This window comes from Adlercreutzia agrestimuris (assembly GCF_943193125.1).
Classification (GTDB): Bacteria; Actinomycetota; Coriobacteriia; order Coriobacteriales; family Eggerthellaceae; genus Xiamenia; species Xiamenia agrestimuris.
The window spans coordinates 173,015-230,685 of record NZ_CALPCX010000003.1 but is presented as its reverse complement, the minus strand read 5'-3'; the positions used below and the strand labels follow the sequence as shown (position 1 = coordinate 230,685).

The window sequence follows — 57,671 nt, the reverse complement described above, 5'->3', positions numbered from 1 at the left end:
TTATTACCACTTCAAACGAGAAACTGTTTGCTATGGGAGAGACTATCGATGGCACCTTTTATGTCAACGCTCCTCTTGAAGGAGAAGTGGGTGTCATTTTGGTTTCTCCAAGTAATGTGGTGTCTGCAAAAGTTGTCTCTTGATATCACTTTACGATAAGTTCGTTATTTACAAAAAGTGCCTCTTTAACAGGACTTATGTAGAGTCATGGTTTTGCATGACAAAGAAATTGTCCAGTTCAGGATTTTGCATGATAGACAAAGCCTCTACGCATTTGGCATGATGTGCTCATCGAATTGAGCGAATGTAGTTAATGTTGTTACATCGCAATAACAATCACCTAAATGAGGAGGAAACCTGATGAAGCTTTTGGGCTTAGGCGTACCTGAGTTATTAATTATCTTAGCGGTTGCACTGCTTATCTTTGGACCAAAGAATCTTCCAAAACTTGGAGCTTCTTTGGGCAAGACGGTCAAAGGCTTGCGTGATGGTCTTGGCGGAGATAAGACAGTAGAAGAGGATGAAGACGAAATCATCATGGAAGAAGAAGAGTATGAGGAGGAAGAAGTAACTGCTCCTCCCAAGAAACTCAAGGCTGTTAAGAAAACATCTGCTTCTTCCTAAGGAATCAATCGCAATACGCTCATTTATTTTCTAGATTTCACCCGCACAAGATAAGCCGAAAGCTGACTAAGGAGCTTTCGGCTTTTTTGCTGTCTTCTCCTGTTAGAGCTTTTTTGTGTGCAAGCACTGATATTTGGTTCAAAGCCTGATCAATCAACTATCATAAAGAGGTTCTTGAGTTTGCAAGGGAGGAGATAGGTGCGCGAAAAGAGTATGACAAGCAATGCTACCTCTCAGCGCATAGATAAGACGATATCTCCTCGTACGTGGTGGATGAGTGTTATTGGTTTTGCATGTAATCAAGCTTTTATGCTTTCGCTCATTTATCTCGGGCAAAATTACGCTGTTAGTTTAAACGGGCTTGTATTTGAGAGAATAGATCTGTTTGTTGCCCTTGCAGGCATGCTTGTTAGTTTTAGGTTTATCCGTTCAGCATCCACCAAGGCTCGCCAAGCACTTTTTTCTTATTCGCTCATGGTGTGTTTTTCTGTTCTCATGACTATTGGTTCGTTGGTAAGATTTGCTGACCCCAATAATTTTGTTGTCATTATGCTTGAAAGTATGCTTGTTGGAATCTCGGCGGGCTTTATGCTTGCATGTTGGGGTGGCGCATTAGGAACATTACCCCTGAACGGTTCTGTTAGGGCAATATTTACTTCATTTTGCCTTGCTGCGCTTTTATCACTTGTTGTGAGACTAATTCCTTTTTCGGGATCTCAAATATTTATATGCTTTACTCCTTTGATTAGCGTTGCCATGCTCTATCCGTCCTGCGCGAAGATGAGGGCAACCATGAGCTCAGCTGAAACGGTGAGCAATAATCAAAGTCAGCATAACGGCGTTAATGAGATGCCAGTTGAGATTTCTCATGATATCGTCAACGATTCATCACACAAACTCTCACTTGGAGACATCTTTTCAACTAAAGAGCAGCGCAGAGAGGTTAATCGACTCTCGCGAAAGGTGCTAGTGGGAACCGCACTGTTTGGTGTAGCTTCGGGATTTATGCAAACTTTTGACTCAGTGCCACAAGAGTTTGTTACACCATATTTCACTTCAACCTTAATCATGCTTGTCCTTTTTTGCATTGCAGCACTTCAGATGGTCCCTCGTGCAGATGCTCAACAAGCACGTCAAGCAGAACAAGGAAGTACACTTTATCGGATTGCCTTATTGGTTATGATGGCAGGATTTTTATTTCTGCCGGTGCTGGGAGCTTTTGGGGTACCGGGCGAAGCCATTGTGCAAGCTGGATACTTAGGCCTAGTGAGCGTTATGCTCTCTCTCTTTATGATGATTTCAAATGTTACTAATCAATATCCTGCGGTGATGTTTTCACGAGGGCTCTTTGCACTATACCTAGGCGTCATGGTTGGTATTCTTATTGGTTGTTTTATCGAATCAGTGCCGCTTTCTGGTGAATTACCTTATATGTTGGCTGCGTGTTCTGGCTTGAGCGCACTGTATTCATATATGTTTCTTTTTACTGAGCACGATTTCGTTAAGCTCACTCGTATTGTTGATGACGTCCGCCGCTTTGATGAAATTTGTACGATTATCTCAACGAAAGCAGGGCTTTCTAAACGAGAAGCAGAATTGTTGCCACTAGCGCTAAAGGGAAGAACAGGAGAGCGCATAGCCGCTGAACTCTATATTTCAAAAAGCACCGTTGAGACACATCTTCGCCGCATTTATCAAAAAACGGGCGTTAAAAACAGACAAGAACTTATTGATATATCAGAGCGCATTGCACAGGGCGAAGAGGAGTTGTTGACACAATGAATTATGATGCATTTGCCGATACACTTTCGCGCGTAGTACCTGGTGTTTCCATTCGACGTCATGTTCCGCTTGCTGAACTAACTACCTTCCAGATTGGCGGTCCTGCAAATATTGTCGTCGAGCCTGTTTCGCAAGCAGAAGTGGTTGGTGTGGTGAGAACCTGTATTGCTGCGGGTGTAAGTTATCGCATTATAGGTTTGGGTTCTGATTTGCTGGTTTCTGACAATGGCATTGATGATGTGCTTATTCGCTTGGCTGAGAATTTTTCCAAGATTACGCACATGAATAATCCGACCATACGCCAGGATGCATTGAAATCACAGCGGAGTCGCATTGCTATCCAAGAAAAGATTCCCCAACACGTGATCTATGTTGAAGCAGGTGCCTCAAATGCTACTGTAGCTGATGCGGCATGCACGTGGGGGCTTTCTGGTTTTGAATTTGCTTGCGGAATTCCGGGAACCATTGGCGGGGCAGCTATTATGAACGCAGGTGCCTACGATGGTGACTTTAGTAACGTTGCGCTAAAAGTACGCTGTATTGATTCGCTGGGGCATGTGGTAGAGGTGGACAACAGCCAAGCCGGATGGTCATATAGGCATTCAATGATGGATATGCGTGGCCATGTTGTATTGGGGGCATATCTTGCTCTACAAGAAGAAGACAGCGAAGTTATTGCTTATAAAATGCAAGATTTTCAGGCTCGTCGTAGTGAGAAGCAACCTCTTGAGATGCCCAGTGCGGGAAGTACCTTTAAACGCCCGGAAGGTTATTTCGCAGGAAAACTCATTCAAGATGCTGGCTTGCGCGGTTATAGCGTGGGAGGCGCACAGGTTTCTGAGAAACATACAGGCTTTGTAGTTAATGCAAATAATGCTTCTGCTCAAGATGTATGTGAATTAATCGCACAAGTACAGCAGCGAGTATATGAGCATTCAGGCGTAAGGCTTGAACCCGAAGTACGCATGTGGGGCTTTAATTAAAAGAGTTTTAAGCAGAGAGGTAGTGTGAATGGAGTTATTTGAACTCGTATTGTTGTTGCTTGGTGCGGTGCTTTTGTCTACGGTGTTTGCCGAGATGATACCACGAGTATCCCTTCCACTTGTTCAAATAGCTCTTGGTCTTGTAGCTGCACTTTTTTGGGCACACCCTACCGATATACAAGTAGATCCTGAACTGTTTTTGGTGCTCTTTATTGCGCCTCTTCTTTTCGATGAATCTCGGCATGCAAATAGGCGCGCACTTTGGAATAACCGTGGTGCCATTCTCTCGCTGGCTATAGGGTTGGTCATTGCAACTGTCTTAATTGTGGGATTCACCCTCAATTGGCTTGTGCCTTCTATTCCTTTAGCGGCTGCTTTCGCGCTTGGTGCTGCGCTTGGCCCAACTGACGCTGTTGCAGTTACCTCATTGGCTAAAGACATTAAACTGACACCGCGCCAGCAAGCACTCTTGTCAGGTGAAGCTCTTATTAACGACGCTTCAGGTGTAGTTTCATTTCAGTTTGCTATTGCTGCTGCGGTAACAGGTACTTTTTCGCTTTTTGATGCGAGCGTTTCATTCCTTATTTCATTTTTTGGCGGGATTGCGCTTGGTCTGTTGCTCGGTTTTGTAGCGGTAGTCTTACTGCGTTTCTTACGCAGACAAGGCTTAGAGAGCACAACTACTCATGTGGTGTTTGAAGTGTTTATACCTTTCGTTGTCTTTTTGCTTGCTGAGCATGCAGGAACGAGCGGCATCTTAGCTGTTGTTGCAGCGGGATTGCTCATGACGTTCTATCCACAGAAGAATGCTTCTGAAGCGGGAGATCTTAAGGTGGTTTCCTCAAGTGTGTGGGATGTTCTCGTTTTTGTAATTAACGGCGTTGTCTTTGTTTTACTGGGTATGGAGCTGATGCTGTTTGTATCGCCAACAATTGAGTCAAGCGGAATGTCGCGTATGCTCTTGCTTGGTTCGGTGTTGTTGGTAACTTTTTTGGTTCTTGCGATACGCTTCATCTGGGTATTTGTCCTAGACTCGTTACAAAAAGACGCGGAAGGAAAGCGTCTTGGATATACGCGTGCAGTAGCAAAAGATGCGTTGGTAACCACTCTTGCAGGTCCGAAGGGTGCTGTAACATTGTCTATTGCGTTTACCATTCCATATATTATTTCTTCAGGGATACCCTTTCCGCATCGAAATGACCTCATCTTTTTGGCATCAGGTGTGATTGTTGTAACGCTTTTACTGGCGAATTTTGTCGTGCCGCTGCTTGCACCAAAAGATGCTGAAGATTGCGCGGTAAGTTGTGAAGCGGAAGTGGCTATTCTTCGCGCTGTTATTAAAAAGCTCCAAGAGAAACAAGATACCGATAATCCTGATTTAGCGCTCATAGCCGTGATTCGTAACTATGAAGAAAGAATAGCAAATATCTTGCGTGGTGAGGTGGATTCTGAGTTATTGCGTAAGCTGCGCATTGAGGTTGTATCGCATCAAATTCTTTATGTTGACGAAGTCCTTGACTCAGGCACATTGGATACTTCAATTTGCGAGAGTTATCTCAATCGATTGCTACGCGTGAGAAGACGCCTACAAGGCAGACGGGGCGAAGAGTATGCGCTTCAACCGCGTTATCGCATTAAGGCAGGCAATATTGCACGCTATTCGGTTCGTCGTGCTTTTAAAAAAGCCGAGAAGCTTGCCGAAGAGCAGGTGGAACGTCGAAGCCTCATGGAAGGCGCCGAGCAGGTAGCCATTGTGTATTTGAAAGGGTTGCATACGCGCGATGATAAAGAGCGAGCTCGCGCGGTGCGTTATTTGCTCTCTGAGCATTGCTCCATGTTGCGTATGTTACGCGCTGCGGATTCAGCCGCCAATGCTGCGCAAGAGTCTGAGGTGCTTGGGACAGATGCGCTCACATTTATTCCGCAGTTTGATCCGGCGAACCTTCGTCATCATATTGACGAAGTTGAAGCAGAAGCACTCCGTCTTGAGTTAGGACAGATTCAGCGTTTACAAGATGAGGGTGCAATTGGGAGAAAGTCTGCCCGCGAATTGCGTGAACAGGTGTATTTGCGCCAAATGGCATTGTCGGAATAATGCTAAATATCGCGCTGCTGATAAAGACCAGCATCGTGAAACCCAACATGGCGATAATAGTGCCGTGTCCCCACTGAACTAATGACATTTATACGCTTGTAACCTGCTTCTTTGGCAAGCTCACATGCACGTTCAATAAGCGTTTTGCCCAGGCCGGTATGCTGTGCAGCTCCGTGTGCTTGATGGATTGCTGCTACTTGTCCATAGACGTGAACTTCGCGAATCATGGCTTCACCGACTTTGATGGGAAGATCTTTTTCGTACTTAGTAACAGCTTCTTGGTTTGGAAGCGAAAGCCGCAAAAAGCCTGCAATCTTGTTCTCGGGAGTCACCCACTGCAAAAATACCTCATGCGATACTGTCGTGTCATAGTGCAGCTCCTGGAGCGTGAGTTCGTCAGCTGAATCGTCAAGGCGAATTTCGCGAAAACGAATTTCTTGAATGGGCCTATGGGCAATCTGGGCACGCGTTTGGCTTTCTTTTTCAACAAGCTGTCGGAGGTTAACCTTCTTATTTCCAACCACAATATCATGAGCGGAGATATCGCGAATCATACGAGAAATGCGCAAATAGGGGGGTGTCATTAAAAGACAAGTGCTCAGTACATCAACGAGTTCTTCCTCAGTATATGGACGCCAGGTGTTGGCTTTATAACAAGCCATGAGGGGTGTGTGATCAACAAGGGCACAAGGATAGAGCTTTAGCTCATCAGGCAAGAAGGCGGAATTGTGGGTGAGGGCTTGGAAGTCTTCAATGTCAGTCTGAGGCGTTGCACCGTATAAGTTGATCATATAATGCACATGACTCTTAAAGCCAAAAAGGCGCAAAAGCTCAAAAGATTTAATGATGTGCTGATAACCTGCATGTCGGTTGTTCGCTAGGAGTATTTCATCGCGTAACGACTGGATGCCCATTTGAATCTTTGTGCAACCAAGGCGGCGAAGGATTGTGAGTGTGTGTGCATTGAGCGCATCGGGTCGCGTTTCAATAACCAATCCAACAGCACGAGAGCTTGCGTCTTCGTTGATGCGTTGTAGGGCATCAAGTTCATCTTGTGATGAGCTTTGAGAGGCACTGAGTGCTGCCCAGGGAGATTGCGAACCGTAAAGATGTACAACAGCTTCGTTGTAGGATGAGTTGCCTTGAGCAATGCGTACGGCTTCTTCGCTGCAATACTTACTGCACTCATCAGGAGTACAAGGCAACCCAGCTGCTTCGTAACGATCTCGTCTCAGTTGCATTTGCTCAACTACCCGCTCGTCGTCATCCATGTCATTGAGTGCAGAAAAAAGCTCAGACATAAACCAATACTGGTAGCTTTCCGGATAGTCTGTCCAAGTACCACCTAAGATAATGAGCTCAACCTTATCAATGACATGACCCATGTCTCGCAGCGTACGTAAGCGCGCAGCAACTTGGAGATATGGGTCAAAGTATGAGCGTTCTGCACGTTGACAAGCAGGCTCGTCAGCAAGATAACTTTTGGGCATGCGAATATCATTTGGGCAGTAAAGACAGGCATGAGCGCATGGCCAAGGCTTAGTAAGTACAGTTACCGTGGCTACACCTGATGCAGTTCTACCTGGCTTCATTCGAAGAATGCTGACGAGGCGCTTTTCTTGCTCAGGTGAAATTTCCCAGGACAGCCACTTCGCTTTGTCTGCCTTTTTCGTTGAAAGGTAATAGGGCAAAAGGTACTTTTTCGCACCAAGAGGCATGTCAGGTGTGCGTGATTTGTTGTATGCACGAATTACCTGTTCAAGACAGGCGGCATCAAAATCCTCATTTGATCTGAGGTGATCTAGTATGTTGAGAAAAAGGGTTTCCATACAGTCATAGAGTATAAAGTACAATGGTGTCATGGATAATTACAATGACCAACAAATCAATCAACTCATAAGCGCCACACAAGCTTTTTATGCGCGGCATGCCGCTTCTTTTTCTCAAACGCGACAACACAGTTGGGAGGGCTGGTTGCGCTTGGTGCCACCGTTAGAGGAACTTGCGGCGGCAAAAAATGCTGCAAGAGCGGATGATTGTGAGATTACCCTTCTTGATGTAGCGTGTGGCAATTTTCGATTCGCACGCTTTTTAGCTGATCAATTAGATCGGTATTCATGGCGTGTGTATGGCATAGATTCCTGTGATGACCTTGCTGAATATGCTCCTCAAGAGCTTGAACGGGTGCATACTACCTTTACGCACCATGATGTGATTTCTGCTCTTGTCACCAGTGACAAGCAAACGCCGAGCGGTGCTGAAAAATGGAACAACTTACCATCGCAAGAATTTGATGCGGTAGTTTGTTTTGGGTTTATGCATCATGTTCCTACATATGAGCTTCGCCAACGCTTAATGTCACTGCTTGTAGGCGCTGTTTGCCCTGGTGGAGTTGTTGCGGTTTCTTTTTGGCGCTTTTTGTCTGACCGAAAACTGGCGCTTAAAGCGGAAAAGACAACTCAGGTAGGTCAACACCATCTCAAGCTTGAAATGCACAATGAGCAAGACAAATTACTTGGCTGGCAGGCAAGTACTGAGGAGTTTCGCTATTGTCACTCGTTCGAGCATGAAGAAATTGATGCGCTTATTGCCACAGTGGCTGATCGGAGCAAGTTGATTGATCGCTATGTGGCTGATGGCAAATCAGGCTTGCTCAATGAATATGTTGTATTAAGGCGCTCGTGAGTGTTTAGACCAGGTAAAGTGCTTGGAGTTTCTCGCGTTTGCCTTGACCGAAGTGAAGAGCTTCGCTGAGGTATGCGTCCATAGAGCCATATTCGCGCTCAACTGCCTCAATAGCTCCATCCAAATAGCTGGTATAGGCGTAATAAAGTGCATCAATGTCTGCATCAAGGTGCTCTGCGATGTGATGGGAGCCGGCGAGATCTGCAAGATGGTCAACATGAGAACGTACAAACAAATTAGTAGCAAGATAGTCTGCATAGATATCATCTTTGCTAACGCCTAAAGCATATTCGGCAAGCACACTACCAAGACCTGCGCGATCCTTGCCTTCAGTGCAGTGCCAGAGCGTTGCTCCATTCTCAGCGTTGAGTAAGATATCAAGAAAACTTGCGTATGCGTGTTTGCCTTCTTCTCCAAGAAGTGCAATAGGATAGATACTCCCAATTATCGAGAAGGGGTCTTTCTGATATTGCTCTAAGAGTTCAACATCTTGGTTAAGGGTGTTCTCGTGAGTGATTCCTAGTGTTGCCATTTGAATCACGGGTAGATCATAAAAAGTTACCGTCTTCATTTTCTCGGTTGGGTCCGGATGGTGATTGCGTTCAGCGTCGGTGCGAAAATCTACTACTCGCTCAACACCTAATTCACCAACGAGCTTCTCTAAATCTTTTTCATGGGCTGCATGAAGGTCACCAGATCGAATCAAGCGATTCATTTTTATATGTCTACCATCTTGAGTGGGAAGACCGCCAAGGTCACGCGTATTGTGTAGATGGTCAAAGGTGAGATGACCAAAGTCTATAAAGCCTTCAATAGGTTTTGGGGTAGCAGGAGCTCCCGGGCGGGGAGTGCTCTTTGATTGAGAATCATGTGCTGAAAAATGAGTATTAGCTGTCATGCTTTTGCTCCTTTGATCTGGGAGGTTATGGTGTAGTACTGAAATAGCGTAGTGTTACAGAACTATTCTTGCACAGAAGCACCGTGTTAAGGTTGAGACTCATTTTCAGAGATGTAACAAAAAGGCATCTGCTCAACATTCGGTGACAGATTGCTTGCGTTCGCATCACGATTCTTTTTCGCTTTGCTGTGCTGACATGCGCAAACGTGTGGTCATGCTAGCATCAAAACAAATTTAGGAATAATTGCATGGTAGCGAGGAGGATCAATATGGCAGGCATTCCGAAGAATATGAGATCAGGACTGAGTCCTGCACAAATGCTGGCAATTGGCGGCATGTTGTTCTCTATGTTTTTTGGTGCTGGAAATCTTATTTTACCTCCGCTCTTGGGTCTTCAATCAGGTACATCATATGCTCCTGCTATGGCGGGTTTTTTGGTTGCGGGCATTGGGCTTCCTGTATTGGCTATCATTGCTTTAGCTTTATGTGGTGGTCTTCGCGAGCTTGCTGCTCGGGTGCATCCCGTATTTGCAGCCATATTTGTTGCTTTGGTATATCTCACGGTAGGGCCATTTTTGGCAATCCCTCGCAGTGCTACGACATCGTTTGAAATGGTTCGTCCTCTGTTACCTGAGAGTATGCCTTTTTCAGCTGAGGTAGCGGCGGTAATCTTTTCGATCGTCTTTTTTGGAATTGCGTTTGTTTTAGCACTTCATCCAGGAATGCTTCGCGATATTATGGGCAAGTTTAGTGCGCCACTTTTGATTGTATTGATCATCTTGCTTGTAGGTTCAGCAATCTTTGCTCCTGTCGGAGGGGCTCAAGGGCCTATGGAGCCCTATGATAGTAACGCACTTGCTGAAGGGTTTTTGAATGGATACCAAACAACCGATCTCTTAGCTGCAATGTGTTTTGGCATTGTCGTCGCGGTAAATGTTCGCGAGTCTGGTGCCGATACCCCCAGTAAGACCGTTGCTGCAATTTCTGCTGCGGGTCTTATTGCTGGCTTTTTAATGGGTGCAATTTATGTTGCTTTAGGTGTGGTTGGTGTCACTATGACAAGCACGCTTCCTGATGCAGCGAATGGCGCTACCATATTAGCAACAACAGCAGAAATGCACTTTGGGCCTGCCGGATCGGTGCTTATTGCGGCAATCTTTTTAATTGCGACACTTAATGTTTCAACAGGTTTGGTTACGTGCTGTGCCGAATACTTTCATGAAGTATGCCCGAAAATTCCGTTTCCCGGATGGGCGGCAATTTTTGCATCATTTAGTTGTCTTGTATCATTGATCGGGCTTGATTCTATCTTAAAGCTTTCAATTCCATTCTTGGATGCGCTTTATCCTCCGGCAATTATGCTTGTTTTGCTCGGCATCTTTCACACAAGAGCAGATAAGGTGAAGCTTGTCTGGCCCTGCGCCGTATTAACTACCGCCGCGATAAGCGTTTCTGTTGCAGCGCGGGATCTCTTTGCACCCACCATGTGGCTGCCAACAGATTTACTGCCCTTTGCTGATATGGGGTTTGCTTGGGTAATACCAGCGATATTGGGAATTGTGGTTGGTATTGTGCTGTCGCATAAACAGGCAAACAAAAAGCTCAGCCAAAGTTAACCTTTGACTGAGCTTAAGGACTCAAGCGTAATGCAAGGTATCGGGTTCGGTTGGAAGGTTTACTCCTTGCCGTTCCAGCAGTAGGTGCATACTTTTTCTGGATCAATGCCAATTGCATCAAGCATACCTTGAAGAGATTGGTAGCTTAATGACTCAAAGCCAAGCTCTTCGCAAATAGTGCGCAACATGCAGGCACCGCGTTCGGTGGTGGGGTCTGCATACTCGTCAAGGTGTTGCTGGCCTTCGTCACCTTCAAGCTTCTGGATGGTGCGGCGAGCAATGAGCTCCATGTCTGATTTTGAGCTTGAGAAGCTTAAATACTTGCAGCTAAACATAATAGGCGGGCATGCTGAGCGCATGTGCACTTCGGCTGCACCTGAGTCATAAAGGAAGCTAACTGTTTCACCCAGCTGTGTACCGCGTACAATGGAATCGTCTACAAATAAGAGACGCTTGCCGTTGATAAGTTCTGGAACAGGAATTTGTTTCATCTTAGCTACGCGGTTGCGAATGTCTTGGTTGCTTGGCATAAACGAACGCGGCCACGTGGGAGTATATTTGATGAATGGGCGACCAAAGGGCATCTTAGACTCGGTTGAAAAACCAATAGCGTGGGGAATACCGGAATCTGGAACACCAGCTACATAGTCAACTTCGGGCAGCATACCACGTGCTGCTTCATCGCGTGCCATAATAGCGCCATTGCGATAGCGCATGACCTCAACGTTTACATTTTCGTAGTTTGAATTGGGATAGCCGTAGTAAACCCATAAGAATGCGCAGATCTTCATTTTGTCACCCGCTGGGGCAAGTGTAGTGAATTCGTCAGCGCAGACTTTAACGATTTCTCCCGGTCCAAGCTCATATTCGTCAACGTATCCCAGTTTGTGATACGCGAAACTCTCAAAAGCAATGCAGAAACCATCTGCATCTTTGCCAATAAGGACCGGTAGGCGACCCATAGCATCGCGCGCTGCAATAATGGAGCCATCGGTATTCAAGATAAGTAAGGTGAGTGAACCCTCAATGCGCTCTTGTGCATATTTAATACCTGATACAAAGTCATCTTTTTGATTGATGAGAGCTGCTACCAACTCAGTAGTGTTTACTTTACCGGAGCTCATAGCCATAAATTGCTTTTCGCCCTCTTCGAAAAACTCTTCAACAAGCTCATCGGCGTTGTTGATGGCACCCACCGTGGTAATTCCGAAAGTGCCTAAATGGGAGCGAACAAGGAGTGGTTGCGGGTCGGTGTCGCTTATACATCCAATGCCGCTTGTGCCATGAAAACCTGGCAGATCGTCCTCGAAACGAGTACGAAATGGCACATTTTCAATTGAGTGGATTTCTCGTTGAAACCCGGTTTCTTGATCGCAGAAAATCATTCCTGCGCGACGAGTTCCAAGGTGTGAATGGTAATCAACACCAAAAAAAACGTCCAATACTACATCGCGATTTGAGACTGCTCCAAAGAATCCGCCCATATCAGATCTACTGCCTTCCGTGAGATATCGCTTTTGATCTTACGTACAAAGTATAGGCGAATTAGGCGTTAGTATGTTGTTAAGGTTACGTTAAGTATGGGTAATGTACATATTATTTCGCTTACTACAAATGAGAAACACTTTGGTAAGTAAATGGGTCATCGCACCTAAGCGTTTAGTGTGCTGTGGGACAATGGTAATAACAACTGCGTGAACAAGAGTTATGACAAAAGCACTCGGTTATTATCAAAAAAATAGTGAAAGGTGGGTACTATGACGAAGCTTGCTGCAGTAATAGTTGCGGATGGTTTTGAACCGCTTGAAGTAGTGGCGCCAGTTGATGCGCTTCGCCGCGGTGGAGTAGAGGTGGCACTCGTTTCAATCATGGAAGGAAACGATGTTCTTGGAGCCCAAAATATCACACTGCATGCTGATATGCTTATTGATCAAATTAATCTTGACGATTGCGATATGCTTATTATCCCTGGTGGCTCAAAAGGCGTTGAGAATATCATGAAGTGCGAAACGGTTCGCGAAGCACTTACCTCTTATATGCAGGCAGATAAATATGTAGGAGCAATCTGCGCAGGTCCCACCGTTTTAGCTGATTGTCGGCTCTTAATTGGACGTAAGGCAACTTGTTATCCTGGTTGTGAAGAGGTATTTCCTGAGGGTTCTTATGTAAATGATAAACAAGTAGTAGTTGACGATAACCTGATTACCGCTGATGGACCGGGTGCGGCACTTGCTTTTGGTTTGGCGTTGCTTGAGGCTCTTGCGGGTAAGGAAACTGCTGCTCAAGTTGCAAATGCAATGCTTGCTGACAAGTAGCACACATAAAAAGCGCGCTTATCAAAAAAGACAAGCGCGCTTTTGTGGTGAAGATGACGATAAACGGGGCAAACCGTTTATGTCTCATGGTTAGATTTAGATGGTTTTGCCTTTGCAATGATCAATCATGTGCTGAACAAGTTGAGCAGTCCAACCTTGCAATTTGATTTTTTTCGGAACAAGCTTGCCATCTACGAGATCTTCGTAGGAAACATTGATCCAGGCAAAACGCTTGACTTCAACTTCGCCTTCATGCGACAGACATGCTTCGACAGCTTTAAATGGATGAAGCGCTTGTTTGAGAACAGGGTTGAACATCACGCGAGGTTGCTCGTTGTCGTCAAGATAAACCACAACCGATTTGGGTGTGCCAATCTGGTTGGCAGATAAAGCAGCTGCTTCTTCATTTGCAGCGAGCGTGTCAAGCAGATCAGTCACCAACTCGTTATCTTGTTCGGTAGCCTTTTCGCAGGGTTGTGAAAGAATCTCATCATCTTTCACGATTTCCTTGATCATGAATCCTCCTTACGGTTTGTCTCGCCAACGAAGTATATCGTAACTTTGACAAGATCGCTCGGAGCATAAGTGAAATGTTATTGTATCATTGATGAACTAATTTTGCGGTCCGTATGCTCGCAAAGCTGCTGTCAGTGAGAAGAAAAGGGAGGTAGGCACAGCAATGGCAACAGTATTTCGCGTGATTAAGCGCGACATTGTTCGATTGTTAAAAGTGCCCCAAGCGTTAGTTGTTATTGGTGCGTTACTTATCCTGCCCTCGCTGTATACCTGGTACAACGTACTTGGCTTCTGGAATCCTTACGACAACACTTCTGAGTTGAAAGTGTGCGTTGCAAACTTGGATGAAGGTGGTTCTTCCGAAATAACCGGTGAGCTTGATGTGGGCGACATGATTGTCGAGAAACTGGAAGAGAATGACCAACTTGATTGGGAAATTACCAGCTACGATGATGCGATGGAGCAACTTGATGAAGGTCAATGTTATGCTGCGTTCGTCATACCTCAGAGTTTTACCTCTGATTTGCTCACCATCACCGAGGGGTCATTTGTTCAACCCGAGATAACCTATTACGTAAATGAAAAAACAGGCCCTGTTTCGCCAAAAATCACTGACGTTGGCGCAACCACCCTTGAAGAAACAATTAATGCCACATTTGTTTCAACAGTAACTGATGCCATAACTGAAGCGGTAGATTCAGCCCTTACTGATACGCAGTCAGATATTGACTCGCATGTATCTATAGCTTTGCAGCGTATTACTGATGCGCAGTCGGCAGTAACAGAAACGCAATCGTCGTTTGATTCAGTTTCAAGGAGTGCTCAGGAAGCCGCCGACAAGGTTCAAACAGCGAAAAGTGCACTTGATGATGCGGCAGCACAAATTGATGAGGCAGCTGTATTCTTGCAGGACATTCAATCTAACTGTGCACAGGTAAAAACATCATTGTCTGCGTTTTCGGCATCTTCAATGCCCTTGGTAAGTGATGTGTTGTTGCAGGCTGAGCAGGCAACACAAAAAACGAAAGAGGCTGCAGGCAAAGCTTCAAGTTCAATTACGAATGCCAAAGATGATCTTGGTGGTGTAGTTGATCACACTGCTTCAATCATTGAACAAGAGCGCGGTGTGGTTGAAAAGCTCAATGAGCTAGTTGCCGAGATTCCTGAAGATGAAGACCTTCCGGCGTTGGCAGAGGCAAAGACGCGTTTGCAAGGTGCAGTGGATGAGATTTCAGCGGCTGTAGATAAAGCACAAGAAGTACTTGATAGCGTTGAGCAAACAGGTAGCGAAATGGATACCTCGCTTGAGACGCTTTCGGGTATAACCGCATCTCTTGATGAGGCAACTAATAATGCATTTGACTCGGTTGATTCTGCGTCAAATGCGCTCTATTCCGAGCTCATTCCTCAATTACAAGGAGCGCTTGATAGCGTTTCAAACTCAGCGGCCACGCTACAAGGTGTGCTGGCGTCGCAAAACACCCTTATTGCTCAAACTAAAGGTGCACTTGACGAGTTGTCAGAGACGCTTTCTTCGGCAAGTGGAATTGTGGGCGAGACATCTCGTTTATTTGGCGGCGTAAACGAAGAGCTTGATGCTATTGCTGGTGATGTCTCAACACTTCAAAGCGTTGATATTTTTAAAGATCTCTTGGGCGAAGATGGGCTTAACGCAGAGCAGATATCTGACTATATGGGTGCGCCAACTGAGGTGGTAACTGAGTCTCTCTATCCACTCAATGCTTATGGGTCAGCTATGGCGCCTTTATTTATGAATCTGACATTTTGGATTGGTGCCATCATGCTGATTGTCATCATGCGTCAAGAAGTTGATGAGGATGGCTTTCCTGATATTACTTATACTCAAGCGTATATGGCAAGGTTTTTACTCTTTGAGTTTTTAGCCATTATTCAGGCAATTGTCTGTTGTGTCGGCGTGATGGCGATTGGTGTGCAGACCATGAATGCACCCGCGCTCTTTATAGCTGCAGCAGTCTCTTCTATGGCCTATATGTCTATCATGTTTGCCCTTTCACTTACGCTGCAACATATTGGCAAAGGTATTTGCATCGTGTTGGTATTTGCTCAGATTCCTGGAGCAACAGGTTTGTACCCTATAGAAATGACCTCAAGCTTCTTCCAGTCAGTTTATCCATTCTTCCCCTTCACGTATGGTATTAGTGCTATGCGTGAGTCAATTTGCGGTTTCTATGGCATGAATTACTTCCATGATCTGGCTATACTGCTTCTCTTTTTCGTCCTTTTCTTGATTCTAGGACTCAAGATTCGTCCGATGATAGCCAGTGCAAACTATATGACTGCGCAACAAGTGTCTCAAAGTGGCATCTTTAATGGCGAAGAAGTAAGTGCTCCTCGTAAGGGATATTCGAAGGCGCACATTCTAGAGGCATTAGCTCATCCGCTTGACTATAAGATTTCACTGGAAAAGCGTTATGAAACGCTGCAAAATTTGCGGCCTCGCTTTATCAAGGGTGCAATTATTGCAGGCTTTGCAGTACCAGTTGCACTTATGGTGGTGTTTGCGCTTACGCCTGCTGAGAAGGTATGGATTCTCACAGGAATTCTCATTTGGATGATTCTTGTCTTTGTTGTGGTCATTGTTTTGGAAAGCAAACTGTACAGCATTCAAAAGCAGCTCCAGCTTGATGAGCTTTCGCGTGATGAATTGATAACGCTTGTGGGCAAGCAGAAAACACCTGACACATCAACAAAAGGAGGTGAACACCATGCATAATATGTGGCTGTTAGCTAAAGACGACTTCAAGCGCTTGTTTAAAAATGCAATCAGCATCATTATCGTGATAGGTCTTGTGGTGCTTCCCTCTATTTTTACCTGGTATAACGTTATTGCTTGTTGGGATGTATTTGAAAACACGGGTAATTTAACCGTTGCTGTTGCCAATACCGATGAGGGATATGAGTCGGATTTGATTCCTGTGCGCATCAACGTAGGTGATCAAGTCTTAAATGCGTTGCGCGCAAACGACCAGATTGATTGGCGCATAACTGATGAGGAAGACGCTATAGATGGTGCGCGTTCAGGCAGATATTATGCAGCAGTTGTGATCCCTCAGTCTTTCTCTAAAGATATGCTTACTTTTTATGACGATGATGCTCAGCACGCCGAAATTATCTATTACACCAACCAGAAGAAAAGTGCGATAGCTCCAAAAATTACCGATCAGGGAGCCGATACCGTTTCGTATCAGGTTAATGAAGTGTTTGCTGAAACACTTTCTGAGGTGTCGCTTGCTTTGGTGCAAGGTTTTTCAAATTTTGCCGAGGACACGAATTTAGAAGGACGAATTGCAGCGTTATCTGCACATGTGCGCACTATGGCAACGCGCATTGATGATGCAGCATCGGTTCTTTCGCTCTATGCTACGTTGACTGACTCGGTTGACTCGCTCAATGACACAACATTAGGTTTGTTGCAAGCAGCAGATCAAAGCTTGAGTGATTTGACAACAACGGCACAAAATGGCGTTGCAACAATACAATCAACACTTGGACAAGTAAGCGGATCAAGCGATTCTATTACGCAATCTCTTGAGGCCGTTCAAACTCGATACGAAGAATTGGGCTCACAGATAGAAGCCTTATTTGATGAATCTGGCGCTGAAACTGGTCAGGCGTCAACGAAACTTCGTGCTGCATCTGATTTGATAACTGCACAGATTGAAGCTACGCAAGGTCGGCTTACAACTCTTCAAGAGATCGCAGAACAGCTTCCTGAGGATGCGCCAGAAAATGTTGTTGCAGCGCTTGACGGAATTACTGAGCGCATGCAAACAATTATTGATAATCAGTCTTCGATACGCGATAACCTGGTGTCTGCTGCTGACAAACTTGATGCAGGAATAAGCGATGTCACCGCTGAGCGCGAAAAAGTCAAGGCGCTCATTGACGACGCGAAGCAAAGCGCTCAAGACATCAAAACAGATTACGAGCAAAACCTTAAACCCACGCTTGACGCACTTGTAAACGATGCGCAAACTTTTTCGGCTGATTTGAATCGCGGCTTAGATGAAGCGCATGGGGCAGAGTCTGATGTTGAGGCAACGCTTGGTACTACATCTGAGTCAATGAGCACTGCTACTACCAAAATAAATGATTCGGTAGCGCGTCTTCACGAAGTATCAGACAAGATGCGTACTCTGGCTGATCGTATTGACGATGCGCTTGTTGCAGGAGACACGTCTACCTTGCAGGAGTTATTCACAAGCGACATAGAAACGCTTTCTTTAGCACTAGCGGCACCTGTTGGAGTGCAACGAGAGGCAGTTTTTCCTGTTGAGAACTTTGGTTCAGCAATGACGCCGCTGTATACGTCGCTTGCAATATTTATCGGATCACTTCTCATTATGGTTGCTATTAAGCCACATCCGCTGAAAGAGCAGGTAGCGCTTTTGCGCAATCCTAAGCCGCGTCAGCTTTTCCTGGGGCACTTTGCCATTGTGGCCTTTATATCGCTTTTGCAAACAACATTGATGGGTCTTGGCAATATCTTCTTCTTGCAGGTGCAGGCGGTACACCCCTGGTTGCTGATGATTTGTTTCTGGGTGTCAGGTCTTGTATTGGCGTTTTTGATTTACTCGCTGGTGGCAGCATTCGCCAATCTGGGAAAAGCTATTACGGTTTTGCTTTTGATTGTGCAGGTAACAGGGTGTGGGGGGTCATTCCCGCTTCAGCTTTTGCCCTGGTTTGTGCAAGCTATTTCGCCTTATCTTCCGCTAACTCATGTAGTAAATGCTATGCGAGCAGCCATGATGGGAACTTATGGCAATGATTTTTGGATACAAATTGGTCAACTCTGCCTATTTTTGATACCTGCGGCACTGATAGGGCTTGTGCTTCGTAAACCATTGTCGAAGTTTATGGAGTGGTATGTGGAAAAGGTTGAATCAACCAAGTTGATTGGTTAGTGCTGAGTGAAGTGTGTGTATTCGGGCGGTAAGTGGTAATCGTCAGCTGAAAAAACATAACTAGTTTTTTGTATGAAACACGGCAGAGGTATGCAATTTTTGCATAGCTTGTACCGTGTTTTCATTTTTTGCGATGCTCAGTTTTTACTTCTTATAAGCGGGATGGTTTTTGTTCTCTTAACCTTTTTGTGCACATGCACAAAAAGTTATACTTATGGTCTTCCAAGCGAGGGTTGTTAAGACCGTGCCAAGTAATCGCTTAGGAGGGAAGGGTTGGGTCTTGTTGACCCGAAGTGACGCATAAGCGTCAACATAACGAACAGAAAGGTAGTTATATGAGCGGTGATAACGTAGTGCTCGCGCGTAATACCGAGAACGCTCCCATTAGTCCTCTGTATTCGCAAACTGTAGCTTTTTCTCACTACAACAACCTGTCCGCCCAACTTCCCATTGACCCCAAAACGGGCGAAATTGTAGCCGGTGGTGTGCGTGAGCAGGCTGATCAGTGCTTCGCCAACATTAAGGCAATTGTGGAAAGCATTGACCATTCACTCAATGACGTTGTTCGTGTAACGGTATTTGTTCGCGATATCATGGATTTGGCTGAAGTTGATGATTCGTTTGTAACATTCTTCACCAATCATGTTCCCACTCGCACTAACGTCTGTGTTGCTGGTTTGCCGCGCGACGCTCGCGTGATGGTGGAAGCGCTGATTACCAATGGCGAAGGCACTATCCCGAATGCTCCGCAAGCAGGCGATCTGCTGAAGTATGTGAACAATACTCACAATGCTCCTTACAGCGCGCTTTCTTCGCAATCAGTTGCATTCTCACACTACAACAACATTACGGCACAGTTGCCGATCGATCCGGTTTCTAACCAGGTAGTACCTGGTGACACTGCTGATCAAGCTGCGCAGTGCCTCAAGAACATCAAGGCTGTACTTACTGCCATGGATGTACCTTTTGACGACATCGTGAAGGTTACTATCTTCTTGAAGGATCTCGCTGATGCTGATGCAGTTGATGAGACCTATAAGCGTTTCTTCCCGGATTCGGGTATTGCTCGCGCAGTAGGCTATATGCCTGCTCGCACGATTGCTAAGGTAGACGATTTGCCAATGCATGCAAATGTTCAAATTGAAGCTGTCGTTTCTCATGGTGACGGTACTCCGCCTCAGGCTGTTGAGGATCGTCATGGTCTGATCATCGAAGCAAATAACACCGATGCTGCACCGAAGTGTCCTTTTGCTACACAGACCGTTGCGTTCTCGCACTACAACAACGTAGGCGCTCAGCTTCCGATTGATCCTGCAACTGGAAACTTTGTTGCTGGTGGCGTAAAAGAGCAGACCGCTCAGTGCCTCAAGAACATCAAGGCAATTATCGAGAGCGTTGATCACAGCATGGCTGATGCTGTTAAAATCAATGTGTATCTCAAAGACATTGCTGATATTGATGCAATGAATGAAGCCTACAAAGAGTTCTTCCCCGAGGGAACGCCTGCACGTCGTGTAATTGCTACTGGTGCTAACCCCATGGATGCATTGGTGCAAATTGAAGCTATCTTTGGCAATGCTGAAGGTACGCCTCCCATCGTGTAAGCTTAAAAAGAACTAAAGGCTAAAGCCTCACTTTGAGGATTTCAATGGTCTAATCGGCACGAACAAAAATGATCACAGATCGAAAAAGCGCCCATAACGGGCGCTTTTTTGTGAGTGCCGGATGCGTGGCTTTGACCTGGGAATTTGGCGTAAGTGTGTTTGCTGAGCTGGTATGCGCCATAAGCTGCTCTGTGAGGTTCGAGTCTCCCGGTGATAAAATTAGCAATAAAACACCAAACTTTGGCAGGAAAAGTGTCCGATTAGGCAGATTGGGGTTCAAAGTGGCTGGAAAAGTGGCCGATTAGGTGGGTCACCCTTCAAAAACCGCCTAATCGCGCACATTCCCTGCCACACTTCGCCAAAAACCGCCAAAAATTAGTTCAGCGCTGTAATAAATATAGGAGCAATTTTGATTTGACCAGGCGATATGCAAAAACCACTCAAAACTTCACGAACACAATACTCGGTAAAGCGCGCTTAGGAGTGTAGAGCGAGTGACTATTGCGCATACTTTCGCTGGAAGATAACAGTGAGCACAAGGCTTACAAGCACTAAAACAGCTGCAACCATGAAAGCGGGCTGATATGTTGAAGTTACGGCGAAGATGCCACTCATTATCTGAGGTCCTAAAATCCCAGCAGCTGAAAACGCAATGAAGAGCACCCCGTAGTTAACCGAGTTGTGTGCTCGACCAAACTGCTCGGCGCAAAACGCAGGATAGACAGACATAGTGGAGCCATAACCAAACCCAATGAGGCAAAGTCCTATATAAAAGACGACCGCATTGCCCGGTGAGACAAAGATTAAACCTAAAAGCCCAACGAGCATGCCAGCGAAGATAATTCGAAGCGTTGCAATAACGCCAAGGCGGTCACAGACAAAACCAGAGACAAGTCGGCCACACGTATTAAAGAGTGCAAGCACTGAAACAGCAAGGGCTGCATCAGAAACTGAAAAACCAACAAGACCCTGAGCGATGGGGCTTGCCTGAGATATGATCATAAGTCCAGAAAACGCTGAACATAAAAGCATCGCGAACATCAGATAAAACTGAGGGGTATGAACCATCTGTTTCCAGGTGTAGTTATTTTCGTACTCAGATGCTAGACGGGTTGATGTTTTAGAAACTTCATATGACGAAGTGGTTTCTGAACCATCAGATGCAAACTTTAATCCTGGATAGTAGCGCAGGGGAGGAGCTTGCACACGCAATGAGACGAGTGCTATAAGAATAAACATTGCCACGCCAAGTGCTTGAAAGGCAAATGTGATGGAGACTGCCTCAATAAGTAAGTTGGCAATAATGGGCATAAATACCGAGCTCAGCCCATAAAAAGTAGTAATAATGCCACCTGCGGTTCCGGGTTTATCAGGATAGCTTTTGACGGCGTTTGACAACAAAGAGCCATATACCAATCCTTCTCCAAGTCCCAAACAAACACCGTAGGTAAGCATCAACATGAGCGGACTTGTGGCGAAACCGCTGGCGAACATGCCGCCGCCAAACAAAACGCTTCCAACAAGTACGACATGTTTTGGACCGAGCTTGTCGTTGATGATTCCACCAAAGATCATCATAAGTGTGCTCATGATGGTAGTAATAGTAAAGACTGCGGATAGATCTGGGGTGGGGATGTTTTGTGTGAGCGCAAAATGCTCAGCCATGGGGGTAGAAAATACGCTCCATGAATAGATTGATCCTACACACAAGTTTGCAACGCATGAGGCTATCAGGATGGCATTGCGCTTTTTTGTGAACTGTTCGTTGGTGCAGTTGTTGATCTGCGCGATGCGATTGCTGGACATTGCTTGACATCCTTTTCTTGAAGCTTGCAGCTTGTTGTATGAGGTGAATCCCGCTCTTTGTGAAAGCCTTGGCTTGCAGCGAAAGTTTCACTTCACATACATGCTCCGAAACAGCATAAAAGTTGTTTTATACTTGCGCAAGAGCCGGCATTATCCGACTTATTTATATCGTATATTTTGGATCGAATGCCGTATATCAGAAAGTGTGAAAGCATGAGAAAGTACCTTATAAAGCGCTGGTGGTTGGTGCTTTTTGGTGTAATTGCACTTGTGCTTGTTGCGATCTTTTCAAACAATGCCACTGCAACTGAATTTGTATATAGCCGCGCGGTGTTTCCTGTGGTGTCTACTATTGTTGGTTTTTTGCCTTCGCTGGTGACATTTTCCGTTGCTGAGTGGGTTGTGATTGCTTTCGTGCTGTTTTGTATCGGATATATCGTTTACTGGATTATTCAGTTGATTCGCAAAAAAGAAGAGCGTGGGTTTCAACTTTATAAGGCGGTTGTCGGTGTACTTGGTATTGTTTCCGTGACACTCTTTTGCTTTGTGATTACCGGAGGGCTTAACTACTATCGCTACACTTTTGCTGAGTCTGCGGATATTGAGCTTACGCAATCAAGCCCAGATGAGCTTGAACAACTTTGTTGGTCGCTTGCAGACAATATGAACAAAACGCGTGCCGAAATTGGCGAAGATGTTGATGTATGTACATTCAACTCGGACAAGTTTGAACAGTATGCAGGTTTTTCAGTGGATGCTCTTGAAACGCTTTCTGAAACATATCCAGTTTTAAGCCGTCCACTTTATTCAAAACCAAAGCCAGTTATTGCAAGTGAGTTTTTGTCTGATGCTAATATTGCAGGAATCTATTTTCCTTTCACGGAAGAATCTAACATCAATACGCAAAGCATGTTTTTTAATATTCCTGCCACCATGTCGCATGAGCTAGCGCACCAGTGTGGCTTCATGCGCGAAGATGAAGCAAACTACATTGCGTATGCAGCATGCGTTCATACTGGGCAAGATGCTCTCATGCGTTATAGCGGTTATACGCTTGCGTATGATTATGCGATTTCGGCACTCAGGCGCGTAGATCCTACTGCTGTCAATGAAATAAGCGCAAGCTTATCTGATACTGTGAAAGCCGACAGGCTTCGCAAAGCACAGTATTTAGCTGAGCACGAAGGTGAAATGTCGCGCATTTCTACGAGTATGAACGACGCCTATTTGAAGGCAAATAAACAAACTGATGGTGTGCAAAGTTATGGACGCATGGTTGACTTGCTTTTAGCTGAACGGCGAGACAACACCTTTGCGGGTGACTAGGCAATCACTTCCTCAACAAACCACTTGGGATCTTCGTAGTATAAATAGGTTGTTTTCTCTCCAATGCGAATGGTGTAGCAGAGTCCGTCTCCGCCAACTCGTCGCGATGAAGCTCGTCGCATGTTTATTACCTCATCAATTGGATAGGTAGTACCGTCGTACCACTGAATAGAGAGCGGACGCACTCGTCCATCTTCATCCATGCGCGCGGTGACAGAAACGTATCGCTTAATTCGATCAGTAATACCTTTCATGTTCACCACCTATCGTAAATATCCTATAGGATGTACGGTGTTGTCTCGCTTGATATCAAGATGCGCCATAGCCTCATCAGTCATCTCAACAACGCGTCGAATACATCCGTTTCCAAATCGGTTTCGCAGGGCATCAATACAATGATCAAGCTGCTCTTCTTTAAGGAGTGCCTCCGTGTTTCCAAAGAGGTCATATTGCACTTGTTCACGCGCATCTACCAAGTTAGTGGTTCTCACATGAAGGGAGCGAATGGCGTGATCGGCATCAAGCGGTTGGTTGGCCTCAAGAAGCCCAAATGCAGCATTCGCAATATCGTGCGTTAAGCAGGTGGGTGTATTTAGGGTGATCTGACGTGAATAACCAAGCAGGTCAGAAGCTGATCTAACCCCAATACACACCGTTTTGCAGCGCAGATGAGACTCGCGCAATCGCTGTGCAACAGACTCGCTTAAAAGCCAGAGAAGCGCTTTTGCTTCAGAAGGGGAACAAAGATCATGGGGCGCAGTAAGCCCGTTTCCGATGCCTTTGATGACATAGTCAACATCTGCGCGTGCCGGATCCATTATGCGCACAGGACTGTTGTCTTCTCCGCGTGCAAATGATCGCAGCATAAACCCAATCTTTCCAAAGTGCTTATGAAGGTAGTAGTCACCTGCACCTGCAATATCGCCGATAGTTTCATATCCAGAGCTATGGAGCTTGCGGCGCGTGGCTTTGCCAACATACATAAGATTTCCTGCATCAAGAGGCCACGCAACTTCTTGATAATTCTTGCGTGTGATGTGGGTAATGCCATCTCCAGGATCGGTGTCACTGCCGAGCTTGGCAAAAACCTTGTTCCATGAAACACCAATGCTAACCGTAAGGCCGAGTTCTGATTTGATGCGTTCTGATATCTCCTGGGCAATAAGATGAGGGCTGTTGCCAAAAAGTGCCAAGGAACCTGTTACGTCAATCCATGATTCATCTAGTCCGAATGGCTCCACTTGGTTGGTGTAATCATAGTAGATGAGGCGTGCTAATTTTGAATATCGTTTATAGGCTGCATAGTCGGGCATGACAATGCTTAGACCAGGACATTTTTGTTGAGCCTGCCACAGCGGTTCAGCGGTAATGACGCCGGCTGCTTTTGCTTCGCGTGACTTCGCCAAAATGATGCCGTTGCGCTTCTTGGGATCTCCGGCAACAACAACGGGGCGCCCTCTGAGTGTCGGGTTAAGGTGCTGGGCAACTGATGCGTAAAAGGCGTTCATATCAATATGCATAATGACGCGATCACGCATAAGCCCTCCTGAGAAGTACGATGGATATCAAAAGCAAGAACGTATGTTCGTATAGTGCGAAGTATATAATGAACCTCTGGGCACAATGCGTCAATCGAACAGATTGTGTTTTCTTGATTATGGGCGCTATGCCGACCAAACATACCTTGCAAAAAATCTCACTTCTCCATCCTATGATTTGCGCTACAATCTGCATCTTGTGACCGCGTTTTGCTGTGACGTGTGTTGCGTTGGTTTCTCAAATGAGTAAGCCTTGCTATATCTATCAGCCCTTGAGTAGAAGGGGGTCGGCGATTGCAAGCTCAAGAGTCGCGTCCTCCCGACGAGCATGACCTTTTCCCGCCAACTCCGCCTGAGGGGTCAATTGGCAATCTTCGCAAAAGTAATATTTCATCTTTAGGCATTGCCTTTATGCTCTTTTGCCTCGTCTCTGCGGGTGCCTTTGGTATTGAAGAGATAATTCCAACAGCAGGGCCTGGTCTGACGTTAATCATGTTGATCGTGTTGCCTTTTGTATGGGCGCGTCCTATTAGCCGCCTTGTGGCTGAAGCAAATGCTATCTTGCCGCGCGAGGGCGGTATTTACGCTTGGGCGAAAGAGACTTTTGGCGAATTTTGGGGTTTTCAAGCGGGCTGGTGGACCTCTATGGACACCTATATTTCAAGTGGTGCCTATATTGCAATGGTGGGCGGCTATACTTCGCAACTTCTCTCGCTTGATGATGGGGGCGCCTTTGTGGTGAAGCTTTTGGTTGTGGGCAGCTTTACCGTGGTTAACCTGGTGGGACTGGTTGAAGTAGAGCGTATCAGTTCGTTTTTTTCGGTACTCATTATTATTGTGTTTGGTCTGGCTTTTGTGTTTGGCATGGCTAATTGGCAGACCAACCCCTTTGATCCGGTTTTCGCCGAACCAGCTGCGCCTATGAAGTGCATCGCTGAATCTATTAGTTTGGGCATCTGGATGTATTGTGGCTATGAGTGTATTGCGGCCATGTCGGGCGAATACGAGGATTCATCGCGTACGGTGGCGAAAGGGTTTCGCATTGCGCTTCCGCTTATTGCGTTGTCCTATATTCTTCCAACGCTTGCTTGTCTGGCAGCTTATCCAGCAGGTTCATGGGTGAACTGGGGAATTGATGGCGGCTTTACGGCGGATGTGCTTGGATATGGCACCATTTTTTCCATGGTGCTTGGTCATACTGGTGTCGTGCTGTTTTTGGTTATTGCCATCATGAGTCAATGCACTATCTATAACACTTATCTTGCTTCTGGATCACGAAGCTTCTGGGTTCTCTCTGAAGATAATCTCTTTCCGAAATTTATTCGCAAAGTGGATAAATCGGGTCGTAGTCCTTATGTTGGTGTGTTAACGATTGCCATATCATCGTTGATATTTTCACAATTTGATTTTGTGGCCATCATTGAGATGAATATTGTTTTTATCTTGGCACGCTACATGTTTTTGGGCTTCATTGTGATGCGTTTGCGAAAGATGTATCCCGTTTCAGACAGGCCAGCAGATCGATACGTTATCGGCGGTGGTAAGTACGGTGTGGTGGTATATTCGATGTTGGCATGCGTTATTGCCACCTTCGCACTTTGCCTTAACCCGCTTGAAAACTTTGCGGCAACGGTGGGCTTTTTGGCATCAGGCGTTGTAGCGTATGTGCTATTTAAGCGAATCTATGGCGGTCTCTCTATAGATTCACCTGACACGAATCCAATTGACCCAAAAACAGGTCTTGCGGTGGGCGATATGCGGCGCATCGGTTTGTTTGCTCTTATTATTGTGGGGCTATTTGTTTTAAACGTTATACTTAATGCAGCATTTTTGTTGTAAGTATGGGACTTAAAGGTTGTCCTAAAGAAGAGAAGCTCTGTTATACAAGTGCACTTCTTTGAGAGGAAGGAATGCCGCTATGTCTAATGCGAGAGTAACCCCTATTGAGCAAACACTCAAAGAAGATATGAGTAACTTGATTGAGGAAGGCTTGTTCGAGGACTTTTGCTACTACGTTTCCACTCATAGGCAAGTTATTACTCAGCTTGCTCAATGCGATGAAGCTTTTGCGAATTTTATTGTAAAAGGTTACGAAACTGGCGTTTTGCATGAAGACGGAACTTGTGCCAATGATTTAGGGGCGCTCTATTACATGGGCGACATTATGCCTCAAGATTACGAAAAGGCTGCCAAGCTCTATGAGCAAGCTATAGGGTGGGGTTGTTTCCAGTCCATTATCAACATGGGTTATATTTATGAGTATGGACGTATTGGAGACCCAGATTATCGCAAGGCATATGAGTATTATGCTCTTGCTTGCGCTCTTGCCCCTCAGTTTGAAGCGCTTTATAAAATGGGGGATATGTACAGCAGGGGTAAGGCTGTGCCGCGTAATTTGTCAGTAGCACTGACTCTTTGGGAGCGTAGCTTAGAGGAGGCTAAAGGGGTGGTAGAGGCTGCGCAACCTGCTATTCGTATTGCACCGTTGCTTCTTGATCCAAAGGACTCGGGTGCCCAAGTGGATATTATGCGTGCACTCAGTTTATTTCAGACTGCAGAAGTAGGGCTTCGTATTGATATTGAAGCGGGGCAATATTACTACAAAAAGCGTCTTCAGCAAGCAATTGACGGTCAGGAACAGGCGCGTCGGCTTCTTGACGAAGCATGTTTAAGCATATAAGCCGTTTGTAAGGCTAATCCTTAGAGTCAAGGCGCTTCGAGATGATTAGCAGCACTGGGCATGCTATGCAAAGCAAGATAAAGGTAGCAACTCGCCCAAAACTGGGATCTTTATAGCCAACAATAAAAACGCCAAGGCAAAAGAGCGCCATAACGGCACATAAGCATGCAAGCCAGCGTAAATAGATTGCTGGGGAAGATGATGGCTTTTGCGATGGTGTATGGTTGAGCTTTTTCATGCGGCTTACTATATCATGATTGAACAAAGTGCGGTGTGGATTTGGTATTTGAAAAGGAGCGTATTTTAAACCCGCTTAACCAATAAGGTAAGGAGAATTGCGTAAAGCGTCCGAAGCGCTGTGGCAATGCCTTGCTTAAAGGGAAGGCTTTGCAGTGCGGGAAGAGTTTTCCAGGGGATAAACCAATCCATACAATGGAAGCAATAAACGAGCATGCTATTTTGTCCCAAGAAGACAAAGCATTTTGTTAAGAGTTTTGACGTTCGCTCAATAATCGTTGAAATCCAGCAAGCAAGAAGAGAGCCTGCAAGTGCACCTGCAATACAAAGTGGAGCAATGCCGTAAAGCCGCATGGCAAGCTCAAGATAGCTCAATGAAAACGCAGCAACGTATATGGCTAGTGCACCTAAGAGTACTGGGAGGCGAAAGCCGAATTTTGCCAAAAAGTCTGTTTTTCGCGCGATATAACCGCACCACATAAAGCCAACTGTTATGAGCGCCAAGTCAAAATCAAAGGGTAAAAATATCTGGAGTTTTTCGCCGATTACGATACCAAGAGCTGCAAGCGCAATAAATATGATTGCTTGTATGGGTAGGGTAAGATGATATCTCTCGCAACATGAAAGAATAAGATTAAGAAGGACGCGAGAGACAAAAAGACACATTAAAAACCACGCCATACCAACATCGGTAACGCCCATGGTTTCGTTGGGCGATCCTGAGGCAAAGATGAATCGGATTCCAAGTGTAACAAGCGTATCAAGAGTAAACACGTTTGCTTGTTGGATGAGAGTGTAGCCTTGCCACAAAGCAAAAATAATGACATAAGGGATGAGCAGGCGTTTTGCTGAAGTTAGTACAACGGTTTTCAGTGGCTTGATCTTGTAGGTATAACCAGCCATGATAAAAAATAACGGCATATGAAACATGAAAATCATGGGCACCAGCGGAGAGCCTACTGATACCGTATGACCAGTGATTACCAATAAGATAGCAATACCTTTTGCTATGTCTATCCAAATAAGTCGTCGTGTGGCAGCGTTGTTTGCATCTGGAGATGGTGATTGAAAAACAGAAGTAGCGTCTGTCATAAAGCTCTCTTTGTTGTTAAGTTTACCTTGGCTTTTCATAATAGTAGATTCTTGATAACTAATGCACTTTGAATCTATCAGTCGTGTTATATGTGTGGTGTAGAATACTTATATGAATCAGTCAGATGAAATATGCAAAGAATCTCATGCTGAGGTATCAGCGTGGCGTGTTTGGTCGCGTTTTATCAGCTATTACGGTCCTTATAAAGGACTCTTTTTTGCTGACTTGCTTTGTGCAACACTTCTTGCGGCTGTTGATTTAGCGTTCCCGCAATTCCTCAATTTTTTCACCAAGGAGTTCTTTTTAGAGGCGCCATCGGTAATTGTTTCGAGCCTCGGGCTTATAGCGCTTCTTTTTGCTGCGCTTTATCTGCTGCGCACCGGTTGTCAATATTTTATTACCTGCTGGGGTCATATTATGGGTGCTTATATGGAAGCAGACATGCGTCGTGACCTTTTTAGTCAGTATCAACGCTTGACGTTTAGCTATTATGATCGTCACAACACCGGCGCAATGATGGCAAAAGTAACCTCTGATCTTTTTGACATTTCCGAACTTGCGCACCATGGTCCTGAAAATCTCTTTATTTGTACCCTTAAAATTGTTGGTTCATTTGTGCTTTTGTTCATGATAAACGTGCCTTTAACGCTCATTATGCTTGTGGCAACGCTTGTTATGGCAACCCTTTCGTTTATCTTGAACTATCGACGTCGTGTCATATTTCGTGAGAATCGTGAACGCATGGCTGGGATCAATGCTACTGTTCAAGACTCGCTTGGCGGCATACGTGTGGTCAAGTCATTTGGGGGTGAAAGTGCTGAGCGAGCAAAATTTGCCGTAGCAAACGATGCGTTTTTGAGTACAAAAAAGCGCTCATATAGGTTTTTGGGTGCATTTCATGCAATGAACTCGCTCTTTATGGGACTGCTGTATACCGTGACTATTGTTGGGGGCGGTTATTTTGTTGCGCAAGGTACGCTTCAAGTAACTGATCTGGCAATATATGCTTTATACATCGGCATTTTCATAGCGCCTGTTGAGCAGTTGATCAATTTTACCGAAACCCTGCAAAAAGGATATGCGGGTTTCAGGCGCTTTATGGAGGTTCTTGACGAGCATCCAGATGTCCAAAACTTACCAGATGCTCAAAGCCTTGATGAGATTGAGCTGGATGGCGTTCGTGGTCGCGTTGACTACGACGATGTTTGGTTTGCGTATGACCAGGACAAGCCTGTATTACGCGGTTTAAACCTTCATGTGCCGGCTGGGTCTACTGTTGCTTTAGTGGGTCCGAGTGGTGGCGGTAAAACTACGACTTGCTCATTGTTGCCTCGTTTTTACGATGTAGACGCGGGTTCAATTTCTATCGACGGCATTGATATTCGCGATGTCACACTCTCATCACTTCGTGAAGCAATTGGCATTGTGCAACAGGATGTGTATTTGTTCGGCGGTTCTGTGCGAGATAATATTGCTTATGGTCGCGCTGATGCAACTGATGATGAGATTATTGAAGCAGCAAAACGAGCTAATGCAGATGAGTTTATACGTGCACTTCCCGAAGGCTATAACACTTTAGTGGGAGAGCGCGGAGCTCGGCTTTCGGGAGGTCAGAAACAGCGTATTGCTATTGCGCGTGTGTTTTTGCGCAATCCCCGCATCTTGATCTTGGATGAGGCAACAAGCGCACTTGATAACGAAAGCGAGCACGCAATTCAGGCATCACTTGCGGAACTGTCTCGTGGTCGCACTACGCTCATCATTGCACACAGACTCTCAACGATTCGAACCGCACAACTTATTGCAGTTGTTGAGGACGGACGCGTGGTTGAGCAGGGAACACATGATGAGCTCTTGGCTCTTAACGGAACCTATGCACGCTACTATCGTATGCAGTTTGGCGAGTAGAAATACCTGATCAGGCGCTTTTAGTATAAGGTGATACCTTCGGGATTACGCATCACGTGTTGCTTGTTCGTCAAGATACGTGCGAAGTTTCTGCATGCGTTCATCAAGGCTAGCAGCATCTTCGGCGAGCTTAACAAGTTCATCACTTACTTGTGCTGCTGCTTCGTCGGAAAGGTTCTTTTTGTAGCGAAGCTGATGTTCTAATGATGCCCAGAAATTCATTGAGATGGTGCGGAGTTGTACTTCAACCTTAACAGGGCGCTTTTCCTTTTCAAGAAAGATTGGCGTTTCAACGATAAGATGCAAACTACGATAACCACTTGGTTTTGGGTTAGTAACATAATCGCGTTTTTCAATTAATGTGATGTCGTCTTGAGCTAAGAGTGCTTCTGAAAGCGTAAAGATATCTTCGGGAAACGTGCAAACTACTCGCACGCCAGCAACGTCAAAAATGTTTTCCTCAATGGACTCAACTGAGAGGGGAAATCCTTTCCGATTAAGCTTTTTTGCCAAACTGTCGGTTCCTTTAAGGCGCGTTTTGATTGATTCAATAGGGTTGCGGTCAAAACGCAGGCCATATTCAGCGTCAAGTACGCGAAACTTGGTTTCAATTTCCATCATTGCGCATTCATAGTATGTCATGAGACGTTGATAGGGGGCAAGATTACGCCTGATCATGTCGCTAAACTCTGTGTTAGCTGCAAGGCGAGTTACAACATGTGTTGCAAGTTGCTCCCGACGTTTATGAAGTTCATCTAACTCGCGAATTGAGTCTTCGTGATTATTTGCAGTCAGTTTTGTGCTTGGTTGCATAGACATAGAAGTTCCTTTAATCAGCCTCATCTCTTATTTCAGCCTTATGATAGCACCCTGCCTTTAGTGTTGTTCAATAAACATATTGCTTGACAATATACCCCCAGGGGGTATATATACGTATACTGTGGAGTGTAAATAGACAGCATATGAGGAAGCCTTATGAATGACGAGTATAAAACATGCGACTGTAAGCAAAAGAACACCCCTCGCTCAGTAGAGTTTCAAGCTGATTTGATCAAGCGTTTGAATCGGGCAATAGGTCAACTTAATGGCGTGAAGAACATGATTGAGGACAATCGCTACTGTGGTGATGTGTTGGTGCAGCTGTCAGCGGCGGAATCTGCTGTTAGACGCATTTCTGAAATGCTTTTGCAGGATCACTTAGAGACATGTGTCGTTGAAGAAATCCGCAAAGGAAATGATGATGTGGTTGAGGAAGTTATGACGCTCATGCGTCGTTTTCGATAGGCGTTAGGAAGCTTGAGGTTTAGAGATGAATACAAATAGTCAAGAACAAAATCAAGCAAGCATACGCTTGGCCATTGAAGGAATGCATTGTGCGAATTGCGCAGCAAATATCGAAAAGCACTATCGTAAAACTCCTGGTGTAATAGATGTTGCGGTGAATCTTGCCAACAATACCGGCAAGGTTGTTTTTGATCCAGCGCAAGCAAGTGTTGATGACATGCTGGCGGTTTTTGATGACTTATCCTTTTCTGCTGAGCTTATGCCAGAAGATGCGCCGCTGATTGACGAGAATAGACGAGCTCGTGAGAAAGCTCGTACAGCGCACGATAAGCGCGTTTTTGGAGGTGCAGCAGTTTTAACCGTTCTCATTGTGGCAATAGGCATGATTCCTGGATGGCATATGGCGGTTGGTGACACACTTGCAGGATTGTTTGTTCCGGATCCTACGCATACGCAAGCTATGTTTGCAGCAAATATCGTGCTTATGATTTTGACTATCCCAGTACAATTTGGCTGCGGTGCGCGTTTCTACAGTGGAGCATATGGAGCATTGAAGAGCGGATCTGCAAACATGGATGTTTTGGTAGCGCTTGGAACCACTATCGCATTTGCTTTCTCGCTCTATATTACCTTTTTACCAATTGTCACTGGTGATTGGTCAGCCACGAGTGCTGCGCTTGAGATCAATGATGGTATGCCATATTTTGAAACTTGCGCCATGCTTATTACTTTTGTTTTGTTGGGCAAGATATTGGAAACTCGTGCGAAAGGTGCGACAAGTCAAGCTATAGAGTCTCTTATGAATCTCACACCTCCAACAGCTTGTGTAGTTCGCGCAGGTCAAGAATTGACAATTCCTCTTGCGCAGGTGGTTGCTGGAGATAGTGTACTTGTGCGCCCGGGAGAAAAAGTTCCTGTTGATGGTGTGGTATTGGAAGGATCAAGCGAGATTGATGAATCTATGCTCACCGGTGAAGCTCTTCCGGTGTTGAAAACAATTAACGACGCTGTGACGGGTGGCACGCAAAATACCACGGGTGCTCTTCGTGTGCGAGCGCTTCGCGTGGGGTCAGATTCAACGCTTGCTCGCATCGTTCGTGCGGTGGAAGACGCGCAAGGATCAAAAGCTCCCATCCAGCGAATTGCAGATAAAATTGCTTCTATCTTTGTACCGGCAATTTTGCTCATTGCGCTTGCGGAATTTTTGCTGTGGTTCTTTGTGGTGACTCCTGATCAGGACTCCCATAGACTTCAGCAGGCACTTATGCCAGCCATAGCAGTTATCTGTGTTGCGTGTCCTTGTGCACTTGGATTGGCTACCCCTACAGCGCTTATGGTTGGTATGGGCAAAGGAGCACAGCTTGGTGTTTTGATAAAGGATGGCTTTGTGTTGGAATCACTCGGTAACCTTAAAGCTGCAGTCTTTGATAAGACGGGCACAATCACAAAAGGTATACCTGAGGTTGTTGCTTGCAGTGTTGACGATGAAGCACTTGCATTTGCAAGCGCTCTTGAAGCGCACAGTGAGCATCCCTTAGCTCACGCGGTGGTCTCGTACGCGCAAACAAAAGGCATAAGTACTTCTTTGTCGGTTGAGGGTTTTGAAGCACTTGTTGGCGAAGGTGTTTGTGGTGTGGTGAACGGGCACAAGGTGTATGTTGGTGTTAGTAAGAAGGATGGCGAAGACCAAGGAAAGACGCAAGTTATCGTAGATGGTATCAATCGAGGGTCTATGGCATTTTGGGATGCGCCCAAAGAAGACGCTGCGCAAACGATTGCTACCTTGAAAAACTCCTATGGTGTCACCTCGTATATGGTAACCGGCGATGTGCTGAGGTCGGCGTGTGTTATCGCACAAGAGGTTGGCATTGAAGAAGATCAGGTATTTGCATCGGTAAAACCACTTGAAAAGGCAGATTGTGTAAGGCGGGTGCAAGCAAGCGAGGCGCTCACAACACTTGCCCATGATGAGGAAGATCTGCTTGATGCGAAGGGCAATCAAAAATATGAAACGTCCCCAAAACGCATTGTTGCTTTTGTTGGTGATGGTATTAACGATGCCCCCGCGCTTGCAGCTGCAGACATTGGGGTAGCTATGGCTTCGGGTACTGATATTGCGCTTGATGCTGGATCGGTTGTACTGATGCACAATCAGCTCAGTGATCTTTTGGTGGCACTTCGCCTTTCAAGGGCCACCATGCGAAAGATCAAACAGAATCTTTTTTGGGCTCTTATTTATAACTGCATCATGATTCCCTTAGCAGCCTTTGGCATTTTGGCGCCAGCATTAGCAGGTGCAGCAATGGCACTTTCAAGCGTATCGGTAGTTAGTAATTCTTTGCTACTGAAGCGTTTCAAATAGGCTTATAAAAATACGAGCGAAGAAATGCGCATTCTTTGGAGTGCGCATTTTAAGTTTGAGCGCTGTGCAATTAGGCGCTAAAGAGTTTTCTGAATTCCAATGCAAGTTGTTTGCGGCACAAAATGAGTAATAAGATCAGGAGAAGGACTGCTACGCAAGCGCTTGTAATTGCAAGATACGGCCAGGTCACCAAGTTGCATGCAAGCAAAAGAACAGGCAAAAAACCAAGGGCAAGTTCATAAAGAATATACTTTGCATATCCTTTAACAAAGGAATCACGAAAGACAATAACGAGCACTCCATTAGTTATGAGTGCAACGATGCACACCAGAGGAATAACGTATGTTGCAAGCGATTGCTGTTGTGTAATCATGAATAGCAAAAGTATGATAGCTATGAGAAGAAGAAAATAGCGTTGAATTATTCGCAAGAAATTTGGTGAATGCAACATGACATTGCGAATAAAGATGTAATTGAGCGCGAGGGCGACAAGCTCAGCTAGGATCACCCAAAAACTCTGTTGAATATATATACCGCCTAGTAGGGTTAGAATCATAACAAGCGCGCTCAGCACACCCACTAATTGATTCACTTTACGTTTTGGTGCAAGGTGTGTGTCAGTAAACATCAATGATGGTGTTGCTGCGCCAACAAGCTTTTGACCGCAGAGAGGGCATGCGTGAAGATCGCCTGTGAAACTAATTTTGCACGATGAGCAAGTTCTCATTTTTCATCCTCGCGTAAAGAAGAGGGCTTGTGAGTATCTAGTGCAGATTCAAGACGAGCTTGTTTGAGTTGCAGGTCAATTTGTTCGCAAGATTTATTGATGTTCATGGTGCCAACAATGCCGAAATCACGGAGTATTTCACAAAGGCGACGGATGATGTCATGGCGAATGTATACTGACGAAATTCCAAGGCTAAGATCATCTCCGTAAGTGCAAAGAACAAAATTGAGTCCACGTGTGGAAGTCAGAACGTTAATGTCGCATACATAAGGCTTGCAAAGGGGATCTAACTCAATCCGACCGATGTTTGAAACGGTTGTTGTGACATCGCGCCATGATTTCCAATCAGCTATTCCCAAAATGGCATCTTTCAAAAAGAGTGGTGTCACGCGGATAAGAGGATTCTTTTCAAACTTAATCATCCGATTCATGCGTCGTTTGATAGCATCGGGCTGAGTGGCTGCTTTAAGCTGTACGTGTACATTTTTTGCTATCTCTTCAATGGGTTGGTGTTGTTGAGTTGGGGTAAGACTGACATATGCCATACCAAAAAAGTTGCGTGTAGTATCTGATTCAAAAAGTGTTCGCAAATCAACAGGGATACCAATGTTTATTGTCCGAGAAGTCTTGGTCGCAGGCATCGTGTCAACAATTGCTTTCATGACGGCTGCTATAACAAAAGAGGTGACTGACACACCAAAGCTCTTTGCGGTTGTGTGTACGGCAGCAGCGCTCACGTGATATTCCGTATACGTTGGATTGGTTGTATTCTTCCATCCTGTGAGGCGATATACTTTGCATTTTTTGTCAGCGCCAGCTGCTTTGCGATCAAAATTAACCGTATAGCTATCTTCGCTTAGGCGAGCTTGTGAAATGCTTTTATCTTGCAATTTGCATAAATTACCATAACGCTCTTCAATATATGCGCAGATCAAAGCTTTGAAAAACTCTAACGTTCCGCGTCCGTCTGAAATAATGTGAGAAACCTCAAGATTGATTCGACAATCGTAATAACTCACGCGATAGAGAGAACTTGAAACGTCAGTGTGGAGTGGAAAGCATATTGGTAGCGCTTCTTTTTCTACCTGAGCGATCTCTTGCATGCTCTCAAGATAGTGCCAAAAAAGCCCTGAACGCAGTTGAACATTAAAGCTTGGATACTGATAAATTGCGCGTATCAATGCCTTTTGTAAAATGTCAGCGTCTACAGGCTCTTTCAATGTTGCAGAGAAACGAAACACCGTCTGAGCAGCATTACCTGCTTGAGCGGCATAAAACTTGCCTACATTATCAAGCTTGTACCACTGCGCACGCATAAACTATTCGCCAATCATCTGAATCCATTTGCCAGGTTCAGTAGGAGGAAGCTGTTCATTGTTTAAGAACGCTTCAATAATTTTGTAAGTATCGCGAACAAAGGAAAAGACAGTAGGATAGAGAAAGTACCCATGAATAGCATCATTAATGCGATAACATGCCACCTCGTTGCCGTCGTTTGCTAGTTCAGCTGCATAAATTTCACCTTCATCACGCAAAGGGCAATACTCTGCAGATATGACTAAAGTGCGCGGCTGATGAGTGAGATCTTCCATGAGCATCGGGGCAAAGTATGGGCTTTGTGCGTCTTCGGGTCGAGAAAGATAGAGCTCAATATATCCTTCGATATCTTCTCGGGTAAGCAGATAATCTTCTCCATTTTCTCGAATTGAAGGAAAACCTGTCTGCTCTCGATGGTCGTCATAGGTAAGCGGATAGAGCAATATTTGAGTCTTAGGTAAAAACTCACCTTTGTCACGTGCCATCAGTGAAACTACTGCGGCAAGGTTGCCGCCAGCAGAGTCACCAAATAATATGATGTGATCGGGATCAACATCAGTGAGAATTTCTCGAGCAAAAAGCCGACGTGCTACTTCGTAGCAATCGTTGACGGCGGTGGGGAAGCGGTGTTCGGGAGAGCGACGATAATCTACCGCAACGACGCGGCGGTCAAGTTTGATACACATTTTCATGCAGGTGTCGGAGTAAAAATCTATGTCACCATTCGCCCAGCCACCCCCGTGGAAAAACAAAATAGTGCCTTTGTGGTCCTCGCTCACACGAAGGCCGCGTTTAAGTGAAAAATCTATATCAAGCGGCGTAAAGACGCGAAGGGGTATTTCGTCTCCATCTTCTGCTTGACAGGTAATATCATCAATGCGGCAACGTGGTGAAGCTACGGTAAGTTTGCCGGACACTTCTTCTGCAATGCGCTGGCTTTTGTATCCTGATTTGATATCCGGTCTAAGTTTGGTAATCATCTTGACCGCGTTTAATGCCACTTTATTCATGGGTTGTCCGCCTTTGCTGCCTTAATCTCATGTTGAACCACGACGCCGATGCGTCGTGGTTGTAGGTTTGCATAAGATAAGAATAGCTTGTTTACCTCTTTACAGAGCATTTCGTGGCAAGGCTGTTACGCGTAGAGTTCTTCATCAAGTGCGGTCTCTACCTCTAAAATTTTGCGAGGTTTCGGATTGGCGAAGACTTTGCCACGCGCTACAACAAAGGCAAGGTTACGCAGTCGCGTGAGATCTTCAAGTGGGTTTGTATCACAAACAATCAAGTCGGCCGCTTTACCAACTTCAATAGTACCCGTTTCCTCGTCAATACCGAGTATCTCTGCATTTTTGAGTGTGGCAGTATAGAGTGCGAAATCGGGAGTTACACCGCAAAATCGAACAAAATAGACAAGTTCGCGCCACATGTCATAGTGTGTAATGAAAGGGCAACCTGCATCAGTTCCCAATCCTACGGGAATTCCGGCATCCAGGCAAGCTTGAGCGTTGTCGCGAATACCCTCCATAACAATCTTGCCATTTATTTGAGCTTCGGGTAGACAGTGACTTTTTTCAGGCGGGAACAATGCGTAAGGGATTGCAGGTGAAAGCGTGCAGATGAGTGCCGCATGGCGATCTCTAAAGAGTTGCATAATCTCATCGTCGGTTCGAGCTCCGTGTTCGATGGTGTCAACGCCATGGGTAAGTGCTACTCGAACACCTTCAGAACTCTCCACATGAGCGCATACCTTAAAGCCTTGTGCGTGAGCCACCCTACAAGCTGCTTCGACAAGTTCGGGTGGCATACGAAGCACACCAGGTTCTCCCGTTTTGTCGGCATCCATGACGCCACCTGTGATCATCAGCTTGATCCAATCGGGATTGGTTGCGATGATTCTTTCAGTCTGTTCGGCGGCTTCTTGTGCCGAATGTGCTTCAGTAGCTAATGAACCGGCGAAATGACCACCTGGCACCGATACTGCTGTATTGCAGACCAGCAAACGAGGACCCGTAATGATGTCTTTGTTTATCTTGTCACGAACTTTTGCGTCGAGATCCAAAATACCCCCGACACAACGAATTGTGGTGACGCCGCTATAAAGCTCATCTGCAGCACGTTTTTCTTGCTGTTTAAGAATAAAAGATCTCACAGGAGCTATTTTTGAAAGAATAGCGAAAAGTAGCTTGTAATTAGGAGGTTTGCTGCCTTTTTTAGGCGCTTTGCCGCTTGATGCCAAATGCGCATGTGCGTTAATGAGTCCTGGTATCATCCATTTGCCTTGTAGGTCAATGACTTCGTAATTACAAAGGTTTTGGGTAGGATTGGCTTCAGAAGGATAAATAGCCTCAATATGCTCCTCGTTGATAAGAACGGTCTGATCCATAAGAGGAACCATGGTGCCTTCAGGGCTTAATGTACCATTTAAAATGTTTACATGGGTAAATGCATAAGCCATTATTTGCTCCTAAATGCAGTGCGGTATTAGTGGTCAGAGTGTGCTGTGACGATGTCCAACGTGTTGCTATCAATGAGGTCAAGCAGTTCTTGTCTACTAGAAATACCTAGTTTTCGATACGCGTTGCTCATATGATAATTAACTGTACCACGCGAAATAACAAGCGTTTCTTGTATACGTTCATAGCTTCTTCCTCTCGCAAAGAGCAACACTACTTCGCTTTCACGCGGGGTTAATCCATAGTTGCGCGCTATTTGCTCCCAATGAGTGAAGGGGTCAGCTGCTGATTCTGGCATCGGGTCTGTGGGGGTCTGCTGCTGGTTTGCTGGTTGATGATTGCTCAACCATAATGCAGATTTCTTGTTTAATACCAGCTGATACGCTATAAAACTCATGCAGGCACCAATGAGGCAGAGAACGTTTTGTTGTGCAGGAAGTGAAGCTATTGCAGTAAACATATCAGGGGCAATAGCGCGGGCAATAACAATCTGCATACCTAAAAATGAACCAATAGAACACCCATAGACGATAACAGGATCTATGTGGTAGGCCTCACACATTCGCGCAGAAAGAGTCCATGTGAGAATTGAAAGCGTGCAATAGCCCAAAAAAATAGCGAAGAATGGTATGGGGTTTTCAAACCCCAAAATAGGAACGAGCAGAAATGAGAGGAGTGCCGTTGAAGCGATGATAGTGTAAAGACTTGTGTCTTTGATTGCTTTTAAGATCACTAAAACAAGAAGGCATCCCAAGAAGATAACTTCAATAATGGCTGCCGGCATGGAAAGGCTTGAAAAGTCAATGGGGCTGCAATATCTATAAATGTTATAAATCTGATTAATTGCTATGCCCCAAAGGTTGATGGCAAAGATAAAGCGAATAAAGGGCTTCCATTGAATGCGGTGTTGAGGAAAAAGCGCGTCATGTGTATTGGAAGCTTTATCTTCAGCAAGATGCTGGTTGTTGCGCTGGGTTTTGCTCAGGAGTATTCCCAAGGTCGCTGCCGAAGCTATAAGCAATAACCCACGTACACATGCTTCTGGAAGAGGGGATAAGAAGGAATTCGCAAAGTGGAGCAAAGACATAATCATTTGCGACACGATTGTTTGTGTTATAACAGTGCTTGTTTTGAGCTCGCTGAATAGGAGTGCCCACTGAAGGCTTAAGAAGGCCAGTCCGATGCCGGTGACGAGAGGGCAGAATCCGTATATCACCATGCCTTCATCAAATAGAGAAGGCAAAATGGTTCCAATGCAAGCCAAAACGCCAATGATTAATTCGCTTTTCCAGTTACATGCAAGATGTTTTGCTATTGCTTTATGGATCAGAGCGGCCACAAAGAGCGCAACGGTGAAGACCAGAAGCGTGAGAAAGTCAGAATGAGCAGCACTTGGTGTTGAAGAAAGAAATCCGCTTGCACTAAACCAGGTAAGTAAAAACGAGAAACCAAGGACACGTAAACCTGAGATCATCTTATGACGTCTGGAAAGTATGGGAAACGTGTTAAAGAGAGATTTCATTAGACCTATTCTACCAGGTGAAGGCTTCAGGACAACCCGTATGTTTCTCTCGGGTCTCATTTTTGCGAAAACAGAGATTTTTATATGATCAAAACACTTCGCATGATCCTTACTATCTCAAACCATACCCTCTGTATTTCAGCGAGGGAGGGATCATGAAGGGAGTGTTTATGAAAACAAAGCAATCGTCTGCGCAGTCTCAAGGATTGTCGCGTCGAACATTTCTCAAAGGAGGCACAGCGCTTGGTGGCCTGGCACTAGCATCTGGGGTTTTGGCTGCATGCTCTCCGTCGGGAGCTAATAATGATGCTGAGCCTATTGCATCAGTGGGTTTGCCGCAGACATGGGATGCTGAAACCGATGTAGTTGTTGTAGGTTTTGGCGGTGCCGGTGCTGCAGCTGCATGGGAAGCGCTTGATGCAGGATGTCAGGTAACAATTCTAGAGAAGCTAGATAAAGCGGGCGGTTCAACCAATATTTGCGGTGGACTTATTTATATGGGTGGAGGTACGCCTACCCAAAAAGCATGCGGCTTCGATGAGACACCTGACAATTATTACAACTACTTAGTTGCTGCAACCGGTCCTGGCGCGAGCGAAGATCATTGCCGCGTATTGGCAGATGAATCACTCGATTTGTATAGTTGGCTGGTTGACACCTTGGGTGTTGAGTTTACGCCTGGTTATAACCCGCCTTGGCCCGAAGAGGCAAACTACGATGCTGGTTTATCGTGTACCGGTGATGAATTCAGTCTTGATTACGTTGGTGTTTGCGAAGCGGTTCCGCACAGCCACTGGGTTTTTGGAGCCGTTGAGGATCTTGATGGTACGCTCACAGGCGCCAAGAATGGTTCTGGTTTTTTCCAACCACTTCAGAAGGCAGTTGAGGCATTTGAGCCTGAGGTTTTATATAAAACCCCAGCACAACGTCTTATTGTTCATCCAGAAACTGGACGAGTAGTTGGTGTTGTAGCCAAAAAGGATGGCAAAGACTACACCATTAAGGCAAAGAAGGGTGTAGTTTTGTGCTCTGGTGGCTTTGCGTATAACGATGCTATGGTTGAGCAGTATGTACCCTATGCAATGGGTAGTTTTATCATTGGTACCGAAGGTGACACAGGCGATGGTATTCGCATGGGTCAAGGTATTGGTGCGGCAACTCGTCATATGCATTTTGCTTACGGTGAGCTTTCCAATGGTGCATGGCGTGCACGTCACTCAGTAGTTGGTGGACCGCTTTGCTATAGCGTACTTGTTAATAAGCGCGGAGTACGCTTTATCTCTGAGGATCATTACGCAGGTTCGTACTATGCGCAAATCTCTCGTAATCCCTATTATTATCGCGATTATGCCGAGTGCTATATGGTGTTTGATCAAAAGACCTATGATCAAATGAACGAAGTTTCAGAGATTAAGCCTGATGTGATCATTGCCCAGGCTGAAAATATTGAGGAATTAGCGCAAGCTTTAGATACGCCCAAAGGTACCCTTGAAAACACCATAGCTTATTACAACGAATATGCTGCACAAGGAGAAGATCCTCTGTGGATGAAACGTCCTGAGTTTACTCGTCCTATCGAACAGGCACCATTCTATGCAATTTCAGCTACGACACTAAATGGCTTGTTTACTTATGGCGGTCTCAAAATCAATACGTCTGCTCAAGTGCTTTACGCAATGGATGATCAGCCTATCCCCGGTTTATATTCAGCTGGTCGTAATGCAAGCGATATTTTAGGAACAGGCTACTGCGGTAGTGGTGCTTCTGTAGCAAGTTGTTACACTTTTGGTCGTATAGCTGGACGTGGTGTAGCTGCAGAAACTGCGTGGGAATAAACTCTCTAAGCGCAAATTGATCTTTGAATTGATGTAATTAATAGTTGATTTTCACGTCTTCTGTAAACACGTTAACAAAATGGGCTGACAGATGTCGGCCCATTTTGTTTAACTGCAACAGATCAAAGACATACTGTGAGGTGGTTTTCGGTTATATTCCACCTTGTTGCATGAAGCGTTTGGATGAGCGATTGATCATGGGTAACAAGGATATAAGCACCAGAAAACGTTTGCAGTAGCTGGGTAAGGGCATCAATTGAACCCATATCAAGATGATTGGTTGGTTCATCTAAGACGATAAGATTTGGATTGTTAACTAATTGAAGGGCCAGTGAGAGCTTTTTAAGTTCACCAGGGCTCAAAGTTTTGCCATCTAAGATGCGTTTTGGGTCAGAGTTGAGATTGCCAACAATAGCAAGCACATCACCTTGGCATTTTGTGGGCAATGCGCTGAGTTGTTGAAGGGTTTGCGTCTGAATGTCTTCGTCAACTTTTTGGGGTAAATACGCAACCGAGATATCGTTGCCTACATGCTTGAGTAATTCCTTGATTAAAAGGCTTTTACCGCAGCCGTTATCACCAGATATGATCACGTGATCATATCTCTCAACCCATAATTCAGGAACATGTAGCGCAAAGCCGCCATCTCCGATGATGCATGCATCAAGATGGGCAAGGATTGGTTTGCTAGATGCAATACCATATGTTTTGAATTGCGCATTGTATCGGTTGGGAATTGAACTCTCTTTAAGAAGATCTTGTGCCTTATCAAGCCGTGCATTCATGGTGGCTGACAGTTTGCCCGCAACGCCATCTTTGCCTGATACGATGGCGCGACCTCGTTTTTCACGCGCATCAGCATCGTGCATGTCTAGCTTTCTGCCACTTCGTTTTTGTGCGGACTTTTGTGCTTCCTGTTGCCGGCGAAGCGCTTCGGTTTCAATACGCTTAGCTTCTCTTTGGACCTTGTCATGTTGACGGACAAGAAAGCTGTGATCACGTTGAGCTTGAAGGTATGCTTGTTCATATGTTCCAGGTCGCGCAACAAAGGTAGCGTTTTCAAACAGTACACATTGTGTACAAAGCGTATTGAGCAGCGTTTTGTCATGAGAGATAAGTAAACCGATACCATCAAAATGACTTAAGGCGTTACTTACAATTATGCGGGTGCGTGCATCAAGTTCATTGGTGGGTTCATCCATAACAAGCAGATCAGGCTCACTCCAAAGAGCACATGCAATTTGCAAACGCTTTTGCTGACCTCCTGATAAGGTGTCGTATCGCCATATCCATTCGTCATCTATGAGAAGTTGATGACGAAGTTTCTGGGCAGGGGTTGACCAGTCAGCCGCAAAATCGAAAAGATTATCAGGTGCTTGAGAAGCATCTTGCTGGCAGTATGCGCTAAAGAGATTGGCTGTGACATGTCCCTCATCAGGGCGCAAAAGTCCACAGGCAATTTTTGCCAAGGTAGTTTTACCACATCCGTTATCTCCTACAATGCCTGTCCAGCCTGAGGTAAACGTAAGAGATACATCATGTAGTGCAGTGAGACTTGCCTGGGGATAGGTATAAGAAACATGTGAGAATTGTAGTTGCATAAGGGCGCTCCAAGGTGTTAGAAACGCCGCGTTTGTAAGGTAAAGGTGTGGGTTTCATGAGCAGAAAAGCTCAAAGAACTCAAAGGATATGTGCGATAGGGTGACATGAAGTTCAGTTGCACAAAAGCACCTCAAACGCGGCCTTGAATAAGAACCGAATAAGGTACCCAAAGGGCGAACTTAAAACTTCATGTATCAACTCCTCACACTCGGCGATGCTTGCCAAAGGCTTCGCCTAAGATTATTTCGAGCGAAATTGTAGCATAGAAACAAGATCTTTGCTAAATATCATGTGAGCGAAATGCTCGGTTGAACACCAGTTATTGCTCAAGAGTGCCATAATGCGCGTCATCTACTGCTTCAAGCCATTCATTTGAAGTGTCTTCGCCTGCAATTTCAAACGCAAGATGAGAAAACCAGCAATTAGCTGCAGCACCATGCCAATGCTTCACATTAGCTGGAATGTGAATGACATCCCCAGGAGTCATAGCGATAGCTGGTTTACCCCATTCTTGGTACCAGCCTCTTCCACCAACACATACGAGCATCTGTCCGCCGCCTTTGCTCGCGTGGTGAATGTGCCAATTATTTCGACACCCGGGCTCAAACGTAACGTTGAAGAAGGGGATTTGTGAGTCAGATATTTGCGCAAGATAGCTTTGTCCAACAAAATATTGCGCGAAAGCATCATTGGGAGCACCAAGAGGAAACATGATAGTTTGCGCATACTCTTCACGGGAGAGAGCTTCATTATTTGCAGTTTGTTTGTTTTGCATAAACACCTCCTGAAAGCTGATATAAAGTTCAACAAATAAGATTACAACGGATATAGGAGAGAGGGCAAGCAAGGTTCACTATGGATGTTTCGCAGGTTATTGCCAGGGAATTAGGAATACGTTCCGAGCAGGTAAGCGCTGTACGAACACTTCTTGAAGATGGCTGTACTATTCCTTTTATTGCGCGTTATCGCAAAGAAGCAACAGGGGGTTTGGATGATGTCACGTTGCGCACTTTGTCTGAACGTCTAGACTACCTCAATCGCCTTGATGCGCGAAAAGCTGAAGTGTTGAAAACAATTAAAGAACAGGGAAAACTAACTGACGAACTTGCTTTGCATCTTGAGTCTGCTGAGACATTGCAGCGCGTAGAAGATCTCTACAAGCCTTTTAAGAAGAGTCGTGTCACCAGGGCGTCGAAGGCACGCGATGCTGGTCTGACGCCTCTTGCAGACCTTATCTTTGCTCAGAATAAAGCAACTCAAGATCCACTTAAAGAGGCTGCTCGTTTTATAAAGGTTGATAGCCCGTATGCAGATGCTGCAGCGGCTTTGCAAGGAGCTTGTGACATAGTAGCCGAGTGTGTGGCTGATAACCCTGATGCGGTTGAGGAGTTGCGCGGTTTTGTTCAACGAACTGCTCAACTCACTGCTTGCGGTATCAACGAGGATGCTGAGCGTGATTTTGCTGCGTACGTTGACTTTTCTGAGTCTCTTTCACGAGTACCAAGCCATCGCATTCTGGCACTCAATCGTGGTGAGGCGGAAGGCAAGCTTCGCGTAAGTGTGGACGCAGATGACAACGAAGCACTTCAGCGTCTTGAGCGTAGATTTATTCGAGGCGATAGTCCGTGGCGCACAGTATTATCAGGAGCGCTCGCTGATAGTTGGAAGCGTTTGATGTTTCCATCGCTTGAGCGCGAAGCACGTGCTTTGGCCACCGAGCGTGCCCAAAAGGATGCAATTGAAGTTTTCGCTAAGAATGCGGAGGCGCTTTTGAAGCAACGCCCGGTGAAAGATGCGCGCATCATTGCACTTGATCCAGGATATCGTACGGGCTGCAAAGTTGCGGTTATTGATGAGTTTGGGATGTTGCTTGATCACGGCACCATTTATCCAACACCCCCGCGCAATGATATTGCGGGCGCTAAGCGCGCTTTAGGCACCTGGGCGCAAAAATACCATGCGAACATCATTGTGGTTGGGAATGGCACTGCAAGCCGCGAAACTGAAGAAGTTGTCTCTGATTTTATTGCAGAGAGCGGTCTTGAACTGAACTATACCATCGTCAACGAGGCGGGAGCTTCAGTTTATTCAGCTTCTGAATTAGCAACCAAAGAACACCCTGATTTAGATGTCACAACGCGCGGTGCTCTTAGCCTTGGACGTCGTTTACAAGACCCCTTAGCAGAGTTGGTGAAAATACCCCCGCAATCCATTGGCGTGGGGCAATATCAACATGACCTCAACCAAAAAGAATTATCTTCATCGCTTGGTGGGGTAGTTGAGCGTGTGGTAAATGAAGTTGGAGTTGATCTCAACACTGCAAGCGAATCTTTGCTGTCATATGTGGCTGGTGTTTCGCCGACTATTGCGCACAATATCGTGGCATTTCGCGAAGAGCAAGGACCATTTGTATCGCGTGCTCAATTGAAAAAGGTTTCAAAACTCGGACCTAAAGCATTTCAAAATTGCGCAGGATTTTTGCGAATTCGAGAAGGCAAAGAACCACTTGATAGTACTGGCGTGCATCCTGAAAGTTACGCGGTTGCCACTGCTGTTCTTGATAAGGCAGGTTTAGCTGTTTGTGAGCTTGCTCATGGCAAAAGCGTTGATATACGATCAAAGCTTGGAAATCTTAATTCCTTGGCACTTGAGCTTGGTGTTGGCTTGCCAACTCTTAATGACATCGTGTCTGATCTGGAGAAGCCAGGACGAGATCCGCGCGAAGATGCACCTGAGGTTGTTTTTAGTCGAGCGGTTCTGTCTTTGGACGATCTAGAACCAGGCATGGAGTTAACAGGAACTGTTCGCAATGTAGTAGATTTTGGTGCGTTTGTTGATATTGGCGTGAAACAAGATGGGCTTGTGCATATTTCAAAGCTCTCTGAGAGTTTTGTTAAACACCCCTCTGATGTGGTTGCTGTAGGTGATACGGTCAAAGTTTGGGTGGAGTCGGTTGACAAAAACCGAGGTCGTATCTCTCTTTCTATGACTAAACCTCATGTTTAACAATCTTCGCAAAAGCGAACTGTCTCATACGTGAGTATGATTCAATATGAAGCTTTGATCATGGGTAAAATGCAGGATGAAAGTTTGATTGTAGTATCATATCCTGAATGTTGAGTTGGTAGGGGATATTTTCGGGATGCACGTAAGCGAGTTAAATCGCATAAGCAATAGTCGCATGGTTAAAGGTATTGCAACAGCGCTCCTTGGGGCGCTTTTGTGGGGCTTTTCTGGAGCATGCGCGCAAATTGTACTATCTGAATACGGCATGTCACCGTTTTTTGTGACGGTTGTTAGAGCGTGTATTGCGGCTGTGATCTTAATTGTTTTTGCAAGCTTTCGCTATCACAGTGAACTTAAGGAAATTGTAGCCTGCAAGCAACTTCGAAGTTGCTTAGTGCTTTTTGGAATTGGTCTGTATTTGAGCCAATCCACATTCGCCATTTCGGTAGCTTATACCAACGCAGGAACAGCTACTGTTCTTCAAAGCTTGGCAACTGTCTTTGTTATGGGAATTGCGTGCGTGAGTGCCCGGAGACTACCGAAAGCATTTGAGGCACTTGGCTTGCTATTTGCATTGGCGTCAACTTGGTTGATTGCAACTCAGGGTGACCCTACTCAGTTCGCCATTGATCCAGCAGGACTTTTGTGGGGCATTATCAATGCGCTTTCAGTAACGCTTTATATCATGATACCGCGCAAACTATATGATCGTTGGCCTTCCATTCCGGTTATAGCATGCGGGCTGTGTATTGCAGCAGTTGTGGCGGCGTTGCTGTTTGGCGGCGAATGCCTCATTACTGGTAGGATGGTTATTCCTGCGCTTGATTGGTATGGTGCTGCCGTTTTGATAGTAGGAATTGGTGCGCTAGGAACCGCTTGCGCCTTCGCCATGTATTTATATGGCGTTGCCATTGTGGGTTCGGTACGCGGAAGCCTTCTCGGTACAGCAGAGCCAGCAAGCGCTATGGTTCTGACGGCGTGCTGGCTCGGTACTGCGGTAAGTGGAGCGGATTGGCTCGGTCTTATCTTTATGGTAGTTATGGTCGTGTTAGTTACTCGTCAATCGTCATGATGGGATCTTCGCGAGTAATGATTTTTTTCGCATAGATTTCTGCACCCAGATAGTCACTCATCATTGTTGCGAGCTGATCAATGGCAGCTTGCAGATCCTCTGAGCGAGAAGGATCCACTGACTCAATGATAAGAAAGGCTTTCTTGGAATCATCGGTAAGTGCAGTCCTCTTTCCATCGCGCCAGTTCCAACAGCGACAAATTGCACCCGCGTTATCAAGGTAGCAGAGCTCACCTTCTAGGGTTGGCGCGTCTTCTTCTTCGCCAAGCGGGATGAAAGGATCTCCACCTTCTGTAATAGTAAGGCGAATGTCGCCGTCCATTGCGTCAATGTCTTCACCTCCAACAGGGAGGGCATACGCAAGTGAAATGGTGTTATAGATATCTACTGAAGGAGTGATAGAGCTTACGGGGTTACCTTTGAGCACGCGCTTGAGGAGATTTTCAATAGAGCAGCGAGCACCTTTCTTTGTTTTGAATTGCTGGTAAGCATCTCGCCAAACAGCCACTACGTTGTTTTGCGAAATGGTGTTGCTTTCAAGATGCTGATCAGCTTTGGTGTTTGCTTCAGAAAGCGCCCGAGCAATTTGAGAAGCATCCTCTGGTGAAACTTCGTCAGTGGGCTTCATATTGTGAGCTACAACTACGCCAATTTGTGCTTCGGGAAAAAGGTTCCAAAAGGATTCTTCGGTTATGAATTGTTTCATGGTAGTTCCTTTTTTTCTTAATCGGTTTATAAATTATTATTGTAACTCGCAAGTTTTGTTTAAGCGGATATCAGAACAAACTATTCCAAGACTAGCTCCTGGACGCTCACATCCTTAATCCCTCTTGAGAAGACGTATGCCGACAATGCGAACACGAAGGCAAATGCCATACTGATTCCCATCGCTTCCCAGGGAGGCAAGACAAGTTCGAACGCACCGACGCCGAACAGGCTGAAAAGCGCACTGATAAGCGCCCCGCCCGTAGCCATCGTGATAGCCGCCCCAATCAAAGCACCTGCTGCCGATACAATTAGAAATCGGAGCGTGAAGGAGGCCCGTAGCGATCTCACCGTAAAACCCATAGCAAGGTAGATACCCAAATCACGGCGTTCAGACAAGAGCGTTCTTCTGCTTATCAGCATCACGGCGATGCACGCCAGAGCCAACGCGAGTGCGGACATTGCGTAACCAAGCGTCGTAAGCATGTCCCTTATTAGCAGAAGCATGCCAGTGCTGGAGCCGAACAATCCAGTGAGCTCGGTGTCAACGCTGTCTCCGAAGCGATCCGCGAGCGCAGCCACCACATCGTCTGCCTTACTAGGATCGCTCAGCTTGTATTGAATTGATATCCCGGCGGCATTCGATTCTGAACCAACCAGATCCCGAAAACCATCGTAGGTGAGGACGACTCCGGTTCCGCCGTTGAGCACCGACGAGAGAAGTCCGCTTACGATGAAGTCCCGCTCGCTTCCGTCGCTCTTAAGCACCCGGAGCTCATCGCCCACAGATAGTCCCATTGAACGGGCGAGGCTCAATCCCACAAGTGCCTCATTGGCATGCTTAGGTGCGCGCCCGGATGCTATGAAAGACTCGTCCAAGACGTCCATGTCCGAGAGGCCGACAAAGGTTCGGGCCTCGCCGTCCAGGTTGAGCATGACAGCCCCCTCTTCCCATTCAAGCGCAATGGGGGAGACATCCTCTATGGTATCTCGAACTTCGTCAAAGCTCACGTTTTGCTCATCGAAGCGGACCGATCCGTCGCTCTTCCATACGCCGAATGCCTTGTACACAGCATCTTCTCCAGTAACTGCGCCGCCGATGCCGAAGCACAACGCGACGAAGGCGCAGAGAAGCAGGGAGCAGACGCCGATTCCGGCATAGCGGCCCTTCTCGGATACGATCGCCCTCCATGCCAACGACGCATTCAAATAGTTGCCAGAGATTTCGCTTGCACCACGCGGAGAGAAGCGGACGTCGCCATCGCCTTGTCGAAGCGCCTCCAAAGGCGTGATGCGGCCGATACTGCGCGCCTTGACGGCAATGCATGCCACAAGAGCCACCAGAAGAGCAGCACAGCTGCTGATCGCCAACCAGGGAAAAGAAGCCGAAACCGCGCGGACTCCCGTGACGAGGAGGAACACCGGCCAGAAAAACGGTTCCAACAGGCAGCCTCCGATGAAGCCAAAAGCAAGACCCATAAACGCGGAGAGCGAGTACTGCACGACGAGGGCTTGCCGAAGCATCTTTCGCGGAAGCCCGGCGCCTTTAAGGGCTCCCCAATCCGCAAATCCGCTCTGTATGCTCGACGACGCCATATGCAGACACAGGATGAGTGCCACCACGAACAGGAGAAGCGCGAACACGGCAAGGACAGCCGTTATGACCTGCACGACCAGAAGTCCGTATCCGGAGAGGGTCTGACGCGAGAAGATCACATGCTCAGATGCCCCCCATGATGTCTCCTTGGCAATTCGCTCTGCCAGAACCTGGCCATCAACACCCTTCGCACGCGCTTCGGGCGTCAGCGTTACGTTGATCTCCCTGATGGGATACGCTTCCTTTTCCATGGACATGGCGCCACTGGCAACACCAGCGCCTGTCGCGTCCGTCTCCTCGACCCGCGCCAACAAGCATTCGAAGGTGGCGGGGGAAAGAAGATACCGCTTCGTCTCCATGAAGGGGGTACCCAACTGAGGATCTTCGTAGAAACCCGCGATACGGAGGCGCACCTCCTTATCGCCGATGTCTATCAAAAGATAATCTCCTACCTGTAGGTTGTGCAGGGCACGCTCCGCCACGCGAACGTACACTTCATCTTCTGCTGGTGCGTCTTGGTTGTCTCGGTACGATGACAGGTCGTCGGAAAAGACATTGAACTCAAGAGACGAGCCCCAGGCCTCGTATGCGTTCGCCGACGGAGGCGAGACCTCGACGATCTCGTTTCCATGGATGTCCTCGACACGCGTAGGCGCGGCGAAGCCTTCCGTTACCTGCACCTTCTCAACATCTGGAAGCGATCCGATCTCGTTGACATCCTCATCAGTAAGGCTCTGGGCGAGATCGCTGGCGAAGACGTCCCCAGCCTTGACCTCATCGAGCAACGTCTCCTCGCGCTCGGAGAGGTCGACGAATAGACTCGCGGTAAGCGTTAGTGCGAGAGCGGCGAGGAACAGAAGTAATCCCAGACCGATGAACGTTCCCTTGTCCTTGCGCAGTCCAGCGAACACCAGCGTTTTCAATGGTTCCATGGCGCACTCCTACCAAGCAAGGGACGAAAGCCATGAGTTCGCCATGGCCTCCCTCTCGCATACATACGCTTCCTCTTCGGAGTGCGCCGGATCCCAAGGCGACAGCTCGAGCTCGCCTCGAATGGCTCCATCTTCGAAGTACAGCACGCGGTTACCGCGCACGGCGCTGCGCACGTCGTGGGTCACCATGAGGATGCTCTTACCTTCGCGGTTGAGCTCGCTTAAAAGGTCGAGCACCTCGATGCTGTTCGCGCGGTTGAGCGCCCCCGTAGGCTCGTCAGCGAACACGATCGCTGGTTCGTTCACGACAGCGCGCGCTACGGCGCAGCGTTGCTTCTGCCCTCCGGAAGCCTGCCTCGGAAGGTGGGAGGCGACCTCGGAGAGCCCCATGCGGTTGATAAGATCGTCGACAGCGCGTCTCGTCTCGGCAGCGTTGCGCCCGTGCTTCAGGTAACCAGGCACGGCAACGTTCTCGAACAAGGTAAGGTTGCTCACAAGATTCGCTGCTTGGAAGACGAAGCCGAAGCTTTGCGCCCTGAGCGCAGAGAGCCGCTCCTCGTCAAACCTGGCTATGTCCTCGCCTTCGAATACGACCTGCCCAGAGGTTGGTGCGTCCATCCCCGATAAACAGTAGAGAAGCGTCGACTTTCCCGAACCCGATGGTCCCATTATCGATGTGAAGTCGCCTTTGTAGAGTTCAACATCGACGCTTCCCAGGACATGCGTTTGCACGCCGTCGGCCACATATGTCTTCGACAGTCTTCGTGTCGAAAGTATGGTTTCGCGCATGGTGTCACCTTTCCTTCATCCGCAATCTACAAGCATCCTAGATGAGCGGACATTAAGAAATCATTAAGACGCAAGGCCGCATTCATGTGTTAATGCAAGGAAGGCAGCTCGATCGTGGCTTCGAGCCCCGGTCGGGCATTTTCCAAGTGTAATTTGCCGCCCATGCGCTCTACAAGGTATGCCGAGATGAAGAGTCCGAGTCCTGACCCCGACTTCCCCGATGCGTTCGAACCTCTGTAGAACCGATCAGTCGCAAACGGCATGTCCTCGGCAGGAATACCCGGGCCGAAATCACGGACCGAGATAGTGTAGATCCTGTTTTCAACTGCGGCAGACACTTCGATGCGCGCACCTTCGGCATACTTGATCGAATTCCCGATGAGATTGTCGATGACCTGGGCGAGCCTTGATTCGTCTGCCATCACGAGTGCCTCGTCTATACTCCCGCATGAGACAAGCGCAAGACCTGAGGCGTCATTTGCGCAACGCCTCACCAAGTGAGCTGCCTGAATGGACTCGCATTCCACCGAGATGCGGTCCATATCAGTAAGGGCGTGCTGAAACAGATCCTCCACCAATGATGAAACCTCGTCGCATTTGCGGATGATCGCCCGCTCATATTCCTCACGCTCTGCTTCCGAGTCGACTAGGCTCATCTCCAAAGTCTCTGCATAAGCGCGGAGGGACGCGAGAGGGGTGCGCAGGTCATGAGAGAGAGATGCGAGCGCAGTCTTGTGATCCTCTCGCAAACACTCCTCATCCTTCCGTGCGCGCTCGAGCTCTTTGCGAAGATGGTCGAAGGCCCAGGCGAACTTGCCGAAGGGGTTTGAGCGCTCGTAGACAAGCGGTGCCTCGAGGTTGCCAGATGCTACTTCCTCGGCAAAGCCCTCCAGCTTCGTGAAGGGGCGTGCTATTGCGTGGTACAAATAGATCACCAGCGATAGAATCGTCACGATTGCGATAAACGCGATAAGTGCTATTGCGAAAGCGGACGTTGTATTTTGGGTCTCAGTTGCGTTTCTCAATGTGATTTGGGCGCTTTCGAGCGCTTGGTCAGCCTGTATAGTAAGGTCAACTTGGCCTTCGTTTGCATTCTCAGCTAAGCCCTCTCGCACATCATTGAGCTCAACTACTTGATTCCTCAATGTGCCGTCATCGCCGTCTGCAACAAGAAACATGCTTACCATTGCAGTAATCGCCACAGCGAGCGCAGCTAGGACTGATACCCATACGAGCCGTTTCGTCAGTTGCTCTCCCTGCCTTGCCATCAGATGTTTCCCTCAGGCGCATCGAAGCGATACCCCTCACCCCGCACTGTTTTGAAATAGGCGGGTTTCGACGGGTCATCCTCTAGCTTGGAGCGGAGCCAGCTGATATGAACCGAGACTGTTTGGGGTTCAACCTCCGCAAAAGCACCCCAAATCTTTGCAATAAGAGAGTCCCGGCTAAAGCTTTTCCCCGCGTTTTGCATGAGGACAGAGGCAAGCTCGAACTCTCTCGGGGATAAGGCGATATGCTTCCTATCCTTCTTCAGGGTTCGCGCACCGCTATCGAGCTCGAAAGGTCCGATCGAGAGAACGGTGGAGTGGCCATCAGGCTTTCGTTCTGGCCTCATCATGAGCGCCTTGGTCTGTGCGAGCAGCTCCCTCAAACTGAACGGCTTGGAGAGAAATGCGTCTCCGCCTTCTTCTAACGCGCGGATCCGTGCGTCAAGCTCGATGCGCGCAGAGGCGAACACCACGGGCACTCCACTGCGCTCACGAAGGTTGCGGCAAAGTTCGTAGCCGTCGTCCCCTGGAAGGTTCACGTCTACTATGAGGCAATCGAAGACTGAGTCCGTCAAGATATCGTAAGCCTTCTCCGCGCTTTCTGATAAATATGCAGCAATGCCGTCGGCCTCGAAAGCGCGACACATCAGTTTTGAGAGCTCGCGATCGTCCTCAACGATCAGGACTCTTCTCTGTTCATCGCTCATAGCATCACTCCTATCGCATCCCATACCCGGGGTTCCATGTTCATCGCCCTGGCGCACTCGGGCAGTCGCGCTGGATTCTTGTTCTTCAAGCAGGCTGAGTCCATGATCGCCTGTCGGAACTCCACCTCATCTACATTCGTCCACCTGCGGAAGCGGTCACATACCAAAGAGGCCAGTCCAACGAAATCCCAAGGGATGCGATCTACTTCTGCATATCGCTCATCCTTGAGACCCATGATCTCATTCCATTTCTTTTAAAGTACATCAATGTCTCCTAATCACCGAACAGTTCGTCGAGGGTTTTGCCCAACGTCTTGCAGATAGCAGTGCAAAGCTTGAGGCTCGGGTTGTATCGACCGGACTCTATGAGACCGATGGTCTGACGCGTGGCGTTCACGGCGTCTGCCAATTGCTGCTGCGAGAGGCCCATAGTCTTGCGCGCCTCAATAATGCGCTCGTTCTTTATTCCGTCCACGTTTTCCCTTCGAAGACTTCGCGTGCGTCAGGTAATGTTAGAGATATAACGTATGTCAATTATATATTACATCTCTTTCGTGTCAGCTGGAAATACAGAGGTTCATTAGGCAGGTCTTCACCTTGTAGGATTGCTTCGATGATCTAAATTTGGGGTCGCTCGTGTGGATAAGCCTATCCCAAAAATCATAAGAAGGGGGTAAAAACGGCTTGCACAAATCGCATGCAGTTCATAGAGGCTAATAGAGTTGATGGGGAATAGGGGACTTAACGATTCTTGCAGAAAGTCGGGCAATTGTAGAGGATTTATTTGCTTCTACCAGGTAAAAAAGAACCCGCCGAGGCGGATCAGCGGGTTTTATGAAGTGACATGTTTTTGTGGTGGCTTGCCTTTTTTGTTGCTGCTGGTACAGAGGTTTTACAGCATCATTTTATACTCACACATTTCCTCCATTTACTAACAAGCTTATGGGGAATAAATACATCACACAAGAATATGCATCTTGAACCGGTCTCTTATTAAGATATGCAAACCGACTGAGTACATAAAGCCTAAAAGGTGGAGCACTGATCACCATGAGGAATAATGAAATAGTAAAACTGAGGATTGGATTTAAGCCTTAACCTTCAGCGCGATCATCTAATAAAGGAGTGATGCCCACGCATGCGATAGAGCAACTATCTTCGTTCTATCGCATCAAATGGGCACACCTCATAGCAAAGCCCGCACTTGAGGCAGTGGGACTGCTCGATCTTGTATGGGTCGCCCTCCTCGATGCAGCTCACAGGGCAATGCTTTGCGCAGGTGCTGCACATCTTGCACTCGTCAGTTATGCGATAAGAAGAATGCGCTTCGTCCTCGGTCACTCCGCTTCCTATCTTGAAGGCGGCGCGCAGAAGCGGCTTCTGGCCAAGGTCGAAGAACTCGCCTTCGCCGTCTTCGATATAGAAGGCATCGATGATGTCGCGGGAATCGCCAGGATAGAGTTCCTTCATGGCCGGATTCAGCTCGAACATGGCATCGACGAGACGCTTGTTGTCCTGCTCGTCCTCCACCTTGACGACCTTGCCCCTGAAGCGGCAGGTGCGCCAATCGGTTGTCTGGCCCACGATGGCCGCGAACCCCGTTCGGCAGAGCTCTTCGTGGAAGACCTTGCCCCGGGGCGTGAGTAGGCAGAGGCAAAGCGGGTCCATTCCCACCATCATGACGTCGATGACGCGGGCCTCTGGAAGCCCATTCACATCTACTGTGGCGAAGACGCAATCGCGTACTCCCCGGAGGAACTTGAGGCAGAACTCAGGCGTCACCTGCTCTGCTTCCGTGAGTACGGGAATGCTTCCCGCTTCCCTGAACTCCTCTCCTGGAAGATACGCGTCGACGTCGAATGCGATTTCAATCATGGGAAGCCTCTCCTTCCGTCTGTTTCTCACCGATGGCAAGCGGTAGCGCCTCGGCCATGTCCCCGTCGACCGAAACGGAGTTCTTGATAGAGCCGTCGATCCCGGCACTGTCGTAGTTCATGCGGATGAGGGGACTGTCGGTGACTTTGGCTATGCGTTCGAAGGGCATGCGGATCCAGACCGGGGTGTTCCATCCCACGCCCAGCTCCAGCAGAAGCGTCGGCTTCTCGGGGATATGCGAGATGAAATCGCGATAACGCTCCTCTGCGGTATACCAGTCCTCCGTCTGTACGAATGAGCCGTCGATGCGCAGGTGCATGCTCATGGGCCTTCCGCACACGTCGCATGTCGGAACGAGGCCCGCATCGGTGATGCGCGTGCGAGCTCCGCTTCCGGTATCCCGTTCGATAGCCGCGAACTCCTCCGCATCGGAGCGGATCCCGTGCTCGCCCGTTACGCATTGGATGTGCGCGTAGTCGCCTTGCGTGGCGAAGATGCGGTCCTTTGCGAACCCGGCTTTCTCGAACTGCATGTCGGCGTTTGTCGTTATTACGAAGTAGTCCCTCGTGCGCGCCCATTCGTAGAGCTCCCTGTACAGGGACGTGGCGTCTGCGCCCAGGCAGTTGACGGTCGCGTGATGCGCCCAATACGCCCAACGATCCTCTTCGGTCGTGAACGGGTAGAAGCCCGCAGAGTACATATCGGTCATCCCGTAGCGCTTGATGAACGCGGGGAAGTTGTCGCGGAAGCGCTCACCGCCGTAGTCGATCCCAGCTGCAGTCGATAGGCCTGCCCCTGCACCTATGAGCACGCGGTCGGCATCTTGCATGAGCCTGCGCGCCTCATCTATGGCTGCAGCTCGCTTCTCTGGCGTCATGCGGCGGGTATCAGCGAATTTGAACATGCGAAGCTCCCTTCTGGTCGAGCTGAAGCAGATCGCGGTATATGGCTTCGTCCTCATCACCGAACACGTTGAACACGACGACCATCGGGGAATCCGAGTGGTCGGCGAGCCATTCCCTTACCGTACGGACTGCGATCTCGGCAGCCTCCTTCCGAGGGAAGCCGAAGACGCCGGTGGAGATACAGCAGAGCGCAATCGAAAGGCAATCGTGCGCGTTCGCTGTGTCGAGGCAAGCGGTGTAGCATCGCGCAAGCTGGCGCCTGCGCTCCTCAGTCAGGCGTCCTTTCGCTATGGGGCCAACGGTGTGGATGATGTGCTTGGACGGTAGATTGTACGCGCCCGTGATGCGGGCATGCGCCGTGGGCTCCTCGTGCCCCTGCGCCTCCATGATGGATGCCATCTCGGCGCGCAGCTGCACTCCGGCGAAGGTGTGGATGGCGTTGTCTATGCAGTAATGCAGAGGCTGCCAGCATCCCGTCATCCCCGAGTTCGCGGCGTTCACGATGGCGTCAGCCGCGAGCGTGGTGATATCGCCGCGCCAAAGCGACATGCGAGCATCGCCTTCGCATGGCTCCGCATCGGCAACCGTGCAGATCCCAGCCTCGGCGATAAGGTCTGGCAGCAGCTCGTCTTGCGCGATGAGGAATTGTGGGGAGGCCTTCCATGGCGGGCGCACATTCATCATCGCGCGCGTGGCATCCCATAGGTTCTGAAAGCTCGCATCCCTCTTGTCAAGCACATCGACGATGCTGTCTGGCACCCATACGCCATGGGCGCGCGATTCCTCTATCAGACAGCCGAGCATGGTCCTTGCAAGGCTCTCTTTGCGTTGTGCATCCATATTGCCTCTTTCCGTTCTATTTTACCTATCTTGCTTCGACCGCCGCAGACAAAGGCCAACGCCCGAGCATCTCAGAGAAATGCCCGAGCGCAGACGTGCGGTCTAGCTTGGTTAGGTTTAAAACTTGCCGTTGTCGTTGGCCCAGGTGTCGGGATTGGCGATCGTCTCCATGACATCCCAGTGCTCGGTGATCTTGCCGTTCTCGACGCGCCACAGATCGT

Annotated in this window: 46 protein-coding genes (2 of these 46 running past the window's edge); 20 read left to right on the top strand and 26 right to left on the bottom strand. The window is 47.2% G+C overall.

Features of this window, described 5'->3' with window-relative positions:
• The 5 genes from NFR28_RS06605 to NFR28_RS06585 form a co-directional block, all read left to right on the top strand.
• Window positions 1-143 carry the 3' portion of an alcohol dehydrogenase gene (locus tag NFR28_RS06605; RefSeq protein ID WP_251179043.1) on the top strand. The gene continues 724 nt to the left of window position 1, outside the view, so only the last 143 of its 867 coding nucleotides appear in the window; its start codon lies off the left edge, out of view; the stop codon is at window positions 141-143.
• Between the two features lie 217 nt (window positions 144-360).
• Complete coding sequence (gene tatA / locus NFR28_RS06600) at window positions 361-624, top strand: twin-arginine translocase TatA/TatE family subunit (protein ID WP_251179042.1); 264 nt, start codon at window positions 361-363, stop codon at window positions 622-624.
• A 198-nt stretch (window positions 625-822) separates the two neighbouring features.
• A complete protein-coding gene (locus NFR28_RS06595) occupies window positions 823-2,406 on the top strand; it encodes a helix-turn-helix transcriptional regulator (RefSeq protein WP_251179041.1) in 1,584 nt (527 codons plus the stop codon).
• Window positions 2,403-3,389 carry a UDP-N-acetylmuramate dehydrogenase gene (gene murB, locus NFR28_RS06590; protein WP_251179040.1) on the top strand — a complete coding sequence of 329 codons (987 nt, stop codon included), beginning with the start codon at window positions 2,403-2,405 and terminating at the stop codon, window positions 3,387-3,389. Before NFR28_RS06595 ends, murB begins: the two co-directional genes overlap by 4 nt.
• Before the next feature lie 28 nt (window positions 3,390-3,417).
• Window positions 3,418-5,484, top strand: coding sequence for a Na+/H+ antiporter (locus tag NFR28_RS06585; protein WP_251179039.1), 2,067 nt, complete (start codon window positions 3,418-3,420; stop codon window positions 5,482-5,484).
• Window positions 5,485-5,486: 2 nt separating this feature from the next.
• Here the strand turns inward: NFR28_RS06585 and NFR28_RS06580 are convergent, their stop codons facing one another.
• Complete coding sequence (locus tag NFR28_RS06580; protein ID WP_251179038.1) at window positions 5,487-7,313, bottom strand: elongator complex protein 3; 1,827 nt, start codon at window positions 7,311-7,313, stop codon at window positions 5,487-5,489.
• A 31-nt stretch (window positions 7,314-7,344) separates the two neighbouring features.
• Here NFR28_RS06580 and NFR28_RS06575 point away from each other — a divergent pair, with 31 nt between their 5' ends.
• A complete protein-coding gene (locus NFR28_RS06575; RefSeq protein ID WP_251179037.1) occupies window positions 7,345-8,169 on the top strand; it encodes a class I SAM-dependent methyltransferase in 825 nt (274 codons plus the stop codon).
• Window positions 8,170-8,173: 4 nt separating this feature from the next.
• On the opposite strand, the gene NFR28_RS06570 is transcribed toward NFR28_RS06575, so the two are convergent.
• On the bottom strand, window positions 8,174-9,067 hold the full coding sequence (locus NFR28_RS06570; protein ID WP_251179036.1) for a tyrosine-protein phosphatase: 894 nt from the start codon (window positions 9,065-9,067) through the stop codon (window positions 8,174-8,176).
• 269 nt (window positions 9,068-9,336) lie between these two features.
• Between NFR28_RS06570 and brnQ the strand changes: the two genes are divergently transcribed.
• On the top strand, window positions 9,337-10,683 hold the full coding sequence (brnQ, locus tag NFR28_RS06565; RefSeq protein WP_251179035.1) for a branched-chain amino acid transport system II carrier protein: 1,347 nt from the start codon (window positions 9,337-9,339) through the stop codon (window positions 10,681-10,683).
• Window positions 10,684-10,742: 59 nt separating this feature from the next.
• On the opposite strand, the gene NFR28_RS06560 is transcribed toward brnQ, so the two are convergent.
• Window positions 10,743-12,167 carry an amidophosphoribosyltransferase gene (locus NFR28_RS06560; RefSeq protein WP_251179034.1) on the bottom strand — a complete coding sequence of 475 codons (1,425 nt, stop codon included), beginning with the start codon at window positions 12,165-12,167 and terminating at the stop codon, window positions 10,743-10,745.
• Between the two features lie 273 nt (window positions 12,168-12,440).
• On the opposite strand from NFR28_RS06560, the gene NFR28_RS06555 reads away from it, so the two are divergent.
• On the top strand, window positions 12,441-12,998 hold the full coding sequence (locus NFR28_RS06555) for a DJ-1 family glyoxalase III (RefSeq protein WP_251179033.1): 558 nt from the start codon (window positions 12,441-12,443) through the stop codon (window positions 12,996-12,998).
• Between the two features lie 96 nt (window positions 12,999-13,094).
• On the opposite strand, the gene NFR28_RS06550 is transcribed toward NFR28_RS06555, so the two are convergent.
• Window positions 13,095-13,514 (bottom strand): peptide deformylase, encoded by a 420-nt coding sequence (locus tag NFR28_RS06550; RefSeq protein ID WP_251179032.1) that lies wholly within the window; start codon window positions 13,512-13,514, stop codon window positions 13,095-13,097.
• A 163-nt stretch (window positions 13,515-13,677) separates the two neighbouring features.
• Between NFR28_RS06550 and NFR28_RS06545 the strand changes: the two genes are divergently transcribed.
• The 3 genes from NFR28_RS06545 (at window position 13,678) to NFR28_RS06535 (ending at window position 20,064) form a co-directional block, all read left to right on the top strand.
• Window positions 13,678-16,269 (top strand): YhgE/Pip domain-containing protein, encoded by a 2,592-nt coding sequence (locus NFR28_RS06545; RefSeq protein WP_251179031.1) that lies wholly within the window; start codon window positions 13,678-13,680, stop codon window positions 16,267-16,269.
• Window positions 16,262-18,460 carry a YhgE/Pip domain-containing protein gene (locus NFR28_RS06540; RefSeq protein WP_251179030.1) on the top strand — a complete coding sequence of 733 codons (2,199 nt, stop codon included), beginning with the start codon at window positions 16,262-16,264 and terminating at the stop codon, window positions 18,458-18,460. The genes NFR28_RS06545 and NFR28_RS06540 overlap by 8 nt, the downstream gene beginning before the upstream one ends.
• Window positions 18,461-18,795: 335 nt before the next feature.
• Window positions 18,796-20,064, top strand: a complete 1,269-nt coding sequence (locus NFR28_RS06535; protein WP_251179029.1) for a RidA family protein — start codon at window positions 18,796-18,798, stop codon at window positions 20,062-20,064.
• Window positions 20,065-20,562: 498 nt separating this feature from the next.
• Here the strand turns inward: NFR28_RS06535 and NFR28_RS06530 are convergent, their stop codons facing one another.
• Complete coding sequence (locus NFR28_RS06530) at window positions 20,563-21,870, bottom strand: L-lactate MFS transporter (protein WP_251179028.1); 1,308 nt, start codon at window positions 21,868-21,870, stop codon at window positions 20,563-20,565.
• Window positions 21,871-22,083: 213 nt separating this feature from the next.
• Between NFR28_RS06530 and NFR28_RS06525 the strand changes: the two genes are divergently transcribed.
• Window positions 22,084-23,196, top strand: a complete 1,113-nt coding sequence (locus NFR28_RS06525; protein ID WP_251179027.1) for a DUF3810 domain-containing protein — start codon at window positions 22,084-22,086, stop codon at window positions 23,194-23,196.
• On the opposite strand, the gene NFR28_RS06520 is transcribed toward NFR28_RS06525, so the two are convergent.
• Window positions 23,193-23,450: a hypothetical protein gene (locus tag NFR28_RS06520; protein ID WP_251179026.1), complete on the bottom strand. Its 258-nt coding sequence runs from the start codon at window positions 23,448-23,450 to the stop codon at window positions 23,193-23,195. The two genes, NFR28_RS06525 and NFR28_RS06520, sit on opposite strands and share 4 nt — an antisense overlap.
• 9 nt (window positions 23,451-23,459) lie before the next feature.
• Window positions 23,460-24,734 carry a Y-family DNA polymerase gene (locus NFR28_RS06515; RefSeq protein WP_251179025.1) on the bottom strand — a complete coding sequence of 425 codons (1,275 nt, stop codon included), beginning with the start codon at window positions 24,732-24,734 and terminating at the stop codon, window positions 23,460-23,462.
• A 294-nt stretch (window positions 24,735-25,028) separates the two neighbouring features.
• Here NFR28_RS06515 and NFR28_RS06510 point away from each other — a divergent pair, with 294 nt between their 5' ends.
• Together NFR28_RS06510 and NFR28_RS06505 are read left to right on the top strand one after the other, a co-directional pair.
• Window positions 25,029-26,573: an APC family permease gene (locus tag NFR28_RS06510; protein ID WP_251179024.1), complete on the top strand. Its 1,545-nt coding sequence runs from the start codon at window positions 25,029-25,031 to the stop codon at window positions 26,571-26,573.
• Window positions 26,574-26,652: 79 nt separating this feature from the next.
• A complete protein-coding gene (locus tag NFR28_RS06505; RefSeq protein WP_251179023.1) occupies window positions 26,653-27,414 on the top strand; it encodes a tetratricopeptide repeat protein in 762 nt (253 codons plus the stop codon).
• Between the two features lie 303 nt (window positions 27,415-27,717).
• On the opposite strand, the gene NFR28_RS06500 is transcribed toward NFR28_RS06505, so the two are convergent.
• Window positions 27,718-28,743: an acyltransferase family protein gene (locus NFR28_RS06500; RefSeq protein ID WP_251179022.1), complete on the bottom strand. Its 1,026-nt coding sequence runs from the start codon at window positions 28,741-28,743 to the stop codon at window positions 27,718-27,720.
• Window positions 28,744-28,855: 112 nt separating this feature from the next.
• On the opposite strand from NFR28_RS06500, the gene NFR28_RS06495 reads away from it, so the two are divergent.
• A complete protein-coding gene (locus NFR28_RS06495) occupies window positions 28,856-30,652 on the top strand; it encodes an ABC transporter ATP-binding protein (protein ID WP_251179021.1) in 1,797 nt (598 codons plus the stop codon).
• A gap of 45 nt (window positions 30,653-30,697) precedes the next feature.
• Here the strand turns inward: NFR28_RS06495 and NFR28_RS06490 are convergent, their stop codons facing one another.
• Window positions 30,698-31,471: a GTP pyrophosphokinase gene (locus NFR28_RS06490; protein ID WP_251179020.1), complete on the bottom strand. Its 774-nt coding sequence runs from the start codon at window positions 31,469-31,471 to the stop codon at window positions 30,698-30,700.
• Between the two features lie 156 nt (window positions 31,472-31,627).
• Here NFR28_RS06490 and NFR28_RS06485 point away from each other — a divergent pair, with 156 nt between their 5' ends.
• Together NFR28_RS06485 and NFR28_RS06480 are read left to right on the top strand one after the other, a co-directional pair.
• A complete protein-coding gene (locus NFR28_RS06485) occupies window positions 31,628-31,936 on the top strand; it encodes a metal-sensing transcriptional repressor (protein ID WP_251179019.1) in 309 nt (102 codons plus the stop codon).
• A gap of 25 nt (window positions 31,937-31,961) precedes the next feature.
• The gene (locus tag NFR28_RS06480) at window positions 31,962-34,298 is read left to right on the top strand and encodes a heavy metal translocating P-type ATPase (RefSeq protein WP_251179018.1); all 2,337 of its coding nucleotides are present in this window, start codon (window positions 31,962-31,964) and stop codon (window positions 34,296-34,298) included.
• A 70-nt stretch (window positions 34,299-34,368) separates the two neighbouring features.
• Here the strand turns inward: NFR28_RS06480 and NFR28_RS06475 are convergent, their stop codons facing one another.
• The 5 genes from NFR28_RS06475 to NFR28_RS06455 form a co-directional block, all read right to left on the bottom strand.
• Window positions 34,369-35,025 carry a DUF6320 domain-containing protein gene (locus tag NFR28_RS06475; RefSeq protein WP_251179017.1) on the bottom strand — a complete coding sequence of 219 codons (657 nt, stop codon included), beginning with the start codon at window positions 35,023-35,025 and terminating at the stop codon, window positions 34,369-34,371.
• A complete protein-coding gene (locus NFR28_RS06470) occupies window positions 35,022-36,341 on the bottom strand; it encodes a phthiocerol/phthiodiolone dimycocerosyl transferase family protein (protein ID WP_251179016.1) in 1,320 nt (439 codons plus the stop codon). Before NFR28_RS06470 ends, NFR28_RS06475 begins: the two co-directional genes overlap by 4 nt.
• A gap of 3 nt (window positions 36,342-36,344) precedes the next feature.
• Complete coding sequence (locus tag NFR28_RS06465; RefSeq protein WP_251179015.1) at window positions 36,345-37,352, bottom strand: alpha/beta hydrolase; 1,008 nt, start codon at window positions 37,350-37,352, stop codon at window positions 36,345-36,347.
• Between the two features lie 125 nt (window positions 37,353-37,477).
• Window positions 37,478-38,797 carry a metal-dependent hydrolase family protein gene (locus NFR28_RS06460; protein ID WP_251179014.1) on the bottom strand — a complete coding sequence of 440 codons (1,320 nt, stop codon included), beginning with the start codon at window positions 38,795-38,797 and terminating at the stop codon, window positions 37,478-37,480.
• A gap of 26 nt (window positions 38,798-38,823) precedes the next feature.
• On the bottom strand, window positions 38,824-40,269 hold the full coding sequence (locus NFR28_RS06455) for a helix-turn-helix transcriptional regulator (RefSeq protein ID WP_251179013.1): 1,446 nt from the start codon (window positions 40,267-40,269) through the stop codon (window positions 38,824-38,826).
• A gap of 218 nt (window positions 40,270-40,487) precedes the next feature.
• On the opposite strand from NFR28_RS06455, the gene NFR28_RS06450 reads away from it, so the two are divergent.
• Complete coding sequence (locus NFR28_RS06450; protein ID WP_251179012.1) at window positions 40,488-42,152, top strand: FAD-dependent oxidoreductase; 1,665 nt, start codon at window positions 40,488-40,490, stop codon at window positions 42,150-42,152.
• A 122-nt stretch (window positions 42,153-42,274) separates the two neighbouring features.
• Here NFR28_RS06450 and NFR28_RS06445 read toward each other — a convergent pair whose 3' ends face one another.
• Complete coding sequence (locus tag NFR28_RS06445) at window positions 42,275-43,753, bottom strand: ATP-binding cassette domain-containing protein (protein WP_251179011.1); 1,479 nt, start codon at window positions 43,751-43,753, stop codon at window positions 42,275-42,277.
• Window positions 43,754-44,073: 320 nt separating this feature from the next.
• Window positions 44,074-44,529, bottom strand: coding sequence for a cupin domain-containing protein (locus NFR28_RS06440; protein ID WP_251179010.1), 456 nt, complete (start codon window positions 44,527-44,529; stop codon window positions 44,074-44,076).
• Window positions 44,530-44,609: 80 nt separating this feature from the next.
• On the opposite strand from NFR28_RS06440, the gene NFR28_RS06435 reads away from it, so the two are divergent.
• Both NFR28_RS06435 and NFR28_RS06430 read left to right on the top strand, forming a co-directional pair.
• Window positions 44,610-46,760, top strand: a complete 2,151-nt coding sequence (locus NFR28_RS06435; protein WP_251179009.1) for a Tex family protein — start codon at window positions 44,610-44,612, stop codon at window positions 46,758-46,760.
• 175 nt (window positions 46,761-46,935) lie between these two features.
• Window positions 46,936-47,832, top strand: a complete 897-nt coding sequence (locus NFR28_RS06430; RefSeq protein WP_251179008.1) for a DMT family transporter — start codon at window positions 46,936-46,938, stop codon at window positions 47,830-47,832.
• On the opposite strand, the gene NFR28_RS06425 is transcribed toward NFR28_RS06430, so the two are convergent.
• From NFR28_RS06425 to NFR28_RS06380, 10 genes are all read right to left on the bottom strand, one after another.
• Entirely contained in the window at window positions 47,813-48,538 is a 726-nt protein-coding gene (locus NFR28_RS06425; protein ID WP_251179007.1) for a B3/B4 domain-containing protein, read from the bottom strand. The genes NFR28_RS06430 and NFR28_RS06425 overlap by 20 nt on opposite strands.
• Window positions 48,539-48,618: 80 nt before the next feature.
• Window positions 48,619-51,066 carry an ABC transporter permease gene (locus tag NFR28_RS06420; protein ID WP_251179006.1) on the bottom strand — a complete coding sequence of 816 codons (2,448 nt, stop codon included), beginning with the start codon at window positions 51,064-51,066 and terminating at the stop codon, window positions 48,619-48,621.
• A gap of 9 nt (window positions 51,067-51,075) precedes the next feature.
• Complete coding sequence (locus NFR28_RS06415; protein ID WP_251179005.1) at window positions 51,076-51,855, bottom strand: ABC transporter ATP-binding protein; 780 nt, start codon at window positions 51,853-51,855, stop codon at window positions 51,076-51,078.
• An 89-nt stretch (window positions 51,856-51,944) separates the two neighbouring features.
• The gene (locus tag NFR28_RS06410; RefSeq protein ID WP_251179004.1) at window positions 51,945-53,123 is read right to left on the bottom strand and encodes a HAMP domain-containing sensor histidine kinase; all 1,179 of its coding nucleotides are present in this window, start codon (window positions 53,121-53,123) and stop codon (window positions 51,945-51,947) included.
• The gene (locus NFR28_RS06405) at window positions 53,123-53,830 is read right to left on the bottom strand and encodes a response regulator transcription factor (RefSeq protein WP_251179003.1); all 708 of its coding nucleotides are present in this window, start codon (window positions 53,828-53,830) and stop codon (window positions 53,123-53,125) included. The genes NFR28_RS06410 and NFR28_RS06405 overlap by 1 nt, the downstream gene beginning before the upstream one ends.
• Before the next feature lie 274 nt (window positions 53,831-54,104).
• Window positions 54,105-54,305, bottom strand: coding sequence for a helix-turn-helix transcriptional regulator (locus NFR28_RS06400; RefSeq protein WP_251179002.1), 201 nt, complete (start codon window positions 54,303-54,305; stop codon window positions 54,105-54,107).
• A gap of 677 nt (window positions 54,306-54,982) precedes the next feature.
• The gene (locus NFR28_RS06395; RefSeq protein WP_251179001.1) at window positions 54,983-55,705 is read right to left on the bottom strand and encodes a 4Fe-4S binding protein; all 723 of its coding nucleotides are present in this window, start codon (window positions 55,703-55,705) and stop codon (window positions 54,983-54,985) included.
• Window positions 55,698-56,609 carry an SIR2 family NAD-dependent protein deacylase gene (locus NFR28_RS06390; protein ID WP_251179000.1) on the bottom strand — a complete coding sequence of 304 codons (912 nt, stop codon included), beginning with the start codon at window positions 56,607-56,609 and terminating at the stop codon, window positions 55,698-55,700. The genes NFR28_RS06395 and NFR28_RS06390 overlap by 8 nt, the downstream gene beginning before the upstream one ends.
• The gene (locus tag NFR28_RS06385) at window positions 56,593-57,450 is read right to left on the bottom strand and encodes a protein-ADP-ribose hydrolase (protein WP_251178999.1); all 858 of its coding nucleotides are present in this window, start codon (window positions 57,448-57,450) and stop codon (window positions 56,593-56,595) included. Before NFR28_RS06385 ends, NFR28_RS06390 begins: the two co-directional genes overlap by 17 nt.
• 117 nt (window positions 57,451-57,567) lie before the next feature.
• On the bottom strand, window positions 57,568-57,671 hold the 3' portion of the coding sequence (locus NFR28_RS06380) for a nuclear transport factor 2 family protein (protein ID WP_251178998.1). It continues 676 nt past the right edge of the window; only the last 104 of its 780 coding nucleotides appear in the window; the start codon falls outside the window, past its right edge — the gene reads right to left on this strand; its stop codon occupies window positions 57,568-57,570.

What these genes read in the sequence shown, in the direction of transcription:
- NFR28_RS06435 (WP_251179009.1), top strand. Translation starts at nt 44,610, where the DNA reads ATGGATGTTTCGCAGGTTATTGCCAGGGAATTAGGAATACGTTCCGAG.
- NFR28_RS06540 (WP_251179030.1), top strand. Translation starts at nt 16,262, where the DNA reads ATGCATAATATGTGGCTGTTAGCTAAAGACGACTTCAAGCGCTTGTTT.
- NFR28_RS06585 (WP_251179039.1), top strand. Translation starts at nt 3,418, where the DNA reads ATGGAGTTATTTGAACTCGTATTGTTGTTGCTTGGTGCGGTGCTTTTG.
- NFR28_RS06450 (WP_251179012.1), top strand. Translation starts at nt 40,488, where the DNA reads ATGAAAACAAAGCAATCGTCTGCGCAGTCTCAAGGATTGTCGCGTCGA.
- NFR28_RS06580 (WP_251179038.1), bottom strand. Translation starts at nt 7,313, where the DNA reads ATGGAAACCCTTTTTCTCAACATACTAGATCACCTCAGATCAAATGAG.
- NFR28_RS06430 (WP_251179008.1), top strand. Translation starts at nt 46,936, where the DNA reads ATGGTTAAAGGTATTGCAACAGCGCTCCTTGGGGCGCTTTTGTGGGGC.
- NFR28_RS06520 (WP_251179026.1), bottom strand. Translation starts at nt 23,450, where the DNA reads ATGAAAGGTATTACTGATCGAATTAAGCGATACGTTTCTGTCACCGCG.
- murB (WP_251179040.1), top strand. Translation starts at nt 2,403, where the DNA reads ATGAATTATGATGCATTTGCCGATACACTTTCGCGCGTAGTACCTGGT.
- NFR28_RS06570 (WP_251179036.1), bottom strand. Translation starts at nt 9,067, where the DNA reads ATGACAGCTAATACTCATTTTTCAGCACATGATTCTCAATCAAAGAGC.
- NFR28_RS06390 (WP_251179000.1), bottom strand. Translation starts at nt 56,609, where the DNA reads ATGTTCAAATTCGCTGATACCCGCCGCATGACGCCAGAGAAGCGAGCT.
- NFR28_RS06575 (WP_251179037.1), top strand. Translation starts at nt 7,345, where the DNA reads ATGGATAATTACAATGACCAACAAATCAATCAACTCATAAGCGCCACA.
- NFR28_RS06555 (WP_251179033.1), top strand. Translation starts at nt 12,441, where the DNA reads ATGACGAAGCTTGCTGCAGTAATAGTTGCGGATGGTTTTGAACCGCTT.
- NFR28_RS06445 (WP_251179011.1), bottom strand. Translation starts at nt 43,753, where the DNA reads ATGCAACTACAATTCTCACATGTTTCTTATACCTATCCCCAGGCAAGT.
- NFR28_RS06500 (WP_251179022.1), bottom strand. Translation starts at nt 28,743, where the DNA reads ATGACAGACGCTACTTCTGTTTTTCAATCACCATCTCCAGATGCAAAC.
- NFR28_RS06535 (WP_251179029.1), top strand. Translation starts at nt 18,796, where the DNA reads ATGAGCGGTGATAACGTAGTGCTCGCGCGTAATACCGAGAACGCTCCC.
- NFR28_RS06385 (WP_251178999.1), bottom strand. Translation starts at nt 57,450, where the DNA reads ATGGATGCACAACGCAAAGAGAGCCTTGCAAGGACCATGCTCGGCTGT.
- NFR28_RS06425 (WP_251179007.1), bottom strand. Translation starts at nt 48,538, where the DNA reads ATGAAACAATTCATAACCGAAGAATCCTTTTGGAACCTTTTTCCCGAA.
- NFR28_RS06515 (WP_251179025.1), bottom strand. Translation starts at nt 24,734, where the DNA reads ATGCGTGATCGCGTCATTATGCATATTGATATGAACGCCTTTTACGCA.
- NFR28_RS06490 (WP_251179020.1), bottom strand. Translation starts at nt 31,471, where the DNA reads ATGTCTATGCAACCAAGCACAAAACTGACTGCAAATAATCACGAAGAC.
- NFR28_RS06480 (WP_251179018.1), top strand. Translation starts at nt 31,962, where the DNA reads ATGAATACAAATAGTCAAGAACAAAATCAAGCAAGCATACGCTTGGCC.
- NFR28_RS06525 (WP_251179027.1), top strand. Translation starts at nt 22,084, where the DNA reads ATGAGAAAGTACCTTATAAAGCGCTGGTGGTTGGTGCTTTTTGGTGTA.
- NFR28_RS06530 (WP_251179028.1), bottom strand. Translation starts at nt 21,870, where the DNA reads ATGTCCAGCAATCGCATCGCGCAGATCAACAACTGCACCAACGAACAG.
- NFR28_RS06460 (WP_251179014.1), bottom strand. Translation starts at nt 38,797, where the DNA reads ATGGCTTATGCATTTACCCATGTAAACATTTTAAATGGTACATTAAGC.
- NFR28_RS06415 (WP_251179005.1), bottom strand. Translation starts at nt 51,855, where the DNA reads ATGCGCGAAACCATACTTTCGACACGAAGACTGTCGAAGACATATGTG.
- NFR28_RS06470 (WP_251179016.1), bottom strand. Translation starts at nt 36,341, where the DNA reads ATGCGTGCGCAGTGGTACAAGCTTGATAATGTAGGCAAGTTTTATGCC.
- NFR28_RS06505 (WP_251179023.1), top strand. Translation starts at nt 26,653, where the DNA reads ATGTCTAATGCGAGAGTAACCCCTATTGAGCAAACACTCAAAGAAGAT.
- NFR28_RS06465 (WP_251179015.1), bottom strand. Translation starts at nt 37,352, where the DNA reads ATGAATAAAGTGGCATTAAACGCGGTCAAGATGATTACCAAACTTAGA.
- NFR28_RS06550 (WP_251179032.1), bottom strand. Translation starts at nt 13,514, where the DNA reads ATGATCAAGGAAATCGTGAAAGATGATGAGATTCTTTCACAACCCTGC.
- NFR28_RS06455 (WP_251179013.1), bottom strand. Translation starts at nt 40,269, where the DNA reads ATGATCTCAGGTTTACGTGTCCTTGGTTTCTCGTTTTTACTTACCTGG.
- NFR28_RS06440 (WP_251179010.1), bottom strand. Translation starts at nt 44,529, where the DNA reads ATGCAAAACAAACAAACTGCAAATAATGAAGCTCTCTCCCGTGAAGAG.
- NFR28_RS06395 (WP_251179001.1), bottom strand. Translation starts at nt 55,705, where the DNA reads ATGATTGAAATCGCATTCGACGTCGACGCGTATCTTCCAGGAGAGGAG.
- brnQ (WP_251179035.1), top strand. Translation starts at nt 9,337, where the DNA reads ATGGCAGGCATTCCGAAGAATATGAGATCAGGACTGAGTCCTGCACAA.
- NFR28_RS06420 (WP_251179006.1), bottom strand. Translation starts at nt 51,066, where the DNA reads ATGGAACCATTGAAAACGCTGGTGTTCGCTGGACTGCGCAAGGACAAG.
- tatA (WP_251179042.1), top strand. Translation starts at nt 361, where the DNA reads ATGAAGCTTTTGGGCTTAGGCGTACCTGAGTTATTAATTATCTTAGCG.
- NFR28_RS06410 (WP_251179004.1), bottom strand. Translation starts at nt 53,123, where the DNA reads ATGGCAAGGCAGGGAGAGCAACTGACGAAACGGCTCGTATGGGTATCA.
- NFR28_RS06405 (WP_251179003.1), bottom strand. Translation starts at nt 53,830, where the DNA reads ATGAGCGATGAACAGAGAAGAGTCCTGATCGTTGAGGACGATCGCGAG.
- NFR28_RS06485 (WP_251179019.1), top strand. Translation starts at nt 31,628, where the DNA reads ATGAATGACGAGTATAAAACATGCGACTGTAAGCAAAAGAACACCCCT.
- NFR28_RS06495 (WP_251179021.1), top strand. Translation starts at nt 28,856, where the DNA reads ATGAATCAGTCAGATGAAATATGCAAAGAATCTCATGCTGAGGTATCA.
- NFR28_RS06545 (WP_251179031.1), top strand. Translation starts at nt 13,678, where the DNA reads ATGGCAACAGTATTTCGCGTGATTAAGCGCGACATTGTTCGATTGTTA.
- NFR28_RS06475 (WP_251179017.1), bottom strand. Translation starts at nt 35,025, where the DNA reads ATGAGAACTTGCTCATCGTGCAAAATTAGTTTCACAGGCGATCTTCAC.
- NFR28_RS06560 (WP_251179034.1), bottom strand. Translation starts at nt 12,167, where the DNA reads ATGGGCGGATTCTTTGGAGCAGTCTCAAATCGCGATGTAGTATTGGAC.